57 protein-coding genes and 1 pseudogene (2 of these 58 running past the window's edge) are annotated in these 54757 nt (G+C 62.1%); 36 read left to right on the plus strand and 22 right to left on the minus strand.

What is annotated here, in order from left to right; all coding sequences use genetic code 11:
* Positions 1–1167, plus strand: the 3' portion of a protein-coding gene (locus tag ATH90_RS10990; RefSeq protein ID WP_098466244.1) for a TonB-dependent siderophore receptor. It extends 960 nt beyond the left edge of the window; 1167 of the gene's 2127 nt are visible here — the last part of the coding sequence; its start codon lies off the left edge, out of view; the stop codon is at positions 1165–1167.
* Between the two features lie 701 nt (positions 1168–1868).
* Here ATH90_RS10990 and ATH90_RS10995 read toward each other — a convergent pair.
* On the minus strand, positions 1869–2591 hold the full coding sequence (locus ATH90_RS10995; protein ID WP_034103835.1) for a FadR/GntR family transcriptional regulator: 723 nt from the start codon (positions 2589–2591) through the stop codon (positions 1869–1871).
* 48 nt (positions 2592–2639) lie between these two features.
* Positions 2640–4376: an IlvD/Edd family dehydratase gene (locus ATH90_RS11000; RefSeq protein ID WP_098466245.1), complete on the minus strand. Its 1737-nt coding sequence runs from the start codon at positions 4374–4376 to the stop codon at positions 2640–2642.
* Positions 4377–4569: 193 nt separating this feature from the next.
* Here ATH90_RS11000 and ATH90_RS11005 point away from each other — a divergent pair, with 193 nt between their 5' ends.
* The 7 genes from ATH90_RS11005 to araH are packed head-to-tail and all read left to right on the plus strand — an operon-like array spanning position 4570 to position 12908.
* Positions 4570–5892 carry an MFS transporter gene (locus ATH90_RS11005; RefSeq protein ID WP_034103839.1) on the plus strand — a complete coding sequence of 441 codons (1323 nt, stop codon included), beginning with the start codon at positions 4570–4572 and terminating at the stop codon, positions 5890–5892.
* A 15-nt stretch (positions 5893–5907) separates the two neighbouring features.
* Positions 5908–6897 (plus strand): AraD1 family protein, encoded by a 990-nt coding sequence (gene araD1, locus ATH90_RS11010; RefSeq protein ID WP_098466246.1) that lies wholly within the window; start codon positions 5908–5910, stop codon positions 6895–6897.
* Positions 6898–6908: 11 nt separating this feature from the next.
* On the plus strand, positions 6909–8489 hold the full coding sequence (locus ATH90_RS11015; RefSeq protein WP_034103843.1) for an aldehyde dehydrogenase (NADP(+)): 1581 nt from the start codon (positions 6909–6911) through the stop codon (positions 8487–8489).
* A 36-nt stretch (positions 8490–8525) separates the two neighbouring features.
* Positions 8526–9389 (plus strand): SMP-30/gluconolactonase/LRE family protein, encoded by an 864-nt coding sequence (locus tag ATH90_RS11020; RefSeq protein ID WP_034103845.1) that lies wholly within the window; start codon positions 8526–8528, stop codon positions 9387–9389.
* A gap of 37 nt (positions 9390–9426) precedes the next feature.
* Positions 9427–10431 carry a substrate-binding domain-containing protein gene (locus ATH90_RS11025; RefSeq protein ID WP_098466247.1) on the plus strand — a complete coding sequence of 335 codons (1005 nt, stop codon included), beginning with the start codon at positions 9427–9429 and terminating at the stop codon, positions 10429–10431.
* Positions 10428–11930 carry an L-arabinose ABC transporter ATP-binding protein AraG gene (gene araG, locus ATH90_RS11030; protein ID WP_098466248.1) on the plus strand — a complete coding sequence of 501 codons (1503 nt, stop codon included), beginning with the start codon at positions 10428–10430 and terminating at the stop codon, positions 11928–11930. The genes ATH90_RS11025 and araG overlap by 4 nt, the downstream gene beginning before the upstream one ends.
* A gap of 9 nt (positions 11931–11939) precedes the next feature.
* The gene (gene araH, locus ATH90_RS11035; RefSeq protein WP_034103851.1) at positions 11940–12908 is read left to right on the plus strand and encodes an L-arabinose ABC transporter permease AraH; all 969 of its coding nucleotides are present in this window, start codon (positions 11940–11942) and stop codon (positions 12906–12908) included.
* 64 nt (positions 12909–12972) lie between these two features.
* On the opposite strand, the gene ATH90_RS11040 is transcribed toward araH, so the two are convergent.
* On the minus strand, positions 12973–14121 hold the full coding sequence (locus ATH90_RS11040; protein ID WP_034103852.1) for an aldose epimerase family protein: 1149 nt from the start codon (positions 14119–14121) through the stop codon (positions 12973–12975).
* A 138-nt stretch (positions 14122–14259) separates the two neighbouring features.
* Between ATH90_RS11040 and ATH90_RS11045 the strand changes: the two genes are divergently transcribed.
* On the plus strand, positions 14260–15027 hold the full coding sequence (locus tag ATH90_RS11045) for an SDR family NAD(P)-dependent oxidoreductase (RefSeq protein ID WP_098466249.1): 768 nt from the start codon (positions 14260–14262) through the stop codon (positions 15025–15027).
* A 97-nt stretch (positions 15028–15124) separates the two neighbouring features.
* Here the strand turns inward: ATH90_RS11045 and ATH90_RS11050 are convergent, their stop codons facing one another.
* The 3 genes from ATH90_RS11050 to ATH90_RS11060 are packed head-to-tail and all read right to left on the minus strand — an operon-like array spanning position 15125 to position 17147.
* Positions 15125–15721 carry a glutathione S-transferase family protein gene (locus ATH90_RS11050; RefSeq protein WP_034103856.1) on the minus strand — a complete coding sequence of 199 codons (597 nt, stop codon included), beginning with the start codon at positions 15719–15721 and terminating at the stop codon, positions 15125–15127.
* Between the two features lie 29 nt (positions 15722–15750).
* Positions 15751–16284, minus strand: a complete 534-nt coding sequence (gene mug, locus ATH90_RS11055) for a G/U mismatch-specific DNA glycosylase (protein ID WP_034103859.1) — start codon at positions 16282–16284, stop codon at positions 15751–15753.
* The gene (locus ATH90_RS11060; RefSeq protein ID WP_098466250.1) at positions 16281–17147 is read right to left on the minus strand and encodes a LysR substrate-binding domain-containing protein; all 867 of its coding nucleotides are present in this window, start codon (positions 17145–17147) and stop codon (positions 16281–16283) included. The genes mug and ATH90_RS11060 overlap by 4 nt, the downstream gene beginning before the upstream one ends.
* A gap of 134 nt (positions 17148–17281) precedes the next feature.
* Between ATH90_RS11060 and ATH90_RS11065 the strand changes: the two genes are divergently transcribed.
* Genes ATH90_RS11065 through yghU form a run of 5 tightly spaced genes read left to right on the plus strand, consistent with a single transcriptional unit; the run spans position 17282 to position 22280 of the window.
* Positions 17282–18331, plus strand: a complete 1050-nt coding sequence (locus tag ATH90_RS11065) for an agmatine deiminase family protein (protein ID WP_098466251.1) — start codon at positions 17282–17284, stop codon at positions 18329–18331.
* Positions 18328–19221, plus strand: coding sequence for an N-carbamoylputrescine amidase (gene aguB, locus ATH90_RS11070; protein ID WP_098466252.1), 894 nt, complete (start codon positions 18328–18330; stop codon positions 19219–19221). The genes ATH90_RS11065 and aguB overlap by 4 nt, the downstream gene beginning before the upstream one ends.
* Entirely contained in the window at positions 19218–20309 is a 1092-nt protein-coding gene (locus tag ATH90_RS11075; RefSeq protein ID WP_098466253.1) for an extracellular solute-binding protein, read from the plus strand. The genes aguB and ATH90_RS11075 overlap by 4 nt, the downstream gene beginning before the upstream one ends.
* 7 nt (positions 20310–20316) lie before the next feature.
* Positions 20317–21402 carry an agmatine deiminase family protein gene (locus ATH90_RS11080; RefSeq protein ID WP_098466254.1) on the plus strand — a complete coding sequence of 362 codons (1086 nt, stop codon included), beginning with the start codon at positions 20317–20319 and terminating at the stop codon, positions 21400–21402.
* A gap of 44 nt (positions 21403–21446) precedes the next feature.
* On the plus strand, positions 21447–22280 hold the full coding sequence (gene yghU / locus ATH90_RS11085) for a glutathione-dependent disulfide-bond oxidoreductase (protein ID WP_069023070.1): 834 nt from the start codon (positions 21447–21449) through the stop codon (positions 22278–22280).
* 81 nt (positions 22281–22361) lie between these two features.
* On the opposite strand, the gene ATH90_RS11090 is transcribed toward yghU, so the two are convergent.
* Complete coding sequence (locus ATH90_RS11090) at positions 22362–23234, minus strand: undecaprenyl-diphosphate phosphatase (protein ID WP_034103870.1); 873 nt, start codon at positions 23232–23234, stop codon at positions 22362–22364.
* A gap of 179 nt (positions 23235–23413) precedes the next feature.
* Here ATH90_RS11090 and ATH90_RS11095 point away from each other — a divergent pair, with 179 nt between their 5' ends.
* Positions 23414–23920: a GNAT family N-acetyltransferase gene (locus ATH90_RS11095; RefSeq protein ID WP_034103871.1), complete on the plus strand. Its 507-nt coding sequence runs from the start codon at positions 23414–23416 to the stop codon at positions 23918–23920.
* On the opposite strand, the gene ATH90_RS11100 is transcribed toward ATH90_RS11095, so the two are convergent.
* Entirely contained in the window at positions 23898–24842 is a 945-nt protein-coding gene (locus tag ATH90_RS11100) for a GlxA family transcriptional regulator (RefSeq protein WP_098466255.1), read from the minus strand. The two genes, ATH90_RS11095 and ATH90_RS11100, sit on opposite strands and share 23 nt — an antisense overlap.
* A gap of 173 nt (positions 24843–25015) precedes the next feature.
* On the opposite strand from ATH90_RS11100, the gene ATH90_RS11105 reads away from it, so the two are divergent.
* The 3 genes from ATH90_RS11105 (at position 25016) to ATH90_RS11115 (ending at position 27535) form a co-directional block, all read left to right on the plus strand.
* Positions 25016–25657, plus strand: coding sequence for a TetR/AcrR family transcriptional regulator (locus ATH90_RS11105; protein WP_098466256.1), 642 nt, complete (start codon positions 25016–25018; stop codon positions 25655–25657).
* Entirely contained in the window at positions 25654–26331 is a 678-nt protein-coding gene (locus tag ATH90_RS11110; protein ID WP_034103875.1) for a type 1 glutamine amidotransferase domain-containing protein, read from the plus strand. The genes ATH90_RS11105 and ATH90_RS11110 overlap by 4 nt, the downstream gene beginning before the upstream one ends.
* Positions 26332–26410: 79 nt before the next feature.
* Positions 26411–27535, plus strand: coding sequence for an alkene reductase (locus ATH90_RS11115; protein ID WP_098466257.1), 1125 nt, complete (start codon positions 26411–26413; stop codon positions 27533–27535).
* Positions 27536–27603: 68 nt separating this feature from the next.
* Here the strand turns inward: ATH90_RS11115 and ATH90_RS11120 are convergent, their stop codons facing one another.
* Positions 27604–28602: an NAD(P)H-quinone oxidoreductase gene (locus ATH90_RS11120; RefSeq protein WP_098466258.1), complete on the minus strand. Its 999-nt coding sequence runs from the start codon at positions 28600–28602 to the stop codon at positions 27604–27606.
* A gap of 198 nt (positions 28603–28800) precedes the next feature.
* Between ATH90_RS11120 and ATH90_RS11125 the strand changes: the two genes are divergently transcribed.
* Both ATH90_RS11125 and ATH90_RS11130 read left to right on the plus strand, forming a co-directional pair.
* The gene (locus ATH90_RS11125; RefSeq protein ID WP_034103879.1) at positions 28801–29676 is read left to right on the plus strand and encodes a LysR family transcriptional regulator; all 876 of its coding nucleotides are present in this window, start codon (positions 28801–28803) and stop codon (positions 29674–29676) included.
* 76 nt (positions 29677–29752) lie between these two features.
* Positions 29753–30139, plus strand: coding sequence for a DoxX family protein (locus ATH90_RS11130; protein ID WP_098466259.1), 387 nt, complete (start codon positions 29753–29755; stop codon positions 30137–30139).
* A 46-nt stretch (positions 30140–30185) separates the two neighbouring features.
* Here the strand turns inward: ATH90_RS11130 and ATH90_RS11135 are convergent, their stop codons facing one another.
* A complete protein-coding gene (locus ATH90_RS11135) occupies positions 30186–31004 on the minus strand; it encodes an alpha/beta fold hydrolase (protein WP_098466260.1) in 819 nt (272 codons plus the stop codon).
* A 166-nt stretch (positions 31005–31170) separates the two neighbouring features.
* Between ATH90_RS11135 and ATH90_RS11140 the strand changes: the two genes are divergently transcribed.
* Complete coding sequence (locus tag ATH90_RS11140) at positions 31171–32238, plus strand: NAD(P)-dependent alcohol dehydrogenase (protein WP_034103885.1); 1068 nt, start codon at positions 31171–31173, stop codon at positions 32236–32238.
* A gap of 154 nt (positions 32239–32392) precedes the next feature.
* Here ATH90_RS11140 and mntP read toward each other — a convergent pair whose 3' ends face one another.
* On the minus strand, positions 32393–32956 hold the full coding sequence (gene mntP / locus ATH90_RS11145) for a manganese efflux pump MntP (protein WP_098466261.1): 564 nt from the start codon (positions 32954–32956) through the stop codon (positions 32393–32395).
* Positions 32957–34056: 1100 nt separating this feature from the next.
* Here mntP and ATH90_RS11155 point away from each other — a divergent pair.
* A complete protein-coding gene (locus ATH90_RS11155; protein WP_141537474.1) occupies positions 34057–34308 on the plus strand; it encodes a hypothetical protein in 252 nt (83 codons plus the stop codon).
* Between the two features lie 23 nt (positions 34309–34331).
* On the opposite strand, the gene ATH90_RS29710 is transcribed toward ATH90_RS11155, so the two are convergent.
* Positions 34332–34454: a hypothetical protein gene (locus ATH90_RS29710; protein WP_280523642.1), complete on the minus strand. Its 123-nt coding sequence runs from the start codon at positions 34452–34454 to the stop codon at positions 34332–34334.
* 132 nt (positions 34455–34586) lie between these two features.
* Positions 34587–35459 (minus strand): LysR family transcriptional regulator, encoded by an 873-nt coding sequence (locus ATH90_RS11160; RefSeq protein WP_069023088.1) that lies wholly within the window; start codon positions 35457–35459, stop codon positions 34587–34589.
* 93 nt (positions 35460–35552) lie between these two features.
* Here ATH90_RS11160 and ATH90_RS11165 point away from each other — a divergent pair, with 93 nt between their 5' ends.
* Genes ATH90_RS11165 through ATH90_RS11180 form a run of 4 tightly spaced genes read left to right on the plus strand, consistent with a single transcriptional unit; the run spans position 35553 to position 38234 of the window.
* A complete protein-coding gene (locus tag ATH90_RS11165; protein WP_098466263.1) occupies positions 35553–36101 on the plus strand; it encodes a DUF4865 family protein in 549 nt (182 codons plus the stop codon).
* A gap of 46 nt (positions 36102–36147) precedes the next feature.
* Positions 36148–36735 (plus strand): histidine phosphatase family protein, encoded by a 588-nt coding sequence (locus ATH90_RS11170; RefSeq protein ID WP_098466264.1) that lies wholly within the window; start codon positions 36148–36150, stop codon positions 36733–36735.
* 12 nt (positions 36736–36747) lie between these two features.
* On the plus strand, positions 36748–37503 hold the full coding sequence (gene cobF, locus ATH90_RS11175; RefSeq protein WP_098466265.1) for a precorrin-6A synthase (deacetylating): 756 nt from the start codon (positions 36748–36750) through the stop codon (positions 37501–37503).
* An 11-nt stretch (positions 37504–37514) separates the two neighbouring features.
* Complete coding sequence (locus tag ATH90_RS11180) at positions 37515–38234, plus strand: alpha/beta hydrolase (RefSeq protein ID WP_098466266.1); 720 nt, start codon at positions 37515–37517, stop codon at positions 38232–38234.
* 76 nt (positions 38235–38310) lie between these two features.
* On the opposite strand, the gene ATH90_RS11185 is transcribed toward ATH90_RS11180, so the two are convergent.
* Both ATH90_RS11185 and ATH90_RS11190 read right to left on the minus strand, forming a co-directional pair.
* The gene (locus ATH90_RS11185) at positions 38311–38865 is read right to left on the minus strand and encodes a DcrB/PsbP domain-containing protein (protein WP_069023099.1); all 555 of its coding nucleotides are present in this window, start codon (positions 38863–38865) and stop codon (positions 38311–38313) included.
* A 72-nt stretch (positions 38866–38937) separates the two neighbouring features.
* Positions 38938–40746 carry a monovalent cation:proton antiporter-2 (CPA2) family protein gene (locus ATH90_RS11190; RefSeq protein ID WP_069023101.1) on the minus strand — a complete coding sequence of 603 codons (1809 nt, stop codon included), beginning with the start codon at positions 40744–40746 and terminating at the stop codon, positions 38938–38940.
* An 84-nt stretch (positions 40747–40830) separates the two neighbouring features.
* On the opposite strand from ATH90_RS11190, the pseudogene ATH90_RS11195 reads away from it, so the two are divergent.
* Positions 40831–41176 (plus strand): annotated as a pseudogene (locus ATH90_RS11195) (XRE family transcriptional regulator).
* A gap of 188 nt (positions 41177–41364) precedes the next feature.
* On the opposite strand, the gene ATH90_RS11200 reads toward ATH90_RS11195, so the two are convergent.
* The 4 genes from ATH90_RS11200 to ATH90_RS11215 all read right to left on the minus strand — a co-directional run bounded on the left by ATH90_RS11200 (position 41365) and on the right by ATH90_RS11215 (position 46096).
* Entirely contained in the window at positions 41365–42267 is a 903-nt protein-coding gene (locus ATH90_RS11200) for an EamA family transporter (protein WP_098466267.1), read from the minus strand.
* A 53-nt stretch (positions 42268–42320) separates the two neighbouring features.
* Entirely contained in the window at positions 42321–44225 is a 1905-nt protein-coding gene (gene asnB / locus ATH90_RS11205) for an asparagine synthase (glutamine-hydrolyzing) (RefSeq protein WP_069023108.1), read from the minus strand.
* A gap of 45 nt (positions 44226–44270) precedes the next feature.
* Positions 44271–45230: a diiron oxygenase gene (locus ATH90_RS11210; protein ID WP_069023110.1), complete on the minus strand. Its 960-nt coding sequence runs from the start codon at positions 45228–45230 to the stop codon at positions 44271–44273.
* An 80-nt stretch (positions 45231–45310) separates the two neighbouring features.
* Entirely contained in the window at positions 45311–46096 is a 786-nt protein-coding gene (locus ATH90_RS11215; protein WP_016977256.1) for a crotonase/enoyl-CoA hydratase family protein, read from the minus strand.
* A gap of 107 nt (positions 46097–46203) precedes the next feature.
* Between ATH90_RS11215 and ATH90_RS11220 the strand changes: the two genes are divergently transcribed.
* From ATH90_RS11220 to ATH90_RS11230, 3 genes are all read left to right on the plus strand, one after another.
* Complete coding sequence (locus ATH90_RS11220) at positions 46204–47001, plus strand: AraC family transcriptional regulator (protein ID WP_069023112.1); 798 nt, start codon at positions 46204–46206, stop codon at positions 46999–47001.
* Positions 47002–47104: 103 nt separating this feature from the next.
* Positions 47105–48658 (plus strand): DUF726 domain-containing protein, encoded by a 1554-nt coding sequence (locus ATH90_RS11225; RefSeq protein ID WP_098466268.1) that lies wholly within the window; start codon positions 47105–47107, stop codon positions 48656–48658.
* 41 nt (positions 48659–48699) lie between these two features.
* Positions 48700–50022 carry an Nramp family divalent metal transporter gene (locus tag ATH90_RS11230; RefSeq protein ID WP_069023116.1) on the plus strand — a complete coding sequence of 441 codons (1323 nt, stop codon included), beginning with the start codon at positions 48700–48702 and terminating at the stop codon, positions 50020–50022.
* 261 nt (positions 50023–50283) lie between these two features.
* Here ATH90_RS11230 and ATH90_RS11235 read toward each other — a convergent pair whose 3' ends face one another.
* A complete protein-coding gene (locus ATH90_RS11235) occupies positions 50284–51216 on the minus strand; it encodes a LysR family transcriptional regulator (protein ID WP_098466269.1) in 933 nt (310 codons plus the stop codon).
* A 118-nt stretch (positions 51217–51334) separates the two neighbouring features.
* Between ATH90_RS11235 and ATH90_RS11240 the strand changes: the two genes are divergently transcribed.
* The 3 genes from ATH90_RS11240 to ATH90_RS11250 all read left to right on the plus strand — a co-directional run bounded on the left by ATH90_RS11240 (position 51335) and on the right by ATH90_RS11250 (position 52539).
* Complete coding sequence (locus tag ATH90_RS11240) at positions 51335–51823, plus strand: DMT family transporter (RefSeq protein ID WP_069023120.1); 489 nt, start codon at positions 51335–51337, stop codon at positions 51821–51823.
* A gap of 4 nt (positions 51824–51827) precedes the next feature.
* The gene (locus ATH90_RS11245) at positions 51828–52280 is read left to right on the plus strand and encodes a DMT family transporter (RefSeq protein WP_069023122.1); all 453 of its coding nucleotides are present in this window, start codon (positions 51828–51830) and stop codon (positions 52278–52280) included.
* A gap of 88 nt (positions 52281–52368) precedes the next feature.
* Positions 52369–52539, plus strand: coding sequence for a metallothionein (locus ATH90_RS11250; RefSeq protein WP_081327098.1), 171 nt, complete (start codon positions 52369–52371; stop codon positions 52537–52539).
* Positions 52540–52660: 121 nt separating this feature from the next.
* Here ATH90_RS11250 and ATH90_RS11255 read toward each other — a convergent pair whose 3' ends face one another.
* Both ATH90_RS11255 and ATH90_RS11260 read right to left on the minus strand, forming a co-directional pair.
* A complete protein-coding gene (locus tag ATH90_RS11255; RefSeq protein ID WP_098466270.1) occupies positions 52661–52933 on the minus strand; it encodes a hypothetical protein in 273 nt (90 codons plus the stop codon).
* Between the two features lie 16 nt (positions 52934–52949).
* Positions 52950–53192 (minus strand): DUF6555 family protein, encoded by a 243-nt coding sequence (locus ATH90_RS11260; protein WP_069023127.1) that lies wholly within the window; start codon positions 53190–53192, stop codon positions 52950–52952.
* 115 nt (positions 53193–53307) lie between these two features.
* Between ATH90_RS11260 and ATH90_RS11265 the strand changes: the two genes are divergently transcribed.
* The 3 genes from ATH90_RS11265 to ATH90_RS11275 all read left to right on the plus strand — a co-directional run.
* On the plus strand, positions 53308–54072 hold the full coding sequence (locus ATH90_RS11265) for an AraC family transcriptional regulator (protein ID WP_098466271.1): 765 nt from the start codon (positions 53308–53310) through the stop codon (positions 54070–54072).
* 89 nt (positions 54073–54161) lie between these two features.
* On the plus strand, positions 54162–54335 hold the full coding sequence (locus tag ATH90_RS11270; protein ID WP_012723684.1) for a DUF1427 family protein: 174 nt from the start codon (positions 54162–54164) through the stop codon (positions 54333–54335).
* 29 nt (positions 54336–54364) lie between these two features.
* Positions 54365–54757, plus strand: the 5' portion of a protein-coding gene (locus ATH90_RS11275) for a quinone oxidoreductase family protein (RefSeq protein WP_098466272.1). Its footprint extends 567 nt past the window's final position; the window shows 393 of its 960 coding nt (coding positions 1–393); its start codon is at positions 54365–54367; its stop codon lies off the right edge, out of view.

Consider the following 54757-nt stretch of genomic DNA (forward strand, 5'->3'; position numbering starts at 1 on the left):
CTGCAAGGCAACGCCATCGAAGCCAATGGCCTGGCCGCTGACGGTCGCACATTGGGCCGCAACTTCAACTACCGCAAGCTGGAGTGGACCGACAAAGACACCCAGCTCAACCTCACCGGGCACTTTTCCACAGCCGGCTTGGACCACACGTTACTCACCGGCGTCGAGTTCGAAGACTACGACTACACGTCGATCATCCAGCGCTCCAGCGGCGCGGTGGGCGCGTATGCCATCGACATCTTCAACCCGGCCTACGGCCAGGCGCGCCCGGCGCTCACGCGCACGCCAACCCATGACAAGGAAAACCTCAAGACCTACGCCGCGTTCGTCCAGGACCAGGTGGCGCTCACCGAGCGTCTCAAAGTCCTGGCAGGCGCACGCTTGGAACGCTTCGAGCACGACTACCGCACCTATGTGCCAGGCGGGAAAAGCTGGAATGCCAGCGACAATGCGGTGACCCCGCGCGTCGGCGTGATCTATGACCTTACCGACACCGTCGCGGTGTATGCCGACGCTGCGCGCTCGTTCAAGCCCAATACCGGTGCCAGCCGCCAGGGCGGCGGTTTTGCGCCGGAGAAAGGCAAGTCCTACGAGATGGGCATCAAGTGGGAGGCCTTCGATCGCCAGTTGAGCGTTGATGCGGCGATCTATCAGATCGAAAAGGAAAACGTGCTCACCACCGACCCCGTGGACTCCACCTTCAGCGTCGCCGCTGGCCAGGTACGCAGCCGAGGCCTGGACCTGAATGTGGCAGGCAACATCACCCCGCAGTGGCGCGTGATCGGTGGGTATGCCTACGTCGACGCCGAAGTCACCAAGGACAATACCCTGCGCACGGGCACGCGCTTGTTGAACATTCCGCGCAACAGCTTCAGCTTGCTCAACGTCTATGAATTCCAGGACGGCGCACTCAAAGGCCTGGGCCTGGGGGCGGGCGGCAAATACGTGGATGAGCGCGCAGGGCAGACGTCCAACACTGCCTTCTCGATGGATGCCTACACCGTGGTCGACCTGCTCGGCTACTACAAGGTCAACGACAAACTGCGGCTGAACCTGGATGTGAAGAATGTGTTCAACCGCGAGTATGAAGAAGGTGCGTTCGGTAATGTGTATGCCTACCCGGGCGAGCCCCGCACAGTCCAGGTCGGGATCGCCTACACGCTGTAACGGCGTACACAGGTAAACCGGTGGGAGCGGGCTTGCCCGCGAATGCTGAGTGTCAGTCGCTGGATGTTCTGGCTGACACAGCGCATTCGCGGGCAAGCCCGCTCCCACATTTGAATGGGTTTGCACTTGATCAAGTGTGGTTGCCGGGCAGGAGGTCAGAGCGGCGTGAGTACGTTCATTACCGTATCCAGCGCCACAACCGCGAGTATGAAGAGGGTGGCCTACCCAGGCGAACCCCGCACAGTCCAGGTCGGGATCGCCTACACGCTATAACAGGGTACACAGGTAAACCTGTGGGAGCGGGCTTGCCCGCGAATGCTGAGTGTCAGTCGCTGGATGTTCTGGATGACACAGCGCATTCGCGGGCAAGCCCGCTCCCACATTTGAATGGGTTTGCACCTGATAAAGCGTGGTTGCCGGGCAGGAGGTCAGAGCGGCGTGAGTACATTCATTACCGTATCCAGCGCCACAACCGCGAGTATGAAGAGGGTGGCCTACCCGGGCGAGCCCCGCACAGTCCAGGTCGGGATCGCCTACACGCTGTAACGGCGTACACAGCTAAACCTGTGGGAGCGGGCTTGCCCGCGAATGCTGAGTGTCAGTCGCTGGATGTTCTGGATGACACAGCGCATTCGCGGGCAAGCCCGCTCCCACATTTGAATGGGTTTGCACCTGATAAAGCGTGGTTGCCGGGCAGGAGGTCAGAGCGGCGTGAGCACATTCATTACCGTATCCAGCGCCACCCGCGTGTCATCCAACTGCACCAGCGACGCATGCCGCGCCCCAAGGGCATCGCGGTTCTGGATCGCGGTGAGGATCGCCTTGTGCCGAGGCAGGCTCAGGCCCTGAATGTCCGGGCGGCGGTTGGTGATGTTGATCGACTCGCGCAATGGCAGCGACAGCATGTTGCACATATAGGCCAGCAGGTCGTTGCGGGTGGCATCGGCAATGGCGCGGTGGAAGTCCAGGTCAGCCTGTAGCAGTTGTTCGTGGGTCTGTGCGGTTTCCATGCCCAGGTAGGCTTTCTCGATGGTGGCGATGTCTTCATCGGTGGCGGTGGTCGCGGCCATGGCGGCGATTTCCGGTTCGAGGATGCGCCGTACCCCGGCCAGTGTGTTGAAGAACTCGCTGTGCGGCGTGGACTGCATCAACCAGGACAGCACGTCCGGGTCGAGCAGGTGCCACTTCAACCGAGGCCGCACCACCGCGCCTACGCGGGGCTTGGAATACACCAGGCCCTTGGCGCTAAGTACCCGCGTGGCCTCACGCAGCACCGAGCGACTGACCTTGTACTCCTCGCAGAGCGTGGCCTCCATGGGCAGCCGTTCTTCGGGCTTGAAGCGACCGGAAACGATGTGCATGCCCAAGTCCTGGACGATCTGGGCATGCTGGCTCTTGCGCGGCTTGGGCGGCTGGTGATCCATGACTACGGGGAGGCTCTGGCTTGAATTCGCAGCATCATAGCATCCCAATTAGTGGGAATGCCGGGGGACTTCAGCCCCTCGGCACCCCACCAGGAAGTCAAAGTCACACCCCTGGTCAGCCTGCAGCACATGGTCGATGTACAACTGGCGATAGCCGCCGACAATGAGTTTTTGCGGGGGCGCCAGGTCGGCCATGCGCGCCGCCAGCTCGGCGTCGGAAATGTCCAAGTGCAGGCGGCCGTTGGCGCAGTCCAGCTCGATCCAGTCACCTTCCTGCACCGTGGCCAACGGTCCGCCGGCCGCGGCTTCCGGCGCCACATGCAACACCACCGTGCCGTACGCGGTGCCGCTCATGCGGGCATCGGAAATCCGCACCATGTCTGTCACGCCCTGGGCCAATAGCTTGGCGGGCAAGCCCATGTTGCCGACTTCGGCCATGCCAGGGTAACCCTTGGGGCCGCAGTTTTTCATGACCAGGATCGAGTTGGCATCCACGTCCAGCTCCGGGTCGTTGATGCGCGCCTTGTACATGTCGAAGTTCTCGAACACCACCGCGCGACCTCGGTGCTGCATCAGCTCCGGGCTGGCGGCGGACGGCTTGAGCACCGCACCCAGCGGCGCCAGGTTGCCGCGCAATACGCAGATGCCACCGTCGGCGCGGATCGGGTTGTCGAGGGTGCGGATCACCTCGTTCTGGCCATAGATCGGCGAGTCCTGGGTGTTCTCGCCCAGGGACTTGCCGTTGACGGTCAGGGCGTTCGGGTGCGGGATCAGGTTGGCTTCGCCGAGGCGGCGCAGCACGGCGGGCAGGCCACCGGCGTAGTAGAACTCTTCCATCAGGAAGCGCCCCGAGGGTTGCAGGTCGACAATGGTCGGCATGCCACGGCCAATGCGGGTCCAGTCATCCAGGTCGAGTTCGACGCCGATGCGCCCGGCGATCGCCTTGAGGTGGATCACCGCGTTGGTCGAGCCGCCGATGGCCGCGTTCACGCGGATCGCGTTTTCAAACGCCTCTTTAGTGAGGATCTTCGACAACTTCAAGTCTTCACGCACCATTTCGACCGCACGCATGCCGGACATGTGCGCCAGCACATAACGCCGCGCATCCACCGCCGGAATCGCCGCGTTGTGGGGCAGGGAAGTGCCCAGCGCCTCGGCCATGCACGCCATGGTCGATGCGGTGCCCATGGTGTTGCAGGTGCCCGCCGAACGGGACATGCCGCCCTCGGCCGCGAGGAAGTCGTCCAGTGTAATCGTGCCGGCCTTGACCTGTTCGCTGAGCTGCCACACCACCGTGCCCGAGCCGATGTCCTGGCCCTTGTGCTTGCCGTTGAGCATCGGCCCGCCGGTGACCACGATGGCCGGCACGTCGCAGCTGGCCGCGCCCATCAGCAGCGCCGGGGTGGTCTTGTCACAGCCGGTCAGCAGCACCACACCGTCAATCGGATTGCCGCGAATGGCTTCTTCCACGTCCATGCTCGCCAGGTTGCGGGTGAGCATCGCGGTAGGTCGCAGGTTCGATTCGCCATTGGAGAACACCGGGAATTCCACCGGGAAGCCTCCAGCCTCGATCACGCCGCGTTTCACGTGGTCGGCGATCTGACGGAAATGGGCATTGCACGGCGTCAACTCCGACCAGGTATTGCAGATACCGATGATCGGTTTGCCATGGAACTGATGGTCGGCAATGCCTTGGTTCTTCATCCAGCTGCGGTACATGAAGCCGTTCTTGTCGGCGGTACCAAACCACTGGGCGGAGCGTAGGCCGGGCTTTTTATCAGGCATGATCGATTCTCTTATTGTATGACTATATGTTCTATGCGTGCTTAAACATAAGCGCAAAATCGATGCTTTGGAAGAGTTGTTTTGCAAATAGTCCTACTATATAGTCCTTCTCAACTGAGGTATGGCCCTGGCGGATTTTCGCGAGAGGCGTCCCCCGAGCTTCTATAAGAACAACAATCGGAGATCGACCCCCATGAGCCAGGAATTGCGGCTTATTCGGCGCATCACGCTGAAACTCATTCCCTTCCTGATCCTGCTGTACCTGATCGCCTACGTGGACCGCTCCGCCGTGGGCTTTGCCAAGTTGCACATGGGCGCCGACGTCGGTATCGGCGACGCCGCCTATGGCCTGGGCGCAGGGCTGTTCTTCATTGGCTACTTCCTGTTCGAGATCCCCAGCAACCTGATGCTCGACCGCTTTGGTGCACGGCGCTGGTTTGCGCGGATCATGATTACCTGGGGCGCTATCACCATCGGCATGGCCTTCGTGCAGGGGCCGCACAGCTTCTATGTGATGCGCTTTCTGCTCGGCGCGGCGGAGGCGGGGTTCTTCCCGGGTGTCCTGTACTACATCACCCAATGGTTCCCGGTGCGCCATCGCGGCAAGATCCTCGGGCTGTTCATCCTGTCGCAACCCATCGCGATGATGATCACCGGCCCGGTGTCCGGAGGGTTGCTGGGCATGGACGGCATCCTTGGCCTGCACGGCTGGCAGTGGCTGTTCATCGTGATCGGCACCCCGGCGATCCTGCTGACCTGGCCGGTGTTGCGCTATTTGCCGGACGGCCCCAAGCAGGTCACGTGGATGAGCGAGGACGAAAAGGCCTGGCTCACCGGCGAGCTCGCCAAAGACCTGCAAGCCTACGGCCAGACCCGTCACGGCAACCCGCTGCATGCGTTGAAAGACAAGCGCGTGCTGTTGCTGGCGCTGTTCTACCTGCCGGTCACCCTGAGCATCTACGGCCTCGGCCTGTGGCTGCCGACCCTGATCAAACAGTTCGGCGGCACTGACCTGGTCACCGGCTTCATCTCGGCTGTGCCGTATATCTTCGGGATCATCGGCCTGCTGATCATCCCGCGCAGTTCCGACCGTTTGAACGACCGCTACGGCCATCTCGCCGTGCTCTATGTGCTGGGCGCCATCGGTCTGTTCTTCAGTGCCTGGCTCAGTGTGCCGGTGCTGCAAATGGCCGCGCTGTGCCTGGCGGCGTTCGCGATGTTTTCCTGCACGGCGGTGTTCTGGACCCTGCCCGGACGCTTCTTCGCGGGCGCCAGTGCGGCGGCTGGCATTGCCTTGATCAATTCGGTGGGCAACCTCGGCGGCTATATCGGCCCGTTCGTGATCGGCGCGCTCAAGGAATACACCGGCAACCTGGCGTCTGGCTTGTACTTCTTGTCTGGGGTGATGGTGTTCGGGCTGGTGTTGACCTTCGTGGTCTACCGCCTGCTGGAGCGCAAGCATGTGCTGCCTGCCGACCAATTCGCCGCCAGTGCCCGTGGCGCCACACGTACTTAATCCAGGAGAAATGGCATGCGTTTAGTTCAGTTCGAGTTGCGTAATGGCGAGCGCCGGGTCGGCGTGATCGACGGTACCCAGCTGCGTGAAGTCCGCACGGCACGCAGTGTGCGTGAATTGGCCCTGGCAGCCATTGAAGCGGGCGTAGGCCTGGCACAACAAGTGGACAGCCTGGGCCTGGGCGACAGCTACGACTATGCCACGTTGCTGGCCGAGCTGAAGATCCTGCCACCGCTGGACCATCCGGACCCGGCCCATATGTTGATCAGCGGCACCGGCCTGACCCACCTGGGCAGCGCCTCGGCGCGGGACAAGATGCACCAGGCCGGTGACGACACCGTGCTGACCGACACCATGCGCATCTTCAAGTGGGGCGTGGAGGGCGGTAAGCCCGCGGCCGGCCAGGCGGGCGTGCAGCCCGAGTGGTTCTACAAGGGCGACGGCAGCATCGTCGTGCGCCCCGGCGCCGCCTTCCCGGTGCCGCCGTTTGCCGACGATGCCGGTGAAGAACCCGAGATCGGTGGCCTCTACGTTATCGGCCCGGACAGCAAGCCCTATCGTGTCGGTTTCGCGGTGGGCAACGAGTTCTCTGACCACGTGATGGAGCGTAAAAACTACCTGTACCTGGCCCATTCCAAGCTGCGCAGTTGCAGCTATGGCCCAGAGTTGCGCGTGGGTGAGTTGCCCCAGCACCTGGCGGGCACCAGTCGCATCCTGCGTAACGGCGAGGAAATCTGGCGGAACGAATTCCTCAGCGGCGAGGCCAATATGTGCCACAGCCTGGAAAACCTCGAATACCACCACTTCAAATACCGCCAGTTCCTCAAGCCCGGCGACGTGCACATCCACTTTTTCGGCACCGCCACGCTGTCATTTGCCGACGGTATACGTACCCAGGCCGGCGATGTGTTCGAGATCAGCCAGGCCGAGTTCGGCGCGCCGCTGGTCAACCGTGTCGGCAGCAGCGATGCGGCATTCGAACCCGGCGACGTCATCAGCCTTTAAAGGAGATCCCCATGACCCAGTACCTCGGCCACAACTATATCGGCGGCCAGCGCAGTGCCAACGGCAGCGTCACGTTGCAAAGCGTCGACGCCACCACCGGCGAAGCCTTGCCCCAGGCTTTCTACCAGGCTACGCCGCAGGAAGTCGACGCCGCCGCCAGGGCGGCCGCGCAGGCCTATCCCGCCTACCGCGCCTTGAGTGCGTCGCGCCGCGCGCAGTTCCTGGACGCGGTGGCCGATGAACTGGACGCGCTGGGGGAAGATTTTGTCGAGCTGGTGTGCCGCGAAACCGCGCTGCCGGCTGCGCGCATCAAGGGCGAGCGTGGGCGCACCAGCGGCCAGATGCGCCTGTTCGCCACGGTGCTGCGTCGCGGTGATTTCTACGGCGCGCGCATCGATAAGGCGTTGCCTGACCGCCAGCCGCTGCCACGCCCGGATCTACGTCAATACCGCATCGGCCTGGGGCCGGTCGCGGTGTTTGGCGCGAGCAATTTCCCCCTGGCGTTTTCCACCGCGGGCGGTGACACCGCCGCCGCACTGGCAGCCGGCTGCCCGGTGGTGTTCAAGGCTCACAGCGGGCATATGGCGACGGCAGAACGCGTCGCCGATGCGATCATCCGGGCGGCCGAGGCCACCGAGATGCCGGCGGGTGTGTTCAATATGATTTTCGGCGGTGGCGTGGGTGAAGCACTGGTCAAGCACCCGGCCATCCAGGCCGTCGGCTTTACCGGTTCGCTCAAGGGCGGCCGTGCATTGTGCGACATGGCGGCGGCACGCCCGCAACCGATCCCGGTGTTCGCCGAGATGTCGAGCATCAACCCGGTGATCGTGCTGCCCCAGGCATTAACCGCACGGGCCGACACGGTGGCGCGCGACCTGACCGCCTCGGTGGTGCAGGGCTGCGGCCAGTTCTGCACCAACCCCGGGCTGGTCATCGGTATTGCTTCGCCTGCATTCACTGCGTTCACCCAACAGGTCGCGCAACTGATCGGCGACCAACCACCACAGACCATGCTTAACGCGGGCACCCTGGGCAGCTATGGCAAGGGCCTGGAAAAGCTCCTGGCGCACCCTGGCATCCAGCACCTGGCGGGGAGCAAACAGGCTGGCAATCAAGCGCAACCGCAGGTGTTCAAGGCCGATGTGCGCCTGTTGATCGAGGGCGATGAGGTGCTGCAGGAAGAAGTGTTCGGCCCCACCACGGTGTTTGTGGAAGCGGCCGACCAGGCACAGCTCAGCGCTGCCCTGCAAGGCCTGCACGGCCAACTCACGGCAACCCTCATTGGCGAACCGGCCGACCTGCAACAGTTCGCCGAACTCACGCCACTGCTGGAGCAGAAAGTGGGGCGCATCCTGCTCAACGGCTACCCGACCGGCGTGGAGGTCTGCGATTCGATGGTGCACGGCGGTCCCTACCCGGCGACCTCCGATGCCCGTGGCACCTCGGTCGGCACCTTGGCCATCGACCGTTTCCTGCGCCCGGTGTGCTTCCAGAATTACCCTGATAGCCTGCTACCCGACGCGTTGAAAAACGCCAACCCGTTGCGTATCCAGCGGCTGGTGGATGGCACGCCATCTCGCGACCCGCTGTAACGCGCACCTGAGAAGAATAAAAATCCAGGAGGCATCATGTCGTGTATCGCCGTTACCCCGCACCGTGCACAGTTGGGCGAAGGTCCGTTCTGGGATGCGCCCACCCAGGCACTGTATTGGGTGAATATCGCCGGCAAGCAGGCGCTGCGCCTGATGGGCGGGCAGTTGCAGGTGTGGCAGTTGCCGGAGCATGTCTCGGCGTTCATCCCGTGTGAACGCGGCGATGCCTTGGTGACCTTGAGCAGTGGCGTGTATCGCCTCGACCTGGTCACCGAGGCCCTGACCCTGCTGTGCGTGGCCGACCCACAAGCAGGCAACCGTGGCAACGAAGCACGCTGCGATGCCCAGGGCCGCCTGTGGCTGGGCACGATGCAGAACAACATTGGCGAGCAGGGTGAAGACCTGCCCATTACCCGACGTTCCGGCGGCCTGTTTCGCATCGATGCCGATGCGCAGGTCACGCCGTTGCTCAGCGGCCTGGGCATTCCCAACACCTTGCTGTGGAGTGATGACGGCCGCCAGGTGCATTTCGGCGACAGCCTGGACGGTACGCTGTACCGGCATGCTATCCAGCCAGGCGGCCAGCTCGACCCCGCGCAAACGTGGTTCGGCCCACACGAGCGTGGCGGGCCGGACGGCTCCGCCATGGACGTTGAAGGCTATATCTGGAACGCCCGCTGGGACGGCAGTTGCCTGTTGCGCCTGACACCCGAGGGCGAGGTGGACCGTATCGTCGAACTGCCCGTCAGCCGCCCCACTAGTTGCGTGTTTGGTGGCCCGAACCTCACCACCCTGTACATCACCAGTGCTGCCAGCCCCTTGGATCACCCCTTGGATGGCGCGGTACTGGCGATGGAAGTCGATGTCGCGGGAAAACCCTGTCATCGCTTCGCCGGCTAAACCCAAGACTTGAAAACAACAACAAGGAGTCACCCGTATGAATCGTCGTCGTCGTTTGCGTTCCCTGTGCTGTGCCGCCGTGGCGGTCTCGGCCATGAGCTTGAGTGGCCTGCTACTGGCCGCTGAGGAAGTGAAGATCGGTTTCCTGGTCAAGCAGGCTGAAGAGCCGTGGTTCCAGACCGAATGGGCATTTGCCGAAAAAGCCGGCAAGGAACATGGCTTTACTGTGATCAAGATCGCCGTGCCCGACGGTGAAAAAACCCTGTCGGCCATCGACAGCCTGGCCGCCAACGGCGCCAAGGGGTTTGTGATCTGCCCGCCGGATGTGTCACTCGGCCCGGCCATCGTCGCCAAGGCCAAGGCCAATGGCCTGAAAGTCATTGCCGTGGATGACCGTTTCGTCGATGCCAAGGGGGCCTTCATGGAAGACGTGCCGTACCTGGGCATGGCCGCCTTTGAAGTCGGCCAGAAGCAGGGCGCCGCGATGGCCGCCGAAGCGAAAAAACGCGGGTGGGACTGGAAGGACACCTACGCGGTGATCAACACGTTCAACGAACTCGATACCGGTAAGAAGCGCACCGACGGCTCCGTCAAATCCCTGGAAGAAGCCGGCATTCCCAAGGACCACATCCTGTTCACCGCCGCCAAGACCCTCGACGTACCCGGCAGCATGGACGCCACCAACTCCGCCCTGGTCAAGCTGCCCAGCGGCGCAAAAAACCTGATCATCGGCGGCATGAACGACAACACCGTGCTCGGCGGCGTACGCGCTACCGAAAGCGCCGGCTTCAAGGCCGCCAATGTGATCGGCATCGGCATCAATGGCACTGACGCCATCGGCGAACTTAAAAAGCCTAGCAGCGGCTTCTTCGGCTCGATGCTGCCTAGCCCGCATATCGAGGGCTACAACACCGCGTTGATGATGTTCGAGTGGGTCACCAAGGGCACCGAGCCTGCGAAGTACACGGCCATGGACGAAGTCACCCTGATCACCCGTGAGAACTTCCAGGCAGAACTGACCAAGATCGGGTTGTGGCAATGACCGCTGCCGTCCTTCGGTTTGACGGCATCGGCAAAACCTTTCCCGGGGTCAAGGCGCTGGATGGCATCAGCTTCAGCGCCCACCCAGGGCAAGTGCACGCCTTGATGGGCGAGAACGGCGCGGGCAAGTCGACGCTGTTGAAGATCCTCGGCGGCGCCTACATCCCCAGTACCGGCACGCTGCGGATCGGCGAGCAGACCATGGCCTTCAAGAACGCCGCCGACAGCATTGCCAGCGGCGTGGCGGTGATCCATCAGGAACTGCACCTGGTGCCGGAAATGACGGTGGCCGAGAACCTGTTCCTCGGGCACTTGCCGTCGCGTCTTGGCGTGGTCAACCGAAGCCTGCTGCGCCAGCAGGCACTGGCCTGCCTGAAGGGCCTGGCGGATGAAATCGATCCGGCAGAAAAACTCGGTCGCCTGTCGCTCGGCCAGCGCCAGCTGGTGGAAATCGCCAAGGCGTTGTCCCGTGGCGCCCAGGTAATCGCCTTTGACGAGCCCACCAGTAGCCTGTCTGCACGGGAGATCGACCGCTTGATGGCGATCATCACCCGCCTGCGCGACGAGGGCAAAGTGGTGCTCTACGTGTCCCACCGCATGGAGGAGGTGTTCCGCATCTGCAACGCCGTGACGGTGTTCAAGGACGGCCGCTACGTGCGTACGTTCGAGGACATGAGTGCGCTGACCCACGACCAGTTGGTGACGTGCATGGTGGGCCGCGATATCCAGGATATCTACGACTACCGCCCGCGTGAGCAGGGCGAAGTGGCGCTGAAGGTCACTGGCCTGCTGGGGCCCGGCCTGCGTGAGCCGATCAGTTTCTCGGTGCGCAAGGGCGAGATTCTGGGCCTGTTCGGACTGGTGGGCGCCGGGCGAACGGAGCTGTTTCGCCTGCTCAGTGGCCTGGAGCGCGCCAGCGCCGGGCAACTGGAACTCTGCGGCAAGCCCCTGCACTTGCAGTCACCTCGCGATGCCATCGCCGCTGGCGTGTTGTTGTGCCCGGAGGACCGCAAGAAAGAGGGCATCATTCCACTGTCCAGCGTCGCCGAGAACATCAATATCAGTGCACGTGGGGCCCATTCCACGTTCGGCTGGCTGCTGCGCGATGGCTGGGAAAAGGGCAACGCCGACCAGCAGATCAAGGCCATGAAGGTCAAGACGCCCAACGCGACGCAGAAGATCATGTACCTGTCGGGCGGCAATCAACAGAAGGCCATTCTCGGTCGTTGGCTGTCGATGCCGATGAAGGTGTTGCTGTTGGACGAACCGACCCGTGGCATCGATATCGGCGCCAAGGCCGAGATCTACCAGATCATTCATAACCTCGCGGCCCAGGGCATTGCCGTGATTGTGGTGTCCAGCGACCTGATGGAAGTGATGGGCATCTCCGACCGCATCCTGGTGCTGTGCGAAGGCGCAATGCGGGGTGAGCAAACTCGCGAACACGCCACTGAATCCAACCTGCTGCAACTGGCCCTGCCGCGCAGCCTGGCGAACTGAGAGACGATTATGACCACTCAACACAATGTGCTGCCCACCGCGCGCAAGCCCCTGGACCTGCGCGCACTGCTGGACAATTGGGCCATGCTATTGGCGGCCGTGAGTATCTTTTTGCTGTGCGCGTTGCTCATCGACAACTTCCTCTCACCGTTGAACATGCGCGGGCTGGGCCTGGCGATTTCCACCGTGGGCATCGCCGCCTGCACCATGCTGTTCTGCCTGGCGTCGGGGCATTTCGACCTGTCGGTGGGCTCGGTGATTGCCTGCGCCGGGGTGGTCGCGGCGATTGTGATGCGCGACACCGACAGCGTCATGCTGGGCATTGGCGCTGCGTTGCTGATGGGCCTGATGGTAGGGCTGATCAACGGCATCGTGATCGCCAAGCTACGGGTCAATGCGCTGATCACCACCTTGGCGACCATGCAGATCGTGCGTGGCCTGGCGTACATTTTTGCCAACGGCAAGGCCGTGGGCGTGTCCCAGGATCAGTTCTTTATCTTCGGCAACGGCCAACTGCTGGGCGTGCCGGTGCCGATCCTGATTACCGTCCTGTGCTTCCTGTTCTTCGGCTGGCTGCTCAACTACACCACGTATGGGCGCAACACCATGGCCATCGGCGGCAACCCGGAAGCGGCGTTGCTGGCAGGGGTGAATGTAGACCGCACCAAGATCCTGATCTTCGCCGTGCATGGGGTGATCGGCGCGTTGGCCGGGGTGATCCTGGCTTCGCGCATGACGTCCGGCCAGCCCATGATCGGCCAGGGCTTCGAGCTGACGGTGATCTCGGCGTGTGTGCTGGGCGGGGTGTCGTTGAGCGGCGGGGTAGGCATGATCCGCCACGTGATTGCCGGTGTACTGATCCTGGCGATCATCGAGAATGCGATGAACCTGAAGAACATCGACACGTTCTACCAGTACGTGATCCGGGGCTCGATCCTGCTGCTGGCCGTCGTCATCGACCGCATGAAACAACGCTGAACCGCTTGTCATGTGAGGCTCAAAATGGGGGAGGGGGCAAGCCCCCTCCCACAGTAAAGCGGTTTTAATCGGCGGTGAATTTGAAGACGGTGTTCTGGGTGTAAGTCTGCCCTGGGTTCAGGCGGGTCGAGGCAAACTTGGGTTGGTTGGGCGCATCCGGAAAATGCTGGGTCTCGAGTGTGAACCCACTCCAATGCTGATACGTCTTGCCAGCCTTGCCCTTCACCGAACCATCGAGGAAGTTACTGGTATAAAACTGTACCCCAGGCTCCGTGGTAAACAGCTGCAACCGCCGCCCGGACGCAGGGTCGTGCACCTCGGCCGCCAACTGCTTCACATCGCCTTTGGTATCCAGCGCCCAGTTGAAGTCGAACCCACCCTGTTTCGGTTCGGCGAATTTGAGCTGCGGGTGATCTTCCTTGATGTGCTGGCCGATCGGTGTGGGTTTCAGGAAGTCCATCGGCGTGCCCTTGACGGGCGCCAGTTCGCCGGTGGGAATCAGCGTCGCATTCACCGGTGTGTAATGGCTGGCATGCAAGGTCGCCACCTGCTTGAGGATGTCGCCATTCCCCGCGCCGGCCAGGTTGAAATAGCTGTGGTTAGTGAGGTTGAGCACCGTCGGTTTATCGGTGGTGGCGGTGTAGTCGATGTGCAATTCGTTGCGGTCATTGAGGCGGTAGGTGACTTCGGTCTTCAGGTTGCCCGGAAAGCCCATCTCGCCGTCCTTGGACAGGTAGCTCAGCTTCACGCCGACCGAGTCCTTGTCCTTGATCGACTCGGCCTTCCACACGTGTTTGTCGAAGCCTTGTGCGCCGCCATGCAGCGAATTGGGCCCGTCGTTGAGTGGCACCTGGTAGCGTTTGCCGTCGAGCTCGAAGGCACCGCCGGCCAGGCGATTGCCGAAGCGTCCGATGGTGGCGCCGAAAAACGCGGTGCCGCTTTGATAGCCTTGCACGTCATCGAAGCCCAGCACGACGTCTTCGACCTTGCCGTGTTTGTCCGGCACCGCCAGCGACTGCAACACACCGCCGTAGGTGATCACGGTGGCTTGCATGCCGTGGCTGTTACGCAAGATGTACTGTTCGACGGCGGTGCCGTCGTTGGTTTTGCCGAAAGGTTTGTGCTCGCTGCTGAGGCCTGCAGCCTGGGCGCCGCCACTGGCGATCAGCATGGACATCGCCAAGCCCGAGAGCAGGTATCGAGGGTGCTTCATGATCGAACTTCCTTTTGTTGTTTTGAGTGGAATAGTTCTACTAATGTGCGATATTTTGTCGATTGGACAGCGAATTTATAGCCTTTAACGCCATTTTTGCAAAATAAAATAAGACTAATTAAGTGAGGCACCTCTTATATGAACACTCGGCACGCGGTTTACCCCGACCTTGAAGGCAAGGCTGTCCTGATCTCGGGAGGCGCCTCGGGTATTGGCGAATTCATGGTGCGCGCCTTCGCCGCGCAGGGCGCCAAGGTCGGCTTTGTCGACCGCGCACAAAGCCAGGGCGAGCGCCTGGCGGCGCTGTTGAGTTCGCGGGGGCATACGGTGGAGTTCGTGAATTGCGACATCACGGATGAGATCGCCTACAAAGCCGCCATTGGACGTTTCGAACACTCCCTGGGGCCCATCACTGTGCTGGTGAACAACGCCGCCAATGATGTGCGCCACACCCTGGAAGAAGTCGACTCGGAGATGTTCGACCGGCTCATCTCCGTCAACCTGAAACACGCGTTCTTCGCCGCCAAGGCCGTGGTGCCAATGATGAAAAGTGCGGGCGGTGGGGCGATCATCAACCTCGGGTCGGTCGGCTGGATGATGGCCTCCGCCGGCTACCCGGTGTACGCCGCCAGCAAGGCCGCCGCCCACGGCATGACCCGCGCGCTCGCCCGGGAACTGGGGCCGAGCCGCATCCGTGTGAATACGCTGGTGCCGGGTTGGGTGATGACAGAAAAACAACTGGCGATGTGGGTCGACGATGCCGCGAAGGAATTGATCAGCCGCAGCCAGTGCCTGCCAGGCAGCGTGCTGCCGGAGCACATTGCCAATATGGCGTTGTTCCTGGCCTCTGATGCATCGGCGATGTGTTCGGCGCAGAACTTTATCGTGGATGGTGGGTGGGTCTGAGCCGGCCCCGTTGCGCCAGGCAACACTGACTCACGGTGGCAGAGAGCTTATGTGGGAGCGGGCTTGCCCGCTCCCACATAAGCCCGCTCTGGGTGGTTTATTCGATGGGGTAACGCTTGAACGCCGGGTGCTGTTCCAGCCGCTCTGCGTGGCGCTTGAGGTTGGGAAAGGCATCCGCCTTGACCACCGAGCCTACGGTGAACTGGCTGAACGACCAGGCCACCGCCGCAGTAATCGACGCCTGGGTCAGTGCTCCACTGTCAGCCAGTTGCTGGTCCAGCAGTGAATAGGCGGCCAGTAATTGGCCGCTGATGCGGTCGAGCCAGGGCGCATGCAGTTTCTCGGCGGGGCGCAGGTTGTGTTCGTAGACGATCTGTACGCTTTTCTCGCAGGCCGCCAGCGCCAGGCCAAGTACCTGCAGGTCCTGGGCGCGCGCGGCGGGCTGTTGCGCGAGCAGCTTCTTGTTATCCGGGGCGAGGGCTTCCAGGTAGTCGAGGATCAGGCTGGAGTCCATCAGCACCGTGCCATCGTCCAGCACCAGGGTCGGGGCCTTGACCACCGGGTTGATCTGGGCGAACTCGCTGAAGGCGCGGAACACCGACAGCGGTTCATGCACAAAGTCCACCCCGTACACGTCCAGGGAAATAGCCACGCGGCGTACGTAGGGCGAGTCCAGCATGCCGATCAGTTTCATGAAGCCTCCATTGCGCTCGAAGGGATGGCTCAAGAGAGTAAGGGCGCAGGATCGGCCTGCGCAATGGCCTCCCGAAGTTGTCGGTAGGCGACCACCAGTTGCTCCAGGCTGAACGCCAGGTTGCGTCCACTGGGGTTCGGTAGCACCCACACCGACGCGCCGCCCAGCCGCTGCGGCTGCAACCCCCACTCAATCTCGCGCTTACCGGACAGCGCGCTGTAGCCAGCCTTGCCGAGAAAGGCCACGAAACGGGGGGCATGGCGTTGGATTTTGTGTTCAAACGCTGCTGCCGCATCGGTGAACTCATGCCGTGCCAGCTCGCCAGCGCTTGCGGTGGGGCGCTCAACAACCGTCGTCAGGCCACAGTGACAGTGCAGCAACGTACGGCCGTCCTCAGGGCGGATTTCATCGGGTGTAAAGCCCGCCAGGTGCACGGTGCGCCAGAAGCGATTGCTGCGATTGGCAAAGTGCAGGCCCAGGGCGGCGGAGCCCTTGCCGGGGTTGATGCCGCAGAACACCACGTCCAGGTGGTCGGCCAGGATGTCGTCGAGGCGGTCGTTCATGTTGGATCTGCCTGCAAGTGGGTGAGCAGCCACGCCGTGAAACGGCGCGCCAGCGGGTCATGCTCGCTGTCGCGGTGGGTCAACAGTGCCCAACTCGGCCCGCGGATGGTCGCCTCTACCAAGGGCACGAGCAAGCCGTCTTCTTGCGCTTGGCGGCTCAACAACTGGCTGACCAGGCCAATCCCCAGCCCGCTGCACACCGCGTCGAGCAACAGGCCAGGGTCGGAAAAATTCAAGCCCTGGTCCTGCTGCCCCATATCGATGCCGGCTTCCACTGCCCAATGACTCCAGTCCATTTCCCGTTCCCCGTGCAGGGTGGTGCGTTGCGCCAAGGGCTGCTTCAACACCCGTGGATGACAGGCGGGAAACAGCCGGTCAGCGTGCAGCACCTTGAAGCTGCATTCGGCCTGGGAGCTGATGTCATCGCGCACCGCCAGGTCGATGGTCTGGCTGGTCATGTCGGGTACTTCGTCGGTGCTGAAGATCCACAGATCGACCTCCGGGTGCTGCAGGCGGAAATCCGCAAGCCGAGGCAGCAGCCAGTGGCGTGCGAAGGTCGGCGTCGTATTGAGCACCAGTTGATTGGGCTTGCGATATTGCCCCAGGCGCCGCACGCCCACCGCCAGTTGCTGCAACAGCGCCTGGGTGGTGCTGAGGAAGTCATGGCCGGCGTCGGTCAGGCTCACGCTGCGCCCGCTGCGGAAAAACAACGGCTGCTCGAGGTAGGACTCCAGGCTGCGGATCTGCTGGCTGATCGCCGATTGGGTCAGGTGCAGTTCTTCGGCAGCCTTGTGGAAACTGCCCAGCCGGGCGGCGGCTTCGAAGCCGCGCAGGGTGCCGAGTGGCGGCCAGTGCTTGAGCATGCTGATAAGTTCCTCTAATCAGATTTCTACAAAATCCATCGTTTGTCTGGTCCTTTGAGCGCCAATAGCATGTAAGCCAAGACGCCGTGGGCAGTTTTCGCTGAACACAATGGCTTAACTGAAGGGTGTTTGTCATGCAGCAGAGTGCAATGCAAAACAACGGTTGGTGGATGCCTGCGGAGTGGGCCCGACATGCGGCGACGTGGATGGCCTGGCCGCACAACCAGGCGTTATGGGAAACCACCTGGGGCGTGACCTTGGCGCAGGTGCAGCAGGATTTTGCGCGGGTGGCCAATGCGATTGCACGCTTTGAACCGGTGAAGATGATTGTGGATCCGTCGGCGGTGGTCGGCGCCAAGGCGCTGTGCGGGTCAGGCATCGAACTGATCGAGCACGCCGTCAACGACAGCTGGTGCCGCGACTCCGGCCCGACGTTCGTCTGCCATCCGCAACTGGGCACGGCCGGGGTGAGCTGGCGCTTCAACGCCTGGGGCGGCAAGTCGGCCCATGACCTCGATGAAAGCCTGGCTCGTCGCGTGCTCAACCACTTGGGGCTGGCGTGCTTCGGCACGCCCCTGAGCAATGAGGGCGGCGCGATCCATGTGGACGGCGAGGGCACGCTGATCACCACCGAATCGGTGCTGCTCAACCCCAACCGCAACCCCGGTGTGAGCAAGGCCGAGATGGAAGACATCTTCGCGCGCCTGCTGGGCATCAAGAAGACGATCTGGCTACCCGGCGACCCGGACTATGTGACCGGCGACATGACCGACGGCCATGTCGATGGCGTCTGCGCGTTCGCCCGTCCCGGGGTGCTGCTGGTCGATGCGACTCACGATCAACACTCGGTCTACGCCGAAGTCGTGCGCGAAAACCGCCGCGCCCTCGCACTGGCTACCGACGCCCAGGGCCGCCGCTTCGAGATGGTCGACTTGTATGAGGCCACCGATGCGGTGGACACCGAGGCCGAAGTGTTCTGCGCCTCCTACACCAACTTCTACATCGCCAATGGCGCAATCATCATGCCCGCCTATGGCATTGCCACCGATCAGGTGGCAGCCGAGGTCTTGGCCCAGGCTTTCCCCGGTCGCGAGATCGTGCCGGTGCAGATCAATCACCTGGCGCACGGCGGCGGCGGGGTGCATTGCATCACCCAGCAACAGCCTGCGTGGGTGAAGCCATGAGCCTCCTGACGGTTGCCGCCACACAGATGCCTTGCACCTGGGACCTGCCCGCCAACCTCGACCGTGCCGAGCAACTTGTGCGCGACGCGGCCGCGCAGGGCGCCCAGGTGATCCTGTTGCAGGAGCTGTTCGCCACACCGTATTTCTGCATCGAGCAACACCACAAGCACTTGGCGCTGGCCGAGGAATACCGGCACAGCCAGGTACTCAAGCGCTTCGCCGCCCTGGCCAGGGAGCTGGGCGTGGTACTGCCGCTCAGTTGGTTCGAAAAGGCCGGCAATGCCTTCTTCAATTCCCTCAGCGTGGCGGATGCCGATGGGCGCTTGCTCGGCGTCTATCGCAAGACGCACATCCCGAACGCCATCGGCTATCAGGAGAAAGAATATTTCAGCCCCGGCGATACCGGTTTTCGCGTATGGGACAGCGCATTCGGACGCCTCGGCGTGGGCATCTGCTGGGACCAGTGGTTTCCGGAAACCGCGCGCTGCCTGGCGTTGCAAGGCGCCGACGTACTGCTGTTTCCCACCGCCATCGGCTCGGAGCCCGGCTGCAACACCCTGGATTCCCGGGACCACTGGCAAATGACCATGCGCGGCCATGCGGCGGCGAATCTGCTGCCGGTGGTTGCCGCCAACCGCGTTGGCCACGAGGTGGCGACGACCGACCCGAGCCTGCACATGGGTTTCTATGGGTCGTCGTTCATCTGCAACCACAAGGGCAAGCTACTGGCCGAAGCGGATCGCGACGCCACCGGCGTGCTGGTGCACAGCCTGGACCTGTCTGCCATGCGTGAGGAGCGCCTGACCTGGGGCATCTTCCGTGATCGACGCCCGCAGATGTACGGCGCACTGCTGACGCTCGATGGTCGCCAGCCGAGGATGCCAGCATGAGGATCGTCCCCACGCTGCTCAGCTGCGCGCTGCTGAGCACTGCCGTCTGCGCGTCGGCCGATGACAAGACACTGAAGGTCTATAACTGGGCCGACTATTTCGCCGCCGACACCTTGTCCAGGTTCACCGCCGAGACCGGTATCCAGGTGATCTACGATGTGATGGACGGCAGTGAAACCCTGGAAGCCAAGATGATGGCTGGCGGCAGTGGTTACGACCTGATCTTCCCCGGCGACACCGTGGCCGAGCGCCTGATGCGCGCCGGCAGCCTGCAGGCCCTGGACCCCGCTAAGCTCAGCGCAATGGGCGATATCGAGCCGGGCCTGCAGAAGCTGCGCACCCACTATGTCAATTCGAACAACGCCACAGTGCCCTACACCTGGGGGACCATCGGCCTGACTTACAACACGCAACAGATCCAGCAGCGCCTGCCGAATGCGCCGGTCAACAGCCTCGACCTGCTGTTCAAACCGGAAAACGCGGCCAGGTTCGCCGATTGCGGCATCTCGCTGATCGACTCGCCGGACGAAGTGCTTGCGGTGGTGCTCAACTACCTGGGCCGTGACCCGCGCAGCGCCAAGCGCGAAGACCTGGCGGCGGCCAGCGAGCTGTTGCTCAAGCTGCGCCCGTTTATTCGCAAGTTCCAGTCGCAACCGGTGACCGATCTGGTCAATGGCAACCTGTGCCTGTCCCTCGGCTACAGCGGTGACATGACCCAGGCCCAGCGCGCCGCCGATGCGGCCGGCAAAGCGGTGACCTTCGGTTATCACATCCCCCGCGAAGGCACCACGGTGTGGATGGACACCATGGCCATCCCGATCGACGCCCAACACCCGGAATACGCCTACGCCTTCATCAACTTCGTGATGCGCCCGGAGAACATGGCGGCCATCACCAACCTCACCGGCTATCCCACCGCGAATGCCAAGGCCCGGCCGGACGTGGAGGCAAGCATGCGCGACAACCCGGACATCTACCCGGAGGCGGCGACCTTCGAGCGCCTGATCGTCGGCAGGGACATCCCCCAGGCCGACATGCGCGCGCGGATGCGCGTATGGACTAAGTTCAAGACAGCCACTGTGAAGTGAGTATTGCATGCCAACCCGTCGCACCTTTATCAAACACGCCAGTGTGGTCTGTGCCATGACCCTGATCGCCCCGCACATCCAAGCCAACCGCCGTGGCCGTTTCTACATGCCCGATGAGGGCGAGAGGCACCGCCAGGCCTTCATCGCCTTTGGCGCCCAGGACGCCATTTGGAACGACTTCACTGCCGATGTGCGAGCCGCCCTGGGACGCATCGCCCGCGCAATAGCCGAGCATGAACCGGTCACGGTGTTCTGCCGCGAAGACGAGCGCCTGCTTGCCGAAAAACAGTGCGGCACGCGCAATATCACTTTCGTGGAAACCGCGCTGGATGACATCTGGATACGCGATACCGGCGCCAACTTCGTCATCGACGGCGCGGGCGGGTTGGGGGCAGTGGACTTCAACTTCAACGGCTGGGGTAACAAGCAGCAGCACGACGATGACACGCTCCTGGCCGCACGGATCGCCGAGGAAACCGGCGCGCGCCACCTGCGCAGCGAACTGGTGGGCGAGGGCGGGGCTATCGAAGTGGATGGCCTGGGCACCGGCATCATGACCGAAAGCAGCTGGATAAACGCCAACCGCAATCCGGGTTGGAGCAAGGCCGAGGTCGAAGCCGAGCTGAAAAAGCGCCTGGGCCTGCGCAAGATCATCTGGCTGCCGGGTATCCAGGGCCGGGACATCACCGACGCCCACGTGGATTTCTACGCGCGTTTCGTGTCACCCGGCGTGGTGCTCGCCAACCTGGACACCGACCCTGACGCCTACGATCACGCGGTCACCCTGGCGCACCTGGACATCCTGAAAAACGCCACCGACGCCGATGGACGCGCCTTGCAGGTGCATACCGTGTCGACACCGCTCAATGGGCGCAAAAACAACCCGGATTTCGCCGCAGGCTATATCAATTATTTCGTCATAAACGGTGCGGTCATCGCCCCCGAGTTTGGCGATTCGGTAGCGGACCGCAAGGCACTGGACCTGCTGGCCCGGCTCTACCCGGAACGCAAGGTGATACCACTCAATATCGACGCGATTGCAGCGGGGGGCGGTGGCATTCACTGTGTGACGAGCCATCAACCTTTGGTTTAGTCTGGAGCGCTTCGCTGATCGCAAGCACGTCTGGAGCAGTAAGCATGACCGATTACGTACCCCCGAAAGTGTGGACCTGGGACACCGAAAGTGGCGGCACCTTCGCCAGCATCAACCGGCCGATTGCCGGCGCGACCCATGACAAGGAACTGCCGGTGGGCAAGCACCCGCTGCAGCTGTATTCCCTGGCCACGCCTAATGGCCAGAAGGTCACGATCCTGCTGGAGGAGTTGCTGGCCCTGGGCCACAGCGGTGCGGAATATGACGCCTGGCTGATCAAGATCGGTGATGGCGACCAGTTCGGCAGCGGATTTGTTGGCGTGAACCCGAACTCCAAGATCCCGGCACTGTTGGACCGCAGCGGTGCCACACCGATTCGGGTCTTCGAGTCCGGGGCAATTTTGCAGTACCTGGCGGAGAAGTTCGGGGCGTTCTTCCCGACTGAACCTGCGGCTCGCGCGGAATGCCTGTCATGGTTGTTCTGGCAGATGGGCAGCGCGCCGTACCTGGGGGGGGGGTTCGGGCACTTCTATGCGTACGCGCCGAGCAAGATGGAATACGCGATCAACCGGTTCGCCATGGAGACCAAGCGGCAGCTCGACGTACTCGACCAACGCCTGGCAGTGAGCGAGTACATCGCCGGGGATGAATACACCATCGCCGACATCGCCATCTGGCCCTGGTATGGCGGGTTGGTCAAAGGCCGCTTGTATGGCGCGGCGGAGTTCCTGTCGGTGCATGAATACAAGCACGTATTGCGCTGGGCGGATGCGATTGACGCGCGGCCAGCGGTGCAGCGGGGGCGGCGGGTGAACCGGGTGTCTGGCGCACCTGAGGAACAATTGGCCGAACGGCATGACGCCAGCGACTTGGACTAACGGTCTGAGAGGGTCAAAACGGTGGGAGCAGGCCAGCCAGCTCCCACATTGGAGGTGGGCTGGGTTCAGAGCATTGTCGAATCAGCTCAACAGCCCAGTGCTTACCGCGACAATCAGGAAGACCCCCAGCAGTGCGCGGTAGATCACAAACGGCCAGGTGGAGAATCGCTCCAGGAACTTCATCAGCCCCCAGATCGCAAAAAACGCCGAGACACTCGCCACCACCAGGCCGAACAGCAAATGCGGCCAGGCATGCACGGGCAGGTCGGCATGCAGCAACGCCCACAGTTCCTTCAGGCCCGCCAGGGCGATGGCCGGCAGGCCCAGCAGGAAGGAAAACCGCGCGGCTTCCTCACGCTTGAAATTGAGGAACAGCGCGGCGGTGAGGGTAGAACCGGAGCGCGAGACGCCCGGAATCAACGCACCAATCTGTGCAATGCCCACGATCAGCGCATCCCGCAGGCGCATCTGACCCATCTCCCGGGTGTGGCGTGCGCGCACTTCCGCCACCGCCAACAGCACCGCCATCACCACGCAGGAAATGCCGATCACCCCCAAGCCGCGCAAGGGCGAGTTGCAGGCATTCAGCGTCGAAGACAACGCCAGGCCGGCAATCCCGATGGGAAGGGTTGCCAGTACAATGGCCACGGCCAGCTTGAACCACGGGTCGTTGTAGTCACCCCGGCGCACCGCGCCGATGCTGCCGGTGGTCACTTGGCGCACATCGCGCCAGAAGTAGCTGACCACCGCCGCCAGCGCTGCCAACTGCATGGCCGCAGAGAACGCCGAGCCGGGGTCCTGCCAGCCGAGCAGGGCGGGTACCACGCGCATATGGGCGGTGGACGACACCGGCAACAGTTCGGTAATGCCCTGGATCACGCCCAGGATGAAGATCTGCAGGTAATCCAGGGAGGCAAAACCCACATCCAGGCCGGCGGAACAGACGTTGGTCAAAATACGTGTCCTTGAAAAAGGGGAGGCAATTTCGCGGAGTTTATTCGAAATGTTTCAGGGTTTTGGCGGAGGCAACACCTATTTGCAATCGGTTCAGCAAGTAGAAAGGTTGGCCGCTCTAGTGGACTGTCCGTGGGTTTTGTGAACAATGTCGACCTGCATTCCTGACCGAGAGCCCCATGCCTGAAACCACCGTCGAACTGATCCAGACCGGCCCGGAGCACGCCGAGCTGATCCGCAATCTCTACCAGTACTACGCTTATGAGTCGTCGGACTGGGAACAGGAAGATGTCGAGGCGGACGGCCGCTTCTACATCCATGACGAACACCTGACCCGTTACTGGCAAGACCCGCAGTGGAGCGCCAACCTGCTGTTGGTCGATGGCTACATTGCCGGCTTCCTGTTGATCGAAGGCAGCGAACTGCCGGGCATCGACGCCCTGGAACTGGCCGACCTGTTCATCCTCAAGCGCTACCGCCGCAAAGGCATCGGCCGCGCCATCGCCAGCCAGGTGCTGTGCAGCGGCGAGGCCAATTGGCTGGTGCGGTTCTATGACCAGGACGAAGTGTCCCAAGCGTTCTGGCGCTCAGTGCTGGATAACCTGCCGCGTCCGGTGCAGACGATTGAACTGGAGGATGAACCGCAGTTGGTGAGTTACCTGATTACGCGGGCGGCGTTGCATTAAAGGCTTGCTGCATCACCTGCGGCGGCTGCCCAAACGCCCTTAAAAATGCTTGGCGCATGCGCTCGCGATCGCCAAACCCGGTTTCGCGGGCCACCACTTCAACCGGATGGCGACTGGTTTCCATCATCGCCCGGGCGGCTTCTACCCGCAGGGACTCGACGGCCTTGGCCGGCGTTTGCCCGGTTTCTTCACGGAACACCCGGCTGAACTGGCGGGGGCTGAGCCGAGCGACATCGGCCAGGGCTTCCACCGACAGGTCGTGGGTCAGGTTCTCGCGGGCGTATGCCAGGGCCAGTTGCACGCGGTCCGATTTAGGGTCCAGTTCCAACAGCGCTGACAACTGCGATTGCTCACTGCCGCGACGCTGGGCGATCACCAGCTTGCGTGCAATGCGCCGGGCCAGGTCGCTGCCCAGGTCGTTTTCTACCATGGCCAGTGCCAGGTCCACGCCGGCGCTCATGCCGGCGCCAGTCCACACGTGGCCGTCGACGATAAACAGCTTGTCTTCTTCCAGGCGAATGTCCGGGTAGCGCTTGCGAAAGGCCGGTGCGTGGATCCAGTGGGTGGTGGTGCGCTTGCCTTCCAGCAGGCCGGCTTCGGCCAGCACAAAAATGCCCATGCATAACGAGGCGACGCGTCGCGACTGGGCGGAGGCGGCCTTGACCAGTTCCAGCAGGTTGGCTTCCGGCAGGCGGAATTCCAGGTAGCCACTGACGATCAGGGTGTCGTAGCCCTGCGGACGGATCGGCGTGGTATTCACCGAGAACCCCTGGGAAGTCATCACCGCGCCACCGCTCTGCGACACCAGGTGAAATTCATAGGCCGGCTCGCCGCGCAGCAGGTTCGCGCACTCGAACACCGAACCCAGGCTGAGGCTCAGGGATTGGAAGTTCGGGTAAACCATCAGCGCAACGCTGTGCATCGTCATTCTCCAAGGGGCGCGGGAGAGGGGATTGTCGGTGCGTGCACGTTAAACGGCAACCGCCATCGCGTCATGTCCGGAATCCTTGCGGATCTGACATTGTGCGAGATTGGCCCCGCTCCTAACATTCCCTCAACGAACTAGACGACTGGTCTAATCGGACGGGATGAACAATGAACCACGAAGCCAAAAGTGCAAAACAGACCATTCTGGATACGGCGCAACGTATTGTCGGCCGCAAAGGATTTTCTGCGGTGGGCCTGAACGAAATACTGCTGGCCGCCGAAGTACCCAAAGGTTCGTTCTATCACTACTTCAACTCCAAGGATGCGTTCGGCGTTGTATTGCTCGACCACTACTTCGACCACTACGTGCACGGCATGCAGCAACTGTTCGACGCGCCGGGGTTAACCCAGCACGCCAAGTTGATGCGTTATTGGCACTGCTGGATCGACAACCAGACCGGCTGCTCCGACGCAGGCAAATGCCTGGCCGTCAAACTCGGTGCAGAAGTGTCAGACCTTTCAGAGCCGATGCGCCTGGCCCTGCAACGCGGCACGGCACGCACCATAGGGTTGCTTGCCAAGGCCCTGCAACAGGGGGTCGAAGACGGCTCGGTAGTCATTACGCAACACCCCGAAAGCCTGGCCCAGCGCCTGTATGCGTTGTGGCTGGGGACCAGCGTCATGAGCAAAATCACCCGTACAGCGGCGCCTTTCGACGAGGCGCTGGGGCTGACCCGACAGCTGTTGGGACAGCCTGGACACACCGACGCTCACACCGACAATCACACCTATCGAGGCACTGGAAAATGAAAGTATTAATGGTACTGACCTCTCACGACCAGCTCGGCGATACCGGGCGCAAGACCGGCTTCTGGCTCGAAGAGTTTGCCGCTCCCTATTACGCGTTCAAGGACGCCGGTGCCGACGTGGTGCTGGCTTCTCCTGCCGGCGGCCAGCCGCCGCTGGACCCGGTCAGCGACCAGCCGGACTTCCAGACCGAGCAGACCCACCGCTTCGCCGCCGACCCGGCTGCACAACAGGCCCTGGCGACCACGTTGAAGCTGGACACGGTCAACGCCGACGACTTCGACACCGTGTTCTACCCAGGCGGCCACGGCCCATTGTGGGACCTGGCGGAATCGCCGGTGTCGATCGCCCTGATCGAGTCCTTCGAACGCGCGGGCAAACCGATCGGCTTTGTCTGCCACGCACCGGGCGCCTTGCGTCACGTCAAGGCGGTCAACGGTGAGCCGTTGGTCAAGGGCCGTCGTGTCACCGGGTTCTCCAACTCGGAAGAAGCCGCGGTGGAGTTGACCAAGGTGGTGCCGTTCCTGGTGGAAGATGAGTTCAAGAAGTTGGGTGGCCATTATGAGAAGGGGGCCGATTGGCAGTCCTTTGTCATTACCGATGGTTTGCTGGTCACCGGGCAAAACCCTGGCAGCTCCAGTGATGTGGCCAAGGCGCTGCTGAAACTCACCGCTTAAGTTAATTAACCGTTCGATTCATTGGCGACTGTCATCAGTCGCCAATGCTTTAGCGTGTCCGCAATGTGGAAGTTATTAAATGAATGACCCTATTTTAAGCACCCCGGTAAAACTGGGGCACCACACACTGAGCAACCGTATTGTCCTGCCGCCGTTGACGCGCCAGCGCAGTGCCCAACCGGGTGATATCGCCACCGACTTGATGGCCGAGTATTACCGCCAACGTGCCACGGCCGGTTTCATGGTGAGCGAGGGCACGCAGATTGAACCGCGTGGCCAGGGGTACGCGTGGACACCAGGCATCTACACCCCGGCGCAGATCGACGGCTGGCGCAAGGTCACCCAGGCGGTGCATGCCGAAGGCGGGGTGATCTTCGCCCAGTTGTGGCATGTCGGCCGTGTGTCCCACAACGCCTTGCAGCCAGAAGGTGGCGCACCCGTCGCACCGTCGGCAATCCAGGCACTGCAGGCCAAGGCCTTCATCGAAACGGCGCCGGGCGAGGGTGAGTTGATGCAACCGCCGGTTCCGCGCGCCTTGACGGCCCTCGAGATCGAGGAACTGGTCGGGCACTACGCCCAGGCAGCACGCAATGCGCTGGATGCCGGGTTCGACGGCGTGGAAATCCATTCGGCGAATGGTTACCTGGTCAACCAGTTCATCTCGGCCCACGCCAACCAGCGTGATGACGAGTACGGTGGCTCGCTGCACAATCGCTTGCGTTTTCTACGCGAGATCGTCGAAGCCGTGAGCGCCGTGGTCGGCCCGGAGCGCCTGGGGGTGCGTTTCTCGCCATTGTTCAGCGGCACCGATCAGGACCGTGTGTACATCGGCCTGGTGGAAGACGACCCGCATCACACCTACATCGAAGCGATCAAGGTGCTGGAAGAATCGGGCATCGCCTATGTGTCCATTGCCGAAGCCGACTGGGACAACGCCCCGGTGTTGCCGGAATCGTTCCGCCGCGCGGTGCGCGATACCTTCAGCGGGCGGATCATCTACGCCGGTCGCTACACCGCTGAGCGCGGTGCTGATTTGGTCGAGGCGGGGCTGGCGGACTTGATCGCGTTCGGGCGGCCATTCATTGCCAACCCGGATCTGCCACAGCGGCTATTCAACGGGTGGCCGTTGAATCCTTTGCGGGCTGATGGGCTGTATGGCGGGACAGAAGCCGGGTATATCGACTACCCGGTGTACGCCCAATAGCCTTGCAGCACTGACCCATGTGGAAGCTGGCTAGCGATGCCAGCTCCCACAAAAGCCAGCCCCCGGTGTTATTGCACCCGCAACACAATCTTGCCGATATGATCGCCGCCCTCCATCCGCGCATGGGCCTGGGCGGCGTCGGTGTATTCGTAGACTTTGTCGATGATCGGCAGGCACCGCCCGGCGGCCAGCACCGGCCATACGTATTCGCGTAGCTGTTCGGCAATCGCGGCCTTTTCATCCCTGGTGCGTGCACGCAACAGCGAGCCGGTAATCACCGCGCGTTTGCCCAGGATGCTCAACAGGTCGACGTCGTTGGCCTTGCCGCCACCGAGGAAGCCCAGCATCACCAAGTGGCCGTCCATGGCCAAGGACTTGATGTTGTTGTTCAGGTAGGAGGCTCCCATGATGTCGAGGATCACGTTCACGCCTTTGTCAGCAGTCTGCTTGGCAATGACCTCGGCAAAGTCCTGCTCGCGATAATTGATCGCTTCGGCGCCCAGCTTGGTAATCGCTGCACACTTGTCGGCACTGCCGGCAGTGGCGAAGGCCTGGATACCGAACTCGCGGCACAGCATCAGGGCGGTGGTGCCGATGCCGCTGGTGCCGCCGTGGATCAGCACGCGCTGGCCTTTGTGTGCCCCGCCGAGACCGAAGAGGTTGGCCCACACGGTAAAGAAGGTCTCCGGCACGGCGGCGGCCTGAATCCAGTCCATGCCCTCGGGGATCGGCAGGGCCTGGCTGGCCGGTACGCTGCAGAACTGCGCGTAACCCCCGCCATTGGTCAAGGCACAGACTTTGTCACCGATGACGTATTCGCTCACGCCATCGCCCAGCGCGACCACTTCCCCGGCCACTTCCAAGCCTGGAATCGGGCTCATGCCGGGTTTCATCGGGTACTTGCCTGCACGTTGCAAGGCATCGGGGCGGTTGACCCCGGCGGCATGCACGCGGATCAGTATCTCGCCGGGGCCGGCGACCGGCACCTCGGCCCGGCGCGGTTGCAGCACTTCAGGCGCGCCGGGGGTAGTGATTTCGATCAAGGTCATTTCTTTGGGAAGCGTCATTTCAGATTACCTGCAGCGATGAGCGTATGGGGTGGGACCGTGTCGAGCGGTCGGCGGTTCAGCGCAATACTGTCCAGCGATTTCCAGGCTGGCACGTCAGAAGTTTTTCTCTGGGGACCAGTGTATCCAGGATTGTTGATGCAATAATGCTGCGATTTGGCAGCGCTGCGATGCATTTATGCAGCATTGGAGGCATCGATGAATTGGGATGATGCACGGGTGTTCCTGGCGGTTTGCCGCGAGTCGACGTTGCGCGGCGCCGCCAGGGTATTAGGTGTGGACCAGGCCACCGTGGGTCGAAGGATCAACGCCCTGGAAAAGTCCTTGAACGCCACCTTGTTCCTGCGCACCCGCGAGGGCTATGCGCTCACGGCGGTCGGCGAAGCGGCGTTGCTGTCGGTGGCGAACATGGAGCGCTCGGCCCTCGACCTGCAACGCCAGGTCCAAGGCCTGGATGACCGCCTGACTGGCACAGTACGGGTGACCACCACCGATTCCCTGGCCATCGACTTCCTGATTCCGGCCATCGCCCGCCTGCACGACAAACACCCCGACGTGCGCGTTCAACTGGACGCGTCCACCCAGATCCTCAGCCTGGCCAAGCGCGAAGCCGATATCGCCGTGCGCAATACTCGCCCGGACAACCCCGACCTGATCGCCCGGCGCATTGCACGGTGGCCGGTCGGGCTGTTCGCATCCCAGGGCTACATCGACCGCCACGGTGCGCCCGAACCCGGCAGCCTGTTCGAAGGCCATGACCTGGTGGCCTACCAACCCTACCTGCAAGGCCAGAAAGACCTGACCCTGGTCTCGGAACCCCTGGGGCGCGGGCGCATTGTCGCGACCTTGAGTTCCAGCCTGCTGGTGCGCCGTTCCATCGCAGCCGGCATTGGCATCGGCGAGATCCCGGTGCACACCGGCGAGATGGATGGGCTGGTGCGCCTGTGGCCGCAGCGCACGCGGCCATTGCCATATGACGTCTGGCTGGTGACCCACGCCGACCTGCGCCACACCGCACGGGTGCGCGCAGTGATCGATGAAATCGTCGCGGCGTTCGCGGGCACGGGGGACTGAGGTCAGCACAGGCTTGCAAGCGTGCGGCGGGCGTTGTCGACACAATCGACCTGTATGTCAACCACCGAGAGTACGTATGCACGAATCGAAACGTCAGGACCTGGGGCTATTGTTTCTGCGCGTCAGCGGGGCGTTGTTCCTGTTGTGGGTACATGGCTTGCCCAAGCTGCTCAACTACAGCGAGCAATTGAAACTCATCGAGGACCCGTTCCACCTGGGCGCGTCGGTCACGCTGCTGCTGGCGATATTCGCCGAAGTGTTGTGCCCGCTGCTGATCATGGCTGGCGTGCTGGTGCGCCTGGCGTGCCTGCCGGTCCTCTGTGTGCTGCTGATCGCCTTGGGGGTGGTGCATCCGGAGTGGACGCTGTTCGAGGCGCAGTTCGGCTGGCTGCTGCTGATCATTTTCACCGCCTTGTTGATCAGTGGGCCGGGACGCCTGGTGCTGACTCAGCGTTTCTCTTGAGCAAAAAAAGGCCGGGCAAGCCCGGCCAAACAAGGAGAGGGTGTTTTCAGCGGTTCAGGAACGCCAGCAGGTCTTCATTCAACGCCTGGGCATGGGTTACAGCGAACCCGTGGGGGGCGTCCTTGTACACCTTCAGCTCGGCGCCCTTGATCGAGGCGGCCGCTACTTTACCGGTGGTTTCGAACGGCACGACCTGGTCACCGTCGCCATGGATGACCAGGGTTGGCACGTCGATCTTGGTCATGTCCGGACGGAAGTCGGTTTCGGAGAACACGGTGACGCAATCCACGGTGGATTTCAGTGACGCCAGCAGGGCGATTTGCAAGGTCTGGGCCTGTACGCCGGCGGAGACCTTCTGGCCCTTGTTGATGCCGTAGAACGGTGTGTTGAAATCGCTGATGAATTGCGCGCGATCCTTCAGCAACTCGGCCTTGAACCCGGCGAACACGTCGAGCGGCACGCCTTGTGGGTAGTCCGGCTTCTGGCCGAACAGCGGCGTCACCGCGCCCAGCAACACCAGGCCGGCAACGCGGGCACTGCCATGGCGGGCGATGTAGCGGGCGACGTCGCCACCGCCCATGGAGAAGCCCACCAGGGTCACGTCCTTGAGGTTCAGGTGCTCGATCAACTGGGCGATATCATCGGCGAAGGTGTCGTAGTCGTTACCGGTCCACGGCTGGTCCGACCGACCAAAGCCACGGCGGTCAAACGCGATGGTGCGAAAACCGCGGCTGCTCAGGTATTCCATCTGGTATTCCCACATGTCCGCATCCAGCGGCCAGCCATGGCTGAACAACACGGGCTTACCGCTGCCCCAGTCCTTGAAATAAATCTGGGTACCGTCTTTGGCAACGAAGGTGCTCATGGAAAACTCCTGTGAGGGTGGGCAAAACAATTCAGCCTCACTATTGCGTTAAACCGGACGAAGGGCTTGTACGCGTGTGCTCGGTTGAACGGTTCGGCGTCTATGCTGGTCCACTGATCTCTTACGTCGGATCACACACAACCGTCAGATCACACAGGTGAACGAAATGGCCAAGACTTACAGCTACGCCGCCCAGAACGCCAAGGATTCCCTCAAGCCCTTTACCTTCGAGCGCCGCGCGCCGGGGGCTGATGACGTACAGATCGATATTCTCTATTGCGGCGTCTGCCACTCTGACCTGCACACCGCGCGCAACGAGTGGAACAACACCCTGTATCCCTCCGTGCCCGGCCATGAAATCGTTGGGCGCGTCACGGCGGTAGGCGCCAATGTGCAAGCGTTCAAGGTCGGTGACCTGGCCGGCGTCGGTTGCATGGTCGACAGTTGCCAGCACTGCGCGTCCTGCGCCGAGGGCGAGGAACAATACTGCGAGAACGGCTTTACCGGCACCTACAACGGTCCGGTGTTCGGCGGCGAAAACACCTTCGGCGGCTATTCGGACAGCATCGTGGTCAAGGAAAAGTTCGTGCTGCGCATCTCCCATGACGATTCCAACCTGGCGGCCGTGGCGCCGTTGCTGTGTGCGGGTATCACCACCTATTCGCCACTGCATCACTGGAAGGTCGGCCCCGGCAAGAAGGTCGGCGTGGTCGGCTTGGGTGGCCTGGGCCATATGGCGGTGAAAATCGCGCATGCCATGGGCGCTCATGTGACGCTGTTCACCACGTCACCCAATAAGCGCGAAGACGGCCTGCGCCTGGGCGCCGATCAAGTGGTGGTGTCCAAGAACCCGGACGAAATGGCCAAGGTCGCCAACAGCCTGGACTTCATCCTCAATACGGTTGCCGCGCCGCATGATCTCGATGCGTTCCTCAATCTGCTCAAGCGCGACGGCACCATGACCCTGGTCGGTGCCCCCGACAGCCCGCACCCGTCGCCGACGGTATTCAACCTGATCTTCAAGCGTCGCAGCCTGGCCGGCTCGCTCATTGGCGGCATCCAGGAGACCCAGGACATGCTGGATTTCTGCGCCAAGCATGGGATTGTCTCGGACATCGAAATGATCGATATCCAGGGCATCAACGAGGCCTATGAGCGGATGCTCAAGGGGGACGTGAAGTACCGGTTCGTGATCGACATGGACAGCCTGAAAAAAGAAAGCCACGCCGCCTGATACCCCCGATGACGCATCGGTGCTAGCGGCTCTTTGCGGGAGATGGCTTGCCTGCGATACAAGCACCTCGGCATTTAAGATGCACCGAGTTGATTGCATCGCGGGCAAGCCCGGCTCCCACATAGAGCGGCCATTTTGAGTGGTGGGCGGTGCTTCAGGCCGAGAGATGTTCGTACAGGATCGTCGCGCCCACCATCATCAGCACCCCACCACCGACCATCTCGGCGCGCTTGCCCACCACCGTGCCCAACGCTCGTCCAAGCATCATGCCGAGCGTCACCATGGTCATGGTCGCCAGGCCAATCGCGGCCGCCGCCACCAGGATGTTCACGTCCACAAACGCCAGGCCAACGCCGACCGCCAGTGCGTCGATGCTGGTGGCAAACGCCGTGACAGCCAGGATCATGAACGAATGCTGGGTCGGTTTCTCGGCTTCTTCATCATCGGCCTTCAACCCGTTCCAGATCATGTGCAGCCCCAGCCCGACCAACAGGGTGAAGGCGATCCAGTGGTCCCAGTTTTCCACCCAGCGCGTGGCCGCGTGACCGATGGCCCAGCCGATCATCGGCGTGATGGCTTCGATCACGCCAAAGATCAGGCCAGCGCGCAGGGCTTCGGTGAGGCGGGGTTTATGCAGGCTGGAGCCTTTGCCGATGGCTGCCGCAAAGGCATCCGTGGACATGGCCAGGGCGAGGAGGATCAGGGAAATGGGGTTCACGGTAAGGCTTCCAGTCGGGCTATATGAGACAACGACACAGCCACGCGCCCGACTTCAGGCATGGATGTGTCGCTGGTCTCACCAACCGAAAAGACGGTGTTCGCACCACGGCAGGTTGCCGAATATGTTGATACGAACGCTTCCGACGGGATCAGAAGCCGGTTACTCCCCAACGAGGTGGGCGATCTTAGGCGAGCGGATATGAAAATTCCGTTAAACGAGTCTGCTACATCACGCGGGCGGCGGTGCAGGGGGTGTGGTGGTGACCGCTACCTAATTGAAGTCCGCGATCCAAAAATCTGGGAGCGGGCTTGCCCGCGAAGGCGCCCTGACAACCAAACACTGTCTACCTGTCACCCCACGATCCAAAAATGTGGGAGCGTGCTTGCCAGCGAAGGCGCCCTGACATCCAACCACTCTCTACCAGTCACCCTACGATCCAAAAATGTGGGAGCGGGCTTGCCCGCGAAAGCGGCCTGACAGCCAACCACTGTCTACCTGTCACCCCACGATCCAAAAATGTGGGAGCGGGCTTGCCCGCGAAGGCGCCCTGACAGCCGACCACTGTCTACCTGTCACCCCACGATCCAAAAATGTGGGAGCGGGCTTGCCCGCGAAGGCGGCCTGACAGCCGACCAGGAGATTGGATCAGACCGGGTACATATCCGTTATCTAGGTAACGGCTGCTAGGGGTTCCGCTCTTACAGCGGGTCACTTTGGAAAAGCCCCAAAGTAACCAAAGGGCTCTTGCCCCAACACTCGGCACCTCGCCTAGGCTCGGTGTGCCCGTAATCCGACAGGGATTTGGGGGGCCGCCGCCACGCGCCCTCCATGGCGCGGGGCGGCTAAACCGGCATCCCTGCCGGTTTACCCCCCAAATCCCTGTCGAATTCCGGCCAGCGTGTTTGATGGGGCGCCTGAGATCAAAAGCAGGATCAAGAGCAGGATCAAGAGCAGGATCAAGAGCAACAGCGGCTCGCTTCGCATCGTGGTTAGCGGTAGTTGCTACTTTGGGCGATAGGGCGGCTGCTTTGCAGCCGGTCTACATGGAGGTCGAGGAAGATGAATCGCTTTCTCGGGTCCGCGGCGGCCATCTCCAGTTGCTCATCGATCAGGGCGCGCGCCTGATCAACCGACAGTTCGCACTCATTGCCTTGGGCGTCCGCGCACCGCAAGGGCGCTTGGCAGAGCTGCGCGATGTCACACGCCTGATAGCCGTCGATGCGTCTGGCGCCGGGTGCCGGGCTTGCGATGGCGCGCCAGGCAGCCTGGGTATCGACGTGCTGCTGGAGTCCCCGGCACCTGTGCTGCAACTGTTGCAGGTGCTGGAATCCGTGGAGCACCGAGGGTAGATAATCGTCGTTGAAACGTGAGGTCAGCGCAGGTTGTTGTCCAGAAGCTGGGCGTAGTTTTTGATCTCGACGTAGTGCTTGAACACTGCCAGGGCCAAGGCCAGGCGATCAAGTTGAGTATTGCGAGAGTCAGCGGTGTGATTCATGGCGAGCCGTGCTGCTGCAAGTTGAGCGTGGAGTGTGTCAGGCGCGAAAGCCCAAGGCCATGCCCGGCCGTTGTCCATGTTAATCCTCGCGCCCGGCGCCATCGTCAACGGCTTTCGCCGGCAGGTCGACTGCTACACGGGACTGCGTAGGACGCCGCGGAAGGTGGCGCTCAGTGCACGCAATGTTTCCCTGGAGCGGCTATCAGTGATGCGACTGTGCAGGACGACTTCGCTCACGGGTAAGGCGGGCAAGCCGTATTGCTCGCTTACGTCTACCGTGCCAGACGGTGCCACGCGGTGGGCGAGGGCGGCGATGCCCAATCCGGCGCTGACGGCTGCGCCCACGGCCATGACGCCACCGCCGACGAATACTTCTGTCCAGTCGATGCGCGCGGTGTCGAGGGCGCGTGTCGCCAAGTGGCGCACGCCGCAGGGCGCGGCCATGGTCGCCATGCGCAGTGGCGTGCCGGGCGTGTGTTGCCAGGTGGGTGCGGCGAACCAGCCGAAGCGCTCCACCACCAACACTTCGCCGTCCTGGCGGTCGCCCTCGTTGCGCACGATCACCGCGTCCAGTTCGTTGCGATCAAAGGCGGCGACCAGGTCGCGGGAGGAGGCGATGCGCACTTCGAGGATCACCAACGGGTCATACGCCGCCAGTCGGCTGAGCCACGTCGGCAGGTCGGGGCCGGCCACGTGGTCGCTGATGCCGATGACCAGGCGCCGCCGTGCAGGGTTGCCCATATCGCCCAAGGCGCGTTCGTGGGCATGGAGCAAGGCACGGGCGGCGACGATGAAGTGTTCGCCCTGGGGCGACAGCCGCACGTGGCGAGGCGTGCGTTCGAGCAGGCGATAGCCGAGGCGCTCTTCCAGCCGTTTGAGCTTGAGACTGATCGCCGCCTGTGAGGTGTCGAGGGCTTCGGCGGCGCGGGTGAAGCTGGCGAAGTCAGCCACCCGCACGAAGGCCTGCACGGTATCGATGTCCAGCGGTTTGGGCGCGTCGGTCATATCGGATCCTTATCGCACTTATATCGGGTGATATCTTGTTGAAATCATCGGCGCTGCGCAAGCTCAACCCTCATCTTGCACAGGAGTTCGCGCATGTTTGCCAAACAGTATTCGCACCGCTTGCCCGCTGACTACGACATGGCTGTGATTCGCCGGCGCGCCGCGCAGTTGGGGCCGCTGTGGGATAACGCAGAGGGGTTGCTGTTCAAGGCATTTGTCGCCCAGGAGCACGGGGCCAATGTGTATTCGTCGGTGTACCTGTGGGCCGACCCGTTGCAGGCCGCTGACTTTTTGTTGGGCGAGCGCTTTCAGAAAGTGCTCGACAGCTTTGGGCGCCCGCATGTCGAGAGCTGGTTGCCGCTGGATGTACAGCGTGGCCCTGCGCTGGGCGCGTTGAGTCTTTATCGGGAGGAATGGCCACTGGCGCCTGGAGCCAATCGGGCCGAGATCCTGGCCGAGGAGAAATGCCGCAATCGACAGCTGGCGCTGAGCAATGACACGTTTGCGGTGTTCCTTGCGCTGGATGTGCAGGCGTGGCGGTTGTTACGGTTCACCTTGTCGGACAGCGCGCTGGACGCCGAGCATCGCGGCACGGGTTACCAGGTGTTGTATCTGGCACAGGGCGTTGCACCCTTGCGCTAACTAAGCCAGTCTTGGTGGCCTCATTCTTGTCGTTGAAGCGATTGTGATGCAGGCCACTCGTTTGACACTCATTTGCCATGCCGTGACACCGCTGCAAAAAAGGGGCAGTTTTCCCGATGACGAGTCCGTTGCCATGGATTGGCAAAAAGCGCAGTTGTCCCTTGCCGACCGTTACAAGAAGAACCTGCGCCTATTGTGTGGACCCGAGGCGCGGACCCGGCAAACGGCAGGCATGTTCGGCAGCCATCCCATCGTTGATCAAGCCTTGCGCGACGGTGACTTTGGCCGTTGGAAAGGCAAGGGCATCGACGAAATTGATCGCGATGAGTTGTCGGATTGGCGGCGCAACAGCGCCAGTACCGCTCACGGCGGGGAATCCGTGGACCAGGTGTGTGCCCGGGTTAGCCGGTGGATGAAATCCCTGGAGTCCCAACCTGGCCATGTGGTGGCCGTCACCCACCCCTTTGTGATCCGCGCCGCGGTGCTGTACGTCATGCAATGTCCGATCTCGATGTTCTACTTGATCGACGTCGAGCCGTTGTCCGCCACCGAACTGCGCTTCAACCACGCCTGGCGGCTGCGCCTGGAAACTCACGCCTGGCCACATGAACATGGCAAAATCCACGCCCCGTAATGAGAGCAACCCATGAAACGCATCCTGATCATCGGCATTGGCGCCGGCAACCCTGACTACATCACGATGCAGGCCGTGAAAGCGCTCAACCGTACCAACGTGTTTTTCCTGATGGACAAGGGCCAGAGCAAAGACAAGTTGATCGACCTGCGTCGCGAGATCTGCGAGACCTACATCACCGAACCCGGCTACCGCTTCGTCGAGGCCGATTGCCCCGAGCGTGTGCGCGGCAACATCGATTACACCACCGCCGTGCAAGACCTCAACCGCGATAAGCAACAGACCTTCGAACGCATGATCAACGAAGAAATGGCTGACGGTGAAGTCGGCGCTTTCCTGGCTTGGGGCGACCCAGCCTTGTACGACAGCACCATTCGCATCCTGCAGGCGATCCTGGCGAGTGGCCGCTGCACCTTTGAGTTTGAGGTAATCCCTGGCATCACCAGCGTGCAGGCCCTGGCCGCGCAGCACAAAGTGCCGCTCAATCGCATTGGCAAGTCGGTCGAAATCACCACCGGGCGCCGCCTGGCGGCGGGGCAGGCCAGCGATGCCGACACCCTGGTGGTCATGCTTGACGCCGAAGACTCCTACCGCACGGTGGCGGACCAGGACCTGGATATCTACTGGGGCGCCTACCTGGGGACTCCGGATGAGATCCTCATCAGTGGCAAAGTGAGCGAAGTGGCTGAACACATAGAGCGGGTGCGCAAGGCGGCACGCCTGGAAAATGGCTGGATCATGGACACTTATCTGCTACGCAAACCCTGAGGTAACGTCCCATGCTCAAATTGTTTGCCCTGGCGCTGACCCTGGTGGTCGGGGCCGCTCATGCCGACGAGACGCTGCACACCGATTTGCCGTTGTCGTACCTGGAGCAGACCCAGGGCGACGCACGCAATCAGCCACTGGTGATCTTCCTGCACGGGTTTGGCAGCAACGAGGAAGACTTGTTCGGCATCAAGGATGCGCTGCCGTCCACCTGGACTTACCTCTCGGCCCGTGCCCCGATGCCGGTAGACCCGCACGGCTATCGCTGGTTTACCAAGACGCCCGGTGACGGCGAGTATGATGGCGAAACCGCCGACTTGCAGCGCAGTGCCAAGCTGATCGAAGACTTTGTCGGCAAAGCCACCACCAAGTACCACACCCAGCCTGACCGAGTGTTCCTGGTGGGCTTCAGCCAGGGCGCGATCATGTCCTACGAGGTGGGCCTGCGCCGGCCGGCGCTGGTGCGTGGCATTGCGGCCTTGAGTGGCAGCGTGTTGCCGGTGCTCAAGGCTGAGCTCAAGCCGGATGCATCACTGGGTAGATTGGCGATCTTCATCGGTCACGGCACCCTGGACCAGGCGCTGCCCTACGCCTCGGCGACGCGGGCGAACGAAGTGTTGACGGGGTTGGGGTTAAAGCCGGAGTTTCATGGGTATCCCGGCATGAACCACACCATCAGCGAAGCAGAAGTGCAGGACCTCAAGGCCTGGCTGGAAAAAAGCCTGAAATAAACGCGGTCAGAAAATGTGGGAGCGGGCGTGCCCGCGATAGCTCCCACATTGGATCGACGTTGCTTGGGGCGCCAGGTTATTTCCCGCCGGTAATCTGCTTCACCAACGCCGCATGCCCTTTGGCATCATCTGCCCGCGAAATCGCCTGGATCACCAGAAGATGGTTGCCCGAACCGCCCAGGAATGTGGAATTCAGCGTCTTGCCGCCGCCTTGAGTGGCGGTGCTGTCGACCTGGCGCAGGCCCAGGCCTTTGACGGTCAGTTTCTTCTCGCTCTGTTTCTTGAAGTCGGGCAGGGCGGCGCTCTGGTCCTTGACGAAGCCAGCCACGGCGCCATCCAGGAATTGCGCGTCGTTATCGCCGATGTTTACCCCGTCCTTTCGCACGGTTTCGGCGACGATCACCACACTTTTCGTGGTCTGGTTGGCGTACAAGGTGCCTTGGGTGTCGGCGGTGCCCTCTTCAGCCTTGCCGGTGGGCAAGGTGTCGGCAACGTAGGCCTTGGGCAGTGTGAAGGTGAACTTGCCGCCCAAGGTGGAGATGGTTTGCGTGGTCGGCTTGGATGCGGCGAATACACTACCTGCGGTCAGCGCGAGGGCCAGCAGGGCGGCGGTCTTGGTGAAAGTGGCCATGAAGCGCTCCAGGGGTGAACGAAATTGCGCCGTATTCTGTCAGAATTTTCGCAAAATCGTTCACCTGTAGCCTCACACCTTGTCGGACTCTTCCTCAAGTCGATCCATCTCAAACAGCCGCGCCAGTTCTGCCCGGGCTTCCTGAGCGGTTTGCATCACCTTCGCCGCATCGTCGTACACCGCGTGTTGCGCTGCCAGCACTTGCAAATCGTGGTTCTTGAAGCGGGTGATGCGTGCATCGGCCTGTGCCTGGCTCAAGCCGAGGCCCACCAGGGTGCGTCGGCTCATCTCCAGGCTGGAGTAGAACGTTTCGCGAATCGGCGAGGCGTCCAGGTCCACCAGGCGGTGCACGTGCTGGCGGTTACGTGCACGGGCGATGATCTTCATGTGCGGGTAGAGGTTGCGCACCTGTTCGGCGGTCTTGATGTTGATCTCCGGGTCGTCCATGGCGATCACGAAGAACTCTGCCTGGTCGACCTTGGCTGCGTGCAGGATCTCGGGGCGTTGCGGGTCGCCGTAGAACACCGGCATGCCGCCGAAGCTGCGGGTCAGCTCGATGGTCTCCACGGAGGTGTCCAGGGCGATAAACGAGATGTTCTGCGCGCGCAGGATCCGCGCCACAATCTGGCCCATACGACCCATGCCGGCGATGACCACGCGCGGCGCGTCGCTCTCGATGGTGCGGTATTCCTCCGGTACTTCCACCGGCTTGACCTTGGGCTTGAAAAGCTTCGGGCACACCAACAGCAGCAGCGGTGTCACGGCCATGGACAAGGTGATGGTCAGTACCAGGATGTCGTAGAGGTGTGGTTCGAACAGGCCCTGGTCGCGACCGATCTTGAACACCACGAAGGCAAACTCACCGCCTGCTGCCAGCACTACGCCCAGGCGCAGGGCGCTTTCGCGGTTGAGGTCACCGACCCACCGGCCCACAGCGTACAGCAACGGCAGTTTCAGCCCGATCAGCAGCAGCGTCAGCCCGATCACTACCAGCGGCGAGCTGAGCAGCAGGCTGAGGTTGGCGCCCATGCCCACGCTGATGAAGAACAGGCCCAGCAACAGACCCTTGAACGGTTCGATCTGGGATTCCAGTTCGTGGCGGTACTCCGAATCCGCCAGCAGCAGGCCGGCAAGGAAGGCACCAAGGGCCATGGACACGCCCACCAGCTCCATCAACCACGCCGTACCAATCACCACCAGCAGCGCGGTGGCGGTGGACACTTCACGCAGGCCGGTCTTGGCGACGATGCGGAATACCGGCCGCAACAGGTAGCGTCCGCCGATAATGACCACCGCGATGCTGCCGAGGATCTGCAACACATGCTGCAGGCCTTGGGCTTCGGTGGTCGGGTGATCGCTGCCCGCCAGCAGCGGCACCATGGCGATCAGCGGGATTGCAGCGATGTCCTGGAACAACAGGATGGCAAACGCCAGGCGGCCGTGGGGCTGGTTCAGCTCCTTGCGTTCGGCCAGGCTTTGCAGGCCAAAGGCGGTGGACGACAGCGCCAGGCCCAGGCCCAGCACGATTGCGCTGTTCCACGACTGGCCAAACAGCCACAACGCCACCACCCCCATGACCAGCCCGGTAAGCAGTACCTGCGCCAGGCCCACGCCAAACACCGCCTTGCGCATCACCCACAGACGCTTGGGCGACAGTTCCAGGCCGATGATGAACAGCAGCAGCACCACGCCCAGCTCGGAGAATTGCGCGACGCTTTGCGGGTTGCCGATCAGGCCCAGTACCGACGGGCCGATGATGACACCCGCGAACAGATAACCCAGCACCGCGCCCAATTGCAGGCGTTTGGCCAGGGGCACGGTCAGCACGGCGGCGAGCAGGAACACCACGGCTGCTTGTAACAGGTTGCCTTCATGGGGCATTACGAACTCCAGGATCTTCAAAGCCAGTCTACAGACGGGTATTAGAGCGCTTTTTACCTGTCGATAATTGTGTTTTTGCTGCGTATGCGTGTGATAGCGCTGCATTTTTACACGGGGCTTAAGGGCCTGGAGTCGTTCCGCAAGGATGTGCAAGCAATTCGCCGACCTCTGCGTGCCGAAGCCCAGCAGCTGTTCCAGCAGCACCTGCAGGGATTGTCTCTGCATGAGCTGCGCAAGCTCAGCAGTTGAGCCAGCAAAGCCTGGCCAAGGCATTGAACATCAACCAGGCGGCCGTCTCCAAGATGGAACGGCGTACCGACAGGTACATCAGCACGTTACGCGACTCTATCCGTGCGATGGGGGGGGCGAGCTGGAGATCATTGCGAGGTTTCCCGATGGTCAGCTCAAGATCGACAACGTTGCCTGCTGAACGCGGTTGCCGACGCCTGGCCTTGTACCGGGCATCCACCCATGGGCCACTCTCGCGAACCCACCCCTCGCCATGCGCGCTTTCGTACGGGGCGTCGACACCGTCCCTTTCAGTCGGGATTCCGACCCGTTGGCGCTGTCGCGTTCCAGCGTCAGCCAACCGGTCCCCGACCTGAAGGGGTGCCATGACTATCTCTCCACGTGGGCAATCGGCTGCGGCTCCACCGGCGCCAGGTTGACCGGCTTGCGGTACAGGCCCACGGCCAGCCCTATGATGATGACGCCGATCGAGATCAGGTTGGGCGTGGAAATGCGCTCGTCGAGAATCAGCATCGAACTGGTGATACCGAACACCGGAATCAGCAGTGACAAGGGCGCCACGGTGGACACCGGGTACAGCTTGAGCAGCGAGTTCCAGCCCCAGTAGGCAAAGTGCGTCGCCAGGTACACCTGGAACAGGATCGACAGGATCGCCGTCAGGTCGAGGCTGGCTTGCAAGCCCTCGAAGGCGGCGCCGCCGTGCATCAACCAGGCCGTGATGAACAGCGGGATCGGCGGGATCAGGCTGGCCCACACCATGAACGAGAAGATCTCCTTGACCCCGGACTTCTTGATGATGACGTTGCCCACGCTCCACGCCACTGCGCTGAGCACGATCAGCATGACGCCCAGCACCGCATGGTTGCCTTCCTGGGTGGAGATGATCCCTGCCAGGCCGATCAGGGCCAGCACGGCACCGAGCATCTGCGCGCCGCGGATCTTCTCTTTGAACAGCACAAAGCCCCAGCCCATGGTGAAGAACACGCTGAGCTGAATGATCAATGAAGCGATACCCGGGCTCACGCCCACCTGGATGCCGTAGTTGATCACGCCCCACATGCCCAGCCCGAAGATGAAACCGTAGGCGGCCACGTAGCTGAACTTGACGGCAGGACGCTTGATAAAGAACACCAGCGGCAAGGCGGCGAGCGCGAAGCGAATGCCGGTGAGGACAAACGGGTCGATGGCGCGCAGGCCCAGCTTGGTGATGGGGAAGTTGACGCCCCATACCAGGGTGACGAGTACGGCGAGTGACAAATGTTTTTTCAGCATGGACCCTCCTTGGGTCAGGCGGCACGCCGCAATCGCGAGGTGCCGCCGGAAAGTCAGTTCAAGGCGAACCGTTTTTGCATCAGGCACAACCCGGCAATTTCCATCAGCAAGTTGTCTGCCGAGGCGCGTTGGGTGACAGACAAGCTTGGCAGGGTTGCCAGCAGGGCACGTACTTTACGTGGATCGAAGAACGGCACGTTACTCAATGCCGGGCCGCTCAACACGTCGTTGATCATTTCATACAGCTTCGATTGCGGGCTCTCGGACGCAGGCGGTGCACGGAAGTACTGCTTCTTGCGGTCCAGGACAGCCTGCGGCACATAAGGGCGCATGGCCTCGCGCAGGGCGTATTTTTCGGTGGCGCCGCGCACTTTCATGTTGACAGGCAAGCGGCACGCCGCCTCGATCACTTGGTGATCCAGCAGCGGTGGACGGCCTTCCAGGCTGCCGGCCATTTCCATGCGGTCGCCCAGGGAGGTCAGTACCACGTTGGGCAGGCTGGACTTGGCCACCATGTACAGCGAGCGGTTGACCGGTTCCCAGCCGTTGAGCGCCCGCGGGCTCAGGCGGTCGTAGAACTCGCGATAGGCATCGGTATTGCTGAAGCGCTCACGGAAGTCATCGCTGTACAGCTGAGCCAAGGGCCCGAACAACGCCGATTGGGTTTGCAACCAGGACACACCGTGGCCCAGTTCGTCCTGCACCCATTTCACATCGTTCTTGCCACCGGGCAGGTAGCGATCTTCGCTGGCGTGCAGGCGTCGGGTGAGCTCGGCGATTGCCGTCGGGTCCTGGTTTTCGTGGTTGTACAGCACCATGTCGCGTCGATAGTGCGGGTAGCCACCGAAGACTTCGTCAGCGCCTTCGCCGGTCAGTACCGCACGCATGCCCTGGTTCTGCACGTATTTGCACAGCAGGTACTTGGCCACGCTGTGGGCGTTGGCGAAGGGCATCTCGGCGTGCCACAGGGCATTTTCGAAGTTGTCCGCCATGTCGGAGGAGTTCACCGACAGCACGTTGAGATGGGCGCGGTTGTGCCGGGCGGCAATTTCGGCGTACTGGCGTTCGTCGTAGGCTTGCTCGCCTTCGAAGGACAAGTGGAATGCCTGCAGTGGCTGGCCGGTCAGTTCGGTGGCAATCCCCAGCATGGCCGACGAATCCAGGCCGCCACTGAGGCATACACCCACCGGTACATCGGCGTGCAAGCGCAACCGTACGGACTCTTCGATGGTGTGGCGCAGCGAGTCGATCATCTCGGCTTCAGTGCGTTGCTCGGTGGCCTGGGCATCGGGGAATTCCCAGTCCCAGTATTGCTCGGTTTGCAGGCCGCTTTCGTCGGCGATGATCCAGCAGCCGGGTTTGACGCTGCGAATGTTGTTGAACACGGTACGGTCGCGCAGGATGAAACCCCGGTTGGCATAGGCTTCGTGGTCCCACTGCGCGGGCACGCCGGCCGCGAGCAAGGCTTTGATTTCGGAAGCGAAGTACCAGGCGCCTTCATGCTCGGTGTAGTACAGCGGCTTGACGCCCACTCGGTCACGCACGGCAAACAGCTTTTTGCGCAGGCGGTCGAAGATCAGGATGGTGAACTCGCCGCGCAGTTGCTTGAGGCCGCGTACGCCGTGGCGGCGGTACAGGTGCATGGCGATTTCGCTGTCGGAAGACGTCTTGAAGCGGCAACCATAGCCTTCCAGCTCGGCGCGAATGCGTTGATAGTCATAGAACTCGCCGTTGACCATCATCACCAGGTCGCCCTCATCGGCGACGATCGGCTGGGTGCCGTTACCCAGGCCGACCAGGCCCAGGCGTACATAACCGAAAGCGGCCTGGCCCTTGGGGTCGAACCACTGGCTGGAGCTGTCTGGTCCACGGTGATGGATCGCACGCAGGGCGGCGTCGAACATGTTGGGGTTGAACGCACGAGGTTGCTTGGCGAAGACGCCAATGTATCCACACATGACAATTACTCTTTTAAATTTGTAGGGGGCAGCAGCACGCTGGGTTCAAACAGTGGTGACCGGTTCGGTCTTTTCCTGTAGCTCTGGCAGCACCGCTTCGGGGTGTATGCCAATGGCGCTGAGGATCTCGGGCATGGCCGAGTAGTCCGCTTCACCGGTCTCGGTAAAGTGCGTGGGGAGCAGCAGCGATTGATCGCCGAACACTTCGAGCAGTTGCGGCAGGATGATTCGCCACGCCGAAATCTCGCGCATCGGGAAAATCCGGATGGAGTTGGCGATACCGCGGGTGAACAACGCGGTTTGCTGCGGGGTGAACTCACCGACCACCTGCTGCACGAACAGCGGGAAGATGTGCTTGTGCACCAGCTCGTCTTTTTTGTGCAGGGCCACCACGTGACGGAACACCGGCTGGATATCCGGCGCATCGCTGAGGTCGGCCAGGTAGTCGCTGATAAAGGTCTCCGAGACCAGCGAGAACGCCAGGCGGTAGATCTTGAAGTCCGTCTCGGACAGGGTGGCCTGGGCCTGGCTCAAGTGGCGCGTCAGTTCCAGCTCCGGCCATTTGATGCGCATGCCGCGTTGGGTGATCGCCAGCTCGCACATGTTGATCGAGAACAGCGTGTGGTAAGCCTCATCCGCCAGGGTTTCGGAAATCGTCGCGGCGCTGGCGGAACTCAGGCGCGAGCCCAACTGCAGCAGGTCGATGCACGACGGGCAGATGATTTCGGTTTCGATAGCGATGGTTTTCTGGTTGTAGATGACCCAGCCGGCCGACAGGATCAGCAGCTTCAGGGCATGCGGGTAGTTCTGGTAATGCGGGTCATGGGCGAAAGGTAACAGGGCCTCGAGAAAGTCCGGCGCCTGCAGGTCCAGCTGGATATCCGGGCGTTGGGAGTCGAGCTTGATCTGGGCGCGTTTGTGCCAGCTGCGTTCGATTTTGATCAATCGTTCATCGGCCGCGTCATTGCTGCGATAAAGATCGTCTTGAGTGCTGTGCTGAAACATGGTTTCACCGGGTTGAAAGTGAGTTGTGAAGGCCATCCATGGTTTGCCGAGGTGGGCTCGGCAACGTTCACGACCGGGAGTTACACCGCTGGCGCGGTCTGGATCTTGTCCTTCTTGCGATCCAGGAAGTCCGCCAGGCGATCCTGTGTGCGGATGTCGGAAGACACCACTGCGGCAATCAAGGCCTCTGTCATGAGGCCGTCCTGCTGGCTCTGATCGACAATGCGTGGCAACACGTGAGTCACCGCGTAGTTGGTCATGGGCAGGTTGCCGGCGATCTTGTGCGCCAATTCGGTGGCCTTGAGTACCGCCTGGCCAACCGGCACCAGGTACTGGGCCACGCCGCGCTCATAGCTTTCCTTGGCGTAGAGCGTGCGACCGGTGAGCATCATGTCGGTCATCAGGGCGATGCCGGCGATGCGTGGGAAACGTACCGATGCACCGACGCCGACATACAAGCCGCGCATGGCCTCGGGCAGCGAGAAGAAGGCGCTGTCATCCACCACGCGCAGGCTGCAGGCGGTGGCGATTTCCAGGCCACCACCGATGGCGGCACCGGTAATGGCCGCCACCACGGGCACCTTGCCGAACTGGATCAGTTCGAAGGTCTTGTGCCATTCGCGGAAGGCCTGGACGTTATCGATGACCGATTGGTCGCGGATTTCCGACAGGTCCAACCCCGTGCAGAAATGCTGGCTGGTGCTGTAGAGCACGGCGGCACCAATGCCCTCGGGCATGTTGGTGAAGGTATCGCGCAGTTCGTGCATGACTTCCAGAGACATGGCGTTTCGCTTCTGCGGGCGGTTGAGTCCCACCATCAGAACGGCGCCGTCTACTCGTACGTCCAAGTAGTTTTTGACACTCATTTTCCGAATATCCCTTCGATATGAACCCAACTTGGGGAGCGACGATTCTAGGTGGCAGATTAATGGCCCGCTTGCTATGTCAGGTCATACTTTGACAAAATCGGGCCATGCCGCCGACCTTCACCTTTTCGCCCTACGAACCCGATAGCCCCGAAGCGGTGGTGACGCTGCGCGAGTACCCATCTGGCACCGTGTTTCCAAGGCATACCCACCGGCGCGGGCAGTTCGCCTATGCCTCGACAGGCGCGTTGAAAATGTTCACCGACCTGGGTAATTGGGTCGTGCCGCCCCAGCGCGCGATCTGGGTGCCGGGCGGGGTGGCGCACGAGATGCACATGCGCGGCGACGTGGTGATGCTCAATACCTACCTGGACGACGACGCGGCACGACGCGCCGGGTTGCAGGACTACTGCCAGGTGTTTGGCGTCTCGCCGCTGTTGCGCCATCTACTGGAGGCGGCACTCGCGATTGGGCCATCGGCCTCGCCCAGCGTCCGTGATCGTTGCGTGCTGACCCTGTTGATCGATGAAATCGGCACCATGCCCGAGTTGCCATTGAGTGCGCCGCTGCCTTCGGAGTCGCGCCTGGCCCGTTCTTGTCAGCGCTTTCTCGAGGCGCCCACGCAGAAAATCTCGATTGGCGAGATGGCCGATTGGTCGAGCATGAGCCGGCGCACGTTTACGCGTAACTTTCGCGAGTGCACCGGTATGACCTTTGTTTCGTGGCGCCAGCAGGTGTGTCTGCTGGAGGCCACCGCGCGGCTCAGCCATGGCTCGTCCATCACGGATGTGGCGTTCGAGTTGGGTTTCAGCAGCTCCAGCGCCTTCACGTCGGTGTTCCGCCGTAACCTGGGCGATTCGCCGGCGCGTTACCTGGCCAAGTCCAAGGCCGCTTCCATATTCTGAAAGGATGAGCCGGCCAACCGGGTGCCTTTTCCCCCAGCGGTACGGCGTTGAGCCTCGCCCTTTGTTACTATCGCCGTCCCTTGCCATCAGGAGTCACTGCCCCATGCAGCACCAGTGGGATGAAATGCACCGCACCCGCAAGCCCACGTTCGTACTGTGTGGCGAGCCTCAGGGCGATGTGCTCAATCTCTATGTTCACGGTTATTCGGCGTTCTTCAACCGGCAACAACTGGGCAGCTTCAAGGAGCAGTTGGCGAGTATCGAAGGCTCGACCAACCTGATGCTGTTCTGGCCGGCGGGGCATTTCCTGGAAAGCCTGTTTGCCCCCGTCAAGGATGTGATTGGCGCGATGCTTGGCGGCGGTGGCCTGGGCGCGGCGACTGTCGGGGTGGGCAAGGCGATTGCGTATTTCCTCGACCACTACAAAAGCGTCGAGGCGCGGGTGGACGAAGTCGCCAGGAGCCTGCTGCCGGAATTGGCCAGCTACCTGCACGGTGAGTCCATGGCGGTCCGGCGTATCAACTTGATCGGCCATTCGCTTGGCGCACGTATTCTGGTCAAGAGCCTGCTCGCCAGCCCTGAAACCGCTCGCGAACTGCCGCTGGACAATCTGCTGTTGATGGGGGGCGCAATCTGCACGTCGAGCCCGTGGGATGAAGTCTCGGCGCCGCTCAAGGGGCGGGTGATCAATTGCCACTCCAGCAAGGACTGGGCCCTGGCCATGAAGCCGGACACCGAGCGCTGCATCGGCCGCTATGCGATCCCGGTGACGCCGGCACTGAAAGCCAAGATCACCAACGTGCACCTGGCGACCTTCGACCATGCCGCCTACTGGCCGCAGTTGCAGACGGTGGTGCAGTACACCGACCTGTTGCACGAGCGACGCGGCATGATTCGCGCCGACCAGCGCAGCCCCGAAGTGCGTTTTGCCGAAGAAGACGCGGAGTTGTTCCCCGCGCTGGTGCAGGCGCGGCCGGAGGAGTTGAAGTTCCTCGCCGAATTGATGGCACAAAAGCGCAGTGCGTCTATCGACGCCACGGTGCGCGAGCCGCTCAAGCTGGCTATCGAATTGCAGCGCATGGGCGGCGATACCTTCATGAACCTGGCCCGTGGGCATGGTGTGAGTTACCGTCAGATCGCCGAAGATGTGGTTCAGCGGCTGGGGATCAAGTTCGATGAGCCGCTCGATACCGTCGAATTGGCCGACCTGGAAGCCCAGGTCGCCGAGAAGCTCATCGAACAGTACAAGGACAAACTCAGCAACGCCGATCGCCAGGTGTTCGACGCCGAACTCAAGGCCGCTGCGCAGAAGGAGCAGGGGATGTTCAGCCGTTTCGACGTCGGCCGCTCCGCCACCACCGCATTGAGTGGCACGGCGCTGGCGGGGCTGACCGGGTTTATCCTGCGCCGAGGGGCCGCCACGGCTATCCCGGTGGTCGGCCAGGCCCTGGCAGCGGCGATGCTGCTGGTGAGTGGGGTGCGCGCGTTTTCAGGCCCGGCCTATTCGATTACCACCCTGGCAGTGCTGGTGATTGGCGTGATTCGCCAGCGGATGGAGCGTGAGGCGCTGAATCAGGAGATGGACCTGGTGGTGCAAGTGGTCGAAACGTTCGACCTGCCGCGTGAGACGGTGATGCGCACGGTCGCGCCCGACTGATAAGCTGCGCCTCTGTCGAGTGTGTTTGCCTGGGATCCCGCGTGAAATTCAGCCTGCCAAAAATTGCTACCGCCCCGTTTTGCCCGCCGGAAGTGGCCGGCTCCGTTGCCGTGGATCCCAAGGCTTCGTTCTTCAAGCGCGTGCTGATGTTCGCCGGCCCGGGCCTGTTGATTTCCATCGGTTACATGGACCCTGGCAACTGGGCCACGGCCATCGAGGCGGGCTCTCGCTACGGTTACAGCCTGTTGTTCGTGGTGCTGCTCGCCAGCCTGGCGGGGATGGCGGTGCAGTGCCTGTGCTCGCGGCTGGGCATTGCCACCGGCAAGGACCTGGCGCAACTGTGCCGCGAGCGTTATAGCAAGCGGTCGGCACGCACTCAGTGGCTACTCGCGGAAATCTCCATCATTGCCACCGACCTTGCCGAGGTGCTCGGCTGTGCCCTGGCATTTCACTTGCTGCTGGGTGTGTCGCTGACCACCGGGATTGTCATCACCGCCTTCGATACCTTGCTGATCCTGGCCCTGCAGAACCGGGGGTTCCGCCGTCTGGAAGCGATCATGCTGGCCCTGGTGGCGACCATTGGCGTGTGTTTCTTTATCGAACTGGTCCTGATCAAGCCTTACTGGCCGGACGTGTTCAGCGGCTTCACGCCATCCCTCTCGGCCATCAGCGACGCTGCGCCGCTGTACCTGGCCATCGGGATTCTCGGGGCCACGGTGATGCCTCATAACCTCTACCTGCACAGCTCCATTGTGCAAACCCGCCTGATCGGCAAGGACCTCGCCAGCAAACAGGACGCGGTCAAGCTGGCACGCATCGACACCATCGGTTCACTGGCCCTGGCCCTGCTGGTCAACGCCGCGATCCTGGTGCTGGCAGCTGCAGCCTTCCACAAGACCGGCCACACGGATGTGGTCGAAATCCAGGACGCCTACCACCTGCTCGACCCCCTGGTGGGGGGCGCGTTCGCCAGCATCCTGTTCGGTATCGCGTTGCTGGCCTCCGGGCAAAGCTCCACCTTTACCGGCACCATCGCCGGGCAGGTGATCATGGAGGGCTACCTCAACCTGCGTATTCCCTGCTGGCAAAGGCGCCTGATCACCCGTGGGCTGGCGTTGATCCCGGCGTTTCTGGGGGTATGGCTGATGGGCGACGACGCCATCGGCAAGCTGCTGATCCTCAGCCAGGTAGTGCTCAGCCTGCAATTGCCGTTCGCGTTGTATCCATTGATCCGCATGACCGGTGATAAACAGCTGATGGGGCCGTTCGTGAATCGGTTGCCGACACGGTTGCTGGCGTGGTTCCTGTTCGCGGTAATCAGTGGGGCGAATGCCTGGCTGATTGGGCAGTGGGTGTTTGATTAAGGGCGCAGGTTAAACAAAAGGACCTGTGCTCGAATGCATCCAGGGTGTGCGCCGGAAGGGGCGCATCAAAGCCTTCAGCCATTGACCATTTCCCTTTCATTGCGCCGATCCGAGGACCCGCTGGCAGTTCTACCGCGATATCCATGGAGGGGGAGGGTTACAGGCTGCCCAACACGCGACGCACAAAGATGCTGGCCGGTTAAATCAGGTCGGAACTACTTTTTGTCGTAGGAAATACCTCCCGCGACGCACCTGCGCCCGTCACCGATCCCAATACGGCACACCGCCAAAACATTCCACAAAGTAATCGATCACCGTGCGCACTTTCAGCGACAAGCGCCGGCTACCTGGCCATAGCGCCGCAATCTGCTGCGGCTCAAGCGTGGTGGCCACTTCATAGTCGGTCAGCACCGCCTGCAAGGTGCCTGCACGCAAGCCTTCGCCGATCAGCCAGGAAGGAAACACCACCAGCCCCAACCCTTGCTCGGCGGCGTGGGTCAAGGTGTCGGCGTGGTTGCCGGTGATCGGCCCCTTGACGCTATAGGGCGTCCAGTCGTCCTGGCCTTTGCGGAAGAACCAGCGTTGCTGGCCGGTGATGCCTTTGTAGGCCAGGCACTGGTGGTGGGTCAGTTCGTCGGGGTGTTGGGGCGTGCCATGCCGGGCCAGGTAGGCGGGGCTGGCGGCGATGCGAAAGCGCTGGGGGGCAAAGATGCGTGCCTGCATGCTGGAGTCGTTGAGCACGCCGATACGGAACAGCAGGTCGGTGCCATCTTGCAACGGGTCGACGTAGGTGTCGGTTTGCTGGATGTCCAGTTGCAGCTTCGGGTAGCGCCTGCACAACTCGCCCAGCCACGGTGACAGGTGACGCTGGCCGAAGACCATCGGCGCATTGATGCGCACCAATCCGCTGGGTTCGCTTTCCTGTTCTTGCAGGGCCTGGCCGGCGGCTTCCAGCTGTTCCAGCATCAACCGCGCGTGCCGCCCGAGCAGGCGCCCGGCCTCGGTAGGGCTGACGGCGCGGGTATGGCGGTACAGCAACTGCTGGCCGAGGGCCTGCTCCATCAACTGTATCTGCCGAGAGATGGAGGAGGGTGCCAGGCCCTCACGGCGCGCCACTTCGGAAAAACTGCCGAAATCCAACACCGCGACAAACAGGCGTAGCGCCTTGAAACTCAGTTCGTTCAAGCCTTGCATCATGTCTCCATGCTGTGCGTTTTACGCAAAGGTGTTGTTGGCATGCTCCCATTTATCGCACAGGACTGCCACTGGATAATGCGCGCCATCCAATCCTTTGTTGATGTGCAGGTGATGTATGCAAGCAAGTTCTATCGAGGGCGTGGCGCAAGCCAAGCCGAAAAACAGCGGCCTGCGACTGCTGTTGTTGCCGCTGGTGATCCTGGCCGGCATGGGCCTGTCGGTGGAGGCGGGGTTGCTCGGGCCGCTGGGTGTGCAGGTCGGCCATTTATGGGCGACGTTGAGCATTTTCGGGGTGGGCTCGGCGATCCTGTTTCTGCTGCTGTTGTTCAGTGGTCCGCAAAAGGGACCGGCGTTGTCCACCCTGCCGCGCTGGCAGTTGATCGGCGGTTTCCTGGGGCCGATCTACGTGGTGGTGCTGACGCTGGCCACGCCGCATATCGGTATTGCGATGACCATGATCGCGATTCTGTCGGGGCAGGTTGGCAAGAGCGTGCTGATCGACCATTTCGGCTGGTTCGGCACGGCGCGCAAGCGGGTCAATGGCGAGCGCTGGATTGCCCTGGCGTTGATTGTGGTGGCACTTGTTCTGATTGCACGAGGTTAAGGCGATGAATCTGATTCTGTTACTGGTAGTCGTGGTTGCCGCAGGGGCGGTGTTGAGCGTGCAGGCAGCCATCAATGGTCGCCTGGGACAGGCCGTGGGTGTATTGCGGGGCAGCCTGGTGACCTTTGTGGTGGGGGCGATTGTCACCGCGTTGTTGATCCTGTTCTTTGAGCCCGCCCAGGCGGTGAGCTTGCTGGATGTGCCGAAATGGCAACTGACCGGCGCGTTGTTCGGTGTGGTGTACATGATGGTAATGGTTGGCGCGGTGCCGGTGGTTGGCACGGCTGTCGCCACTGTCGCGGTGATCGTCGGCCAACTGGGCATGGGCATGTTGATCGACAACTTCGGCTGGCTGGGCAACCCGGCCATTGAATTGTCGGCCAGCCGGGTCGTGGCGATGGCCTGCCTGGCATTGGCGCTGGTGTTCATGTACCGCAGCAATACCCGCACCGACTGATGATTTGAACCATCGGCGGCGGGCCGCAGTCACTGCTTAAGGTGCCGGCGTCCGCCGCACCGGGACGACCATGAAGAAGGAGTCTGACATGCCAGATAAAACCTGTGCCTGCCCACACTGCAAGTGTGTATTGGGGGCTGATGCGGTAATGAAGGACGGTCAGGGCTATTGCTGCCAGGGCTGTGCCGAGCACCATGCCCATGGCGAACCGTGCGCAGCGGCCACGGGCTGCGAATGCGCCAAGTCGGCCAAAGGCTGAATGCGTTCACAACGGGGGGCGCTGGCTTGCCTGCAGTGGCGGTGAGTCAGCCACCCATCAGTCATTGATACGCTGCCATCGCAGGTAAGCCAACTTCCACACGCCCTGTGCGTGATGTTGGCTACTGGGTTTCCAGTTCAAGCCGCAGGCTATGGTCTGACAGCCGCTGGCTATCCTTTACGACCGCGCTGGTGCGTCGCCCCTCGAGGGCAAACACCACGGTGTGAGCTGCGTGCAGGTCATCCGGCAAAGGCTGGAACACCTTGAGCACCGTCCAGCCTGGTTGCTGTTGGAGGCTCACCTGGCATTCGACATGCTTGGCCAAGGGCCCAAAAAGAGTGTCCTGGGTGTAGTCAATGCGCGCCTTGCCATTGACCGCTACCGGCAAATCCATGGTTATCCCTTCCTTATCAAGCCTGGGCGCGCGCGTCCGAGCGGCGCCATTGCACGTTGGTAATGCCGAATTTCTCAGCTTGCTGCTGGCTGGTCTTCTTCACTTGCTCACGAGCAAAGCGGCCGATGCGGCCGACGCCCGCGTCACAACTGGCCCAGTGCCAGGCTTCAGCGGCATCGAGCTTTTCCAGGCGAATGATGAATGACTTGGGCTCGCCATGCAGCGTGTAGTCGATCACAAACAGTTTTGCGTTATTCATTGGTCCATTGACCCTCCCGGTATAAACAAGTGATCACCCGCGACTGTAAAAATTCACTCGGATTGTCGAGCGGTGGTCATTACCATGGCGGCTCACCCTGATTGATGTGCACCCTATGGCCCAGGCCGCGCCGCCCGACCTCAGTGATCATGCCGTTCCCGTGCAGCCCCTGGCGCGCACGTACCCGCGTGGGCTGTACGTTGAACCCCACAGCCATGACTGGGGGCAGTTGCTCTATGCCATGAGCGGCGTGATGTGGGTCGAGACCCCGCGCGAAGCCCTGGTGGTGCCGCCGCAGCGTGCGGTTTGGCTGCCGCCGGGTGTAGAGCATGGGATTCGAGTGGTATCGGATCTGCAGATGCGCAATATCTACTTGCGCCCGGCGCTCGCAGCGACGCTGGACAGCCAGGTGCAGGTGATCGAAGTCGGTGGGTTGCTGCGGGAGCTGATCGTGACCCTGGTGGACGAGGGCGACAGCGGTGAGGCGGGTTACTACGACGCAGTGGTCAGCCTGGCCTTGCTGGAGTTGCAACGGGCGCGTCGCTCGAAAATCCGCATCGCCATGCCGGTGGAGGCCGACCGCCGCCTCGTCAACGCCTGCCAGGCGGTCATGGCCGCGCCATCCCTGGAGATCCCGTTTGAGCAACATGCCGAAACCGCCGGTGCCAGTGTGCGCACCCTGGCGCGGCTGTTCCAGCACAACCTGGGCATGGGCTTCGCCGAGTGGCGTCGCCAGGTGCAACTGGCCACGGCAGTGGCGGAGTTGATCCAGGGCCAGTCCGTCGGCAGCATTGCCCGCTCCCTCGGTTACTCGCCCAGTAGCTTCAGCGACATGTTCCGCCGCGAACTCGGTGTAGCGCCTTCCCACTACCTGGGTTAAAGGGTTGGCCGAAATCCCGAAGCACTTGGCCGATGCTTCAGGATTCGTCTCTCTAGACTGAGCGCATCCACCCACACGGCGCTGACCTCATGAACTACCTGATTTCCCTCGCCATTGGCCTGTTTGTCGGCGTGATCTACGGCGCCCTGGATTTCCGCTCGCCCGCACCCCCAGCCATCGCCTTGATCGGCCTGATGGGCATGCTGCTGGGCGAAAAGCTCTGGCCCATGGGCCGGCAGTTGGTGGGCACCTGGTTGTCTTGATCCCTTTTTCTCTTCGATGGATATTGGCCATGAAAGCACTGCAATTTACTGCCACCGGTGATCTCGCCGCCCTCAGTTTTGTCGACGTCGCCACTCCGGTCCCGGCCGCGGGTGAAGTGCTGGTACAGGTCAAGGCCGCCGGCCTCAACCCCAGCGACGTCAAGAACGTGCTCGGCCGTTTTCCCTACACCACCTTGCCACGCATTCCCGGTCGCGACTTTGCCGGTGTCGTCGTGGAGGGACCACAGGAACTGGTCGGGCAGGACGTCTGGGGCACTGGCCGCGACCTGGGTTTTTTTGCCGACGGTTCCCATGCCCAGTACCTCACCGTGTCGGCCAAGGGCGTAGCGCATAAGCCGACCCATTTGAGTTTTGCCCAGGCAGCCAGCCTCGGCGTGCCGTACACCACCGCCTGGGACGCG

The sequence above is a fragment of the Pseudomonas lurida genome (assembly GCF_002563895.1).
Lineage (GTDB): Bacteria > Pseudomonadota > Gammaproteobacteria > Pseudomonadales > Pseudomonadaceae > Aquipseudomonas > Aquipseudomonas lurida.

Excerpts from the sequence above, each read along its gene's own strand:
- ATH90_RS11040 (WP_034103852.1), bottom strand. The coding sequence starts at position 14,121 with ATGAAGCACCCTCGATACCTGCTCTCGGGCTTGGCGATGTCCATGCTG.
- ATH90_RS11000 (WP_098466245.1), bottom strand. The coding sequence starts at position 4,376 with ATGCCTGATAAAAAGCCCGGCCTACGCTCCGCCCAGTGGTTTGGTACC.
- ATH90_RS11115 (WP_098466257.1), top strand. The coding sequence starts at position 26,411 with ATGAATGACCCTATTTTAAGCACCCCGGTAAAACTGGGGCACCACACA.
- ATH90_RS11110 (WP_034103875.1), top strand. The coding sequence starts at position 25,654 with ATGAAAGTATTAATGGTACTGACCTCTCACGACCAGCTCGGCGATACC.
- araD1 (WP_098466246.1), top strand. The coding sequence starts at position 5,908 with ATGCGTTTAGTTCAGTTCGAGTTGCGTAATGGCGAGCGCCGGGTCGGC.
- ATH90_RS11245 (WP_069023122.1), top strand. The coding sequence starts at position 51,828 with ATGAATCTGATTCTGTTACTGGTAGTCGTGGTTGCCGCAGGGGCGGTG.
- ATH90_RS11190 (WP_069023101.1), bottom strand. The coding sequence starts at position 40,746 with ATGCCCCATGAAGGCAACCTGTTACAAGCAGCCGTGGTGTTCCTGCTC.
- ATH90_RS11060 (WP_098466250.1), bottom strand. The coding sequence starts at position 17,147 with ATGCTCAAGCACTGGCCGCCACTCGGCACCCTGCGCGGCTTCGAAGCC.
- ATH90_RS11020 (WP_034103845.1), top strand. The coding sequence starts at position 8,526 with ATGTCGTGTATCGCCGTTACCCCGCACCGTGCACAGTTGGGCGAAGGT.
- ATH90_RS10995 (WP_034103835.1), bottom strand. The coding sequence starts at position 2,591 with ATGGATCACCAGCCGCCCAAGCCGCGCAAGAGCCAGCATGCCCAGATC.
- ATH90_RS11050 (WP_034103856.1), bottom strand. The coding sequence starts at position 15,721 with ATGAAACTGATCGGCATGCTGGACTCGCCCTACGTACGCCGCGTGGCT.
- mug (WP_034103859.1), bottom strand. The coding sequence starts at position 16,284 with ATGAACGACCGCCTCGACGACATCCTGGCCGACCACCTGGACGTGGTG.
- araH (WP_034103851.1), top strand. The coding sequence starts at position 11,940 with ATGACCACTCAACACAATGTGCTGCCCACCGCGCGCAAGCCCCTGGAC.
- aguB (WP_098466252.1), top strand. The coding sequence starts at position 18,328 with ATGAGCCTCCTGACGGTTGCCGCCACACAGATGCCTTGCACCTGGGAC.
- ATH90_RS11255 (WP_098466270.1), bottom strand. The coding sequence starts at position 52,933 with ATGGATTTGCCGGTAGCGGTCAATGGCAAGGCGCGCATTGACTACACC.
- ATH90_RS11120 (WP_098466258.1), bottom strand. The coding sequence starts at position 28,602 with ATGACGCTTCCCAAAGAAATGACCTTGATCGAAATCACTACCCCCGGC.
- ATH90_RS11265 (WP_098466271.1), top strand. The coding sequence starts at position 53,308 with ATGGCCCAGGCCGCGCCGCCCGACCTCAGTGATCATGCCGTTCCCGTG.
- ATH90_RS11185 (WP_069023099.1), bottom strand. The coding sequence starts at position 38,865 with ATGGCCACTTTCACCAAGACCGCCGCCCTGCTGGCCCTCGCGCTGACC.
- ATH90_RS11210 (WP_069023110.1), bottom strand. The coding sequence starts at position 45,230 with ATGTTTCAGCACAGCACTCAAGACGATCTTTATCGCAGCAATGACGCG.
- ATH90_RS11250 (WP_081327098.1), top strand. The coding sequence starts at position 52,369 with ATGCCAGATAAAACCTGTGCCTGCCCACACTGCAAGTGTGTATTGGGG.
- ATH90_RS11005 (WP_034103839.1), top strand. The coding sequence starts at position 4,570 with ATGAGCCAGGAATTGCGGCTTATTCGGCGCATCACGCTGAAACTCATT.
- ATH90_RS11045 (WP_098466249.1), top strand. The coding sequence starts at position 14,260 with ATGAACACTCGGCACGCGGTTTACCCCGACCTTGAAGGCAAGGCTGTC.
- ATH90_RS11180 (WP_098466266.1), top strand. The coding sequence starts at position 37,515 with ATGCTCAAATTGTTTGCCCTGGCGCTGACCCTGGTGGTCGGGGCCGCT.
- ATH90_RS11095 (WP_034103871.1), top strand. The coding sequence starts at position 23,414 with ATGCCTGAAACCACCGTCGAACTGATCCAGACCGGCCCGGAGCACGCC.
- ATH90_RS11080 (WP_098466254.1), top strand. The coding sequence starts at position 20,317 with ATGCCAACCCGTCGCACCTTTATCAAACACGCCAGTGTGGTCTGTGCC.
- ATH90_RS11260 (WP_069023127.1), bottom strand. The coding sequence starts at position 53,192 with ATGAATAACGCAAAACTGTTTGTGATCGACTACACGCTGCATGGCGAG.
- araG (WP_098466248.1), top strand. The coding sequence starts at position 10,428 with ATGACCGCTGCCGTCCTTCGGTTTGACGGCATCGGCAAAACCTTTCCC.
- ATH90_RS11015 (WP_034103843.1), top strand. The coding sequence starts at position 6,909 with ATGACCCAGTACCTCGGCCACAACTATATCGGCGGCCAGCGCAGTGCC.
- ATH90_RS11065 (WP_098466251.1), top strand. The coding sequence starts at position 17,282 with ATGCAGCAGAGTGCAATGCAAAACAACGGTTGGTGGATGCCTGCGGAG.
- ATH90_RS11240 (WP_069023120.1), top strand. The coding sequence starts at position 51,335 with ATGCAAGCAAGTTCTATCGAGGGCGTGGCGCAAGCCAAGCCGAAAAAC.
- ATH90_RS11235 (WP_098466269.1), bottom strand. The coding sequence starts at position 51,216 with ATGCAAGGCTTGAACGAACTGAGTTTCAAGGCGCTACGCCTGTTTGTC.
- ATH90_RS11125 (WP_034103879.1), top strand. The coding sequence starts at position 28,801 with ATGAATTGGGATGATGCACGGGTGTTCCTGGCGGTTTGCCGCGAGTCG.
- ATH90_RS11100 (WP_098466255.1), bottom strand. The coding sequence starts at position 24,842 with ATGCACAGCGTTGCGCTGATGGTTTACCCGAACTTCCAATCCCTGAGC.
- ATH90_RS11200 (WP_098466267.1), bottom strand. The coding sequence starts at position 42,267 with ATGCTGAAAAAACATTTGTCACTCGCCGTACTCGTCACCCTGGTATGG.
- ATH90_RS11135 (WP_098466260.1), bottom strand. The coding sequence starts at position 31,004 with ATGAGCACCTTCGTTGCCAAAGACGGTACCCAGATTTATTTCAAGGAC.
- ATH90_RS11270 (WP_012723684.1), top strand. The coding sequence starts at position 54,162 with ATGAACTACCTGATTTCCCTCGCCATTGGCCTGTTTGTCGGCGTGATC.
- ATH90_RS11025 (WP_098466247.1), top strand. The coding sequence starts at position 9,427 with ATGAATCGTCGTCGTCGTTTGCGTTCCCTGTGCTGTGCCGCCGTGGCG.
- ATH90_RS11075 (WP_098466253.1), top strand. The coding sequence starts at position 19,218 with ATGAGGATCGTCCCCACGCTGCTCAGCTGCGCGCTGCTGAGCACTGCC.
- cobF (WP_098466265.1), top strand. The coding sequence starts at position 36,748 with ATGAAACGCATCCTGATCATCGGCATTGGCGCCGGCAACCCTGACTAC.
- yghU (WP_069023070.1), top strand. The coding sequence starts at position 21,447 with ATGACCGATTACGTACCCCCGAAAGTGTGGACCTGGGACACCGAAAGT.
- ATH90_RS11225 (WP_098466268.1), top strand. The coding sequence starts at position 47,105 with ATGCAGCACCAGTGGGATGAAATGCACCGCACCCGCAAGCCCACGTTC.
- ATH90_RS11170 (WP_098466264.1), top strand. The coding sequence starts at position 36,148 with ATGCAGGCCACTCGTTTGACACTCATTTGCCATGCCGTGACACCGCTG.
- ATH90_RS11165 (WP_098466263.1), top strand. The coding sequence starts at position 35,553 with ATGTTTGCCAAACAGTATTCGCACCGCTTGCCCGCTGACTACGACATG.
- ATH90_RS29710 (WP_280523642.1), bottom strand. The coding sequence starts at position 34,454 with ATGAATCACACCGCTGACTCTCGCAATACTCAACTTGATCGCCTGGCC.
- ATH90_RS11140 (WP_034103885.1), top strand. The coding sequence starts at position 31,171 with ATGGCCAAGACTTACAGCTACGCCGCCCAGAACGCCAAGGATTCCCTC.
- ATH90_RS11215 (WP_016977256.1), bottom strand. The coding sequence starts at position 46,096 with ATGAGTGTCAAAAACTACTTGGACGTACGAGTAGACGGCGCCGTTCTG.
- ATH90_RS11160 (WP_069023088.1), bottom strand. The coding sequence starts at position 35,459 with ATGACCGACGCGCCCAAACCGCTGGACATCGATACCGTGCAGGCCTTC.
- ATH90_RS11105 (WP_098466256.1), top strand. The coding sequence starts at position 25,016 with ATGAACCACGAAGCCAAAAGTGCAAAACAGACCATTCTGGATACGGCG.
- ATH90_RS11130 (WP_098466259.1), top strand. The coding sequence starts at position 29,753 with ATGCACGAATCGAAACGTCAGGACCTGGGGCTATTGTTTCTGCGCGTC.
- asnB (WP_069023108.1), bottom strand. The coding sequence starts at position 44,225 with ATGTGTGGATACATTGGCGTCTTCGCCAAGCAACCTCGTGCGTTCAAC.
- ATH90_RS11220 (WP_069023112.1), top strand. The coding sequence starts at position 46,204 with ATGCCGCCGACCTTCACCTTTTCGCCCTACGAACCCGATAGCCCCGAA.